Origin of the sequence: Halomonas elongata (assembly GCF_029081005.1) — a bacterium.
Taxonomy (GTDB): domain Bacteria; phylum Pseudomonadota; class Gammaproteobacteria; order Pseudomonadales; family Halomonadaceae; genus Halomonas; species Halomonas elongata_B.
The window spans coordinates 172,589-229,569 of the sequence record NZ_JAJQTQ010000003.1 but is presented as its reverse complement, the minus strand read 5'-3'; the positions used below and the strand labels follow the sequence as shown (position 1 = coordinate 229,569).

52 protein-coding genes (2 of these 52 running past the window's edge) are annotated in these 56,981 nt (G+C 64.6%); 20 read left to right on the top strand and 32 right to left on the bottom strand.

What is annotated here, in order from left to right:
• The 9 genes in view from ccoN to LU493_RS03780 are tightly spaced (at most 37 nt apart) and all read left to right on the top strand, a layout consistent with a single transcriptional unit that may run on beyond the window.
• Window positions 1-90 carry the final stretch of a cytochrome-c oxidase, cbb3-type subunit I gene (ccoN, locus tag LU493_RS03820; protein WP_275286464.1) on the top strand. Its footprint begins 1,338 nt before the window's first position, so only the last 90 of its 1,428 coding nucleotides appear in the window; its start codon lies off the left edge, out of view; its stop codon occupies window positions 88-90.
• A 16-nt stretch (window positions 91-106) separates the two neighbouring features.
• On the top strand, window positions 107-715 hold the full coding sequence (gene ccoO / locus LU493_RS03815) for a cytochrome-c oxidase, cbb3-type subunit II (protein ID WP_275286463.1): 609 nt from the start codon (window positions 107-109) through the stop codon (window positions 713-715).
• Between the two features lie 2 nt (window positions 716-717).
• Entirely contained in the window at window positions 718-927 is a 210-nt protein-coding gene (locus LU493_RS03810) for a cbb3-type cytochrome oxidase subunit 3 (RefSeq protein WP_275286462.1), read from the top strand.
• The gene (gene ccoP, locus LU493_RS03805) at window positions 924-1,868 is read left to right on the top strand and encodes a cytochrome-c oxidase, cbb3-type subunit III (RefSeq protein WP_275286461.1); all 945 of its coding nucleotides are present in this window, start codon (window positions 924-926) and stop codon (window positions 1,866-1,868) included. Before LU493_RS03810 ends, ccoP begins: the two co-directional genes overlap by 4 nt.
• A 37-nt stretch (window positions 1,869-1,905) precedes the next feature.
• The gene (gene ccoG, locus LU493_RS03800) at window positions 1,906-3,303 is read left to right on the top strand and encodes a cytochrome c oxidase accessory protein CcoG (protein WP_275286460.1); all 1,398 of its coding nucleotides are present in this window, start codon (window positions 1,906-1,908) and stop codon (window positions 3,301-3,303) included.
• On the top strand, window positions 3,303-3,815 hold the full coding sequence (locus tag LU493_RS03795) for a FixH family protein (protein WP_275286459.1): 513 nt from the start codon (window positions 3,303-3,305) through the stop codon (window positions 3,813-3,815). The genes ccoG and LU493_RS03795 overlap by 1 nt, the downstream gene beginning before the upstream one ends.
• A 3-nt stretch (window positions 3,816-3,818) precedes the next feature.
• Window positions 3,819-6,272, top strand: coding sequence for a heavy metal translocating P-type ATPase (locus LU493_RS03790; RefSeq protein ID WP_275286458.1), 2,454 nt, complete (start codon window positions 3,819-3,821; stop codon window positions 6,270-6,272).
• Complete coding sequence (gene ccoS / locus LU493_RS03785) at window positions 6,269-6,484, top strand: cbb3-type cytochrome oxidase assembly protein CcoS (protein ID WP_275286457.1); 216 nt, start codon at window positions 6,269-6,271, stop codon at window positions 6,482-6,484. The genes LU493_RS03790 and ccoS overlap by 4 nt, the downstream gene beginning before the upstream one ends.
• Window positions 6,481-7,209 (top strand): sulfite exporter TauE/SafE family protein, encoded by a 729-nt coding sequence (locus LU493_RS03780; RefSeq protein WP_275286456.1) that lies wholly within the window; start codon window positions 6,481-6,483, stop codon window positions 7,207-7,209. Before ccoS ends, LU493_RS03780 begins: the two co-directional genes overlap by 4 nt.
• 226 nt (window positions 7,210-7,435) lie before the next feature.
• On the opposite strand, the gene ttcA is transcribed toward LU493_RS03780, so the two are convergent.
• The 3 genes from ttcA to LU493_RS03765 all read right to left on the bottom strand — a co-directional run bounded on the left by ttcA (window position 7,436) and on the right by LU493_RS03765 (window position 10,904).
• Window positions 7,436-8,314 carry a tRNA 2-thiocytidine(32) synthetase TtcA gene (gene ttcA, locus LU493_RS03775; protein ID WP_275286455.1) on the bottom strand — a complete coding sequence of 293 codons (879 nt, stop codon included), beginning with the start codon at window positions 8,312-8,314 and terminating at the stop codon, window positions 7,436-7,438.
• A 98-nt stretch (window positions 8,315-8,412) separates the two neighbouring features.
• Entirely contained in the window at window positions 8,413-9,039 is a 627-nt protein-coding gene (locus LU493_RS03770; RefSeq protein ID WP_275286454.1) for a 3'-5' exonuclease, read from the bottom strand.
• A 50-nt stretch (window positions 9,040-9,089) separates the two neighbouring features.
• Complete coding sequence (locus LU493_RS03765) at window positions 9,090-10,904, bottom strand: putative nucleotidyltransferase substrate binding domain-containing protein (RefSeq protein ID WP_275286453.1); 1,815 nt, start codon at window positions 10,902-10,904, stop codon at window positions 9,090-9,092.
• A gap of 514 nt (window positions 10,905-11,418) precedes the next feature.
• Between LU493_RS03765 and LU493_RS03760 the strand changes: the two genes are divergently transcribed.
• From LU493_RS03760 to LU493_RS03740, 5 genes are all read left to right on the top strand, one after another.
• Window positions 11,419-11,679 carry a DUF4212 domain-containing protein gene (locus tag LU493_RS03760; RefSeq protein ID WP_275286452.1) on the top strand — a complete coding sequence of 87 codons (261 nt, stop codon included), beginning with the start codon at window positions 11,419-11,421 and terminating at the stop codon, window positions 11,677-11,679.
• 5 nt (window positions 11,680-11,684) lie between these two features.
• A complete protein-coding gene (locus tag LU493_RS03755; RefSeq protein WP_275286451.1) occupies window positions 11,685-13,478 on the top strand; it encodes a sodium:solute symporter family protein in 1,794 nt (597 codons plus the stop codon).
• A gap of 96 nt (window positions 13,479-13,574) precedes the next feature.
• Window positions 13,575-14,090, top strand: a complete 516-nt coding sequence (locus LU493_RS03750; protein ID WP_275286450.1) for a hypothetical protein — start codon at window positions 13,575-13,577, stop codon at window positions 14,088-14,090.
• A gap of 201 nt (window positions 14,091-14,291) precedes the next feature.
• On the top strand, window positions 14,292-18,233 hold the full coding sequence (locus LU493_RS03745; RefSeq protein ID WP_275286449.1) for a hybrid sensor histidine kinase/response regulator: 3,942 nt from the start codon (window positions 14,292-14,294) through the stop codon (window positions 18,231-18,233).
• Between the two features lie 55 nt (window positions 18,234-18,288).
• Window positions 18,289-19,425 carry a low temperature requirement protein A gene (locus tag LU493_RS03740; protein ID WP_275286448.1) on the top strand — a complete coding sequence of 379 codons (1,137 nt, stop codon included), beginning with the start codon at window positions 18,289-18,291 and terminating at the stop codon, window positions 19,423-19,425.
• Window positions 19,426-19,587: 162 nt separating this feature from the next.
• Here the strand turns inward: LU493_RS03740 and LU493_RS03735 are convergent, their stop codons facing one another.
• From LU493_RS03735 to LU493_RS03725, 3 genes are all read right to left on the bottom strand, one after another.
• Window positions 19,588-20,253 carry a response regulator gene (locus tag LU493_RS03735; protein WP_013333318.1) on the bottom strand — a complete coding sequence of 222 codons (666 nt, stop codon included), beginning with the start codon at window positions 20,251-20,253 and terminating at the stop codon, window positions 19,588-19,590.
• A 225-nt stretch (window positions 20,254-20,478) separates the two neighbouring features.
• Window positions 20,479-22,428, bottom strand: coding sequence for an acetate--CoA ligase (gene acs, locus LU493_RS03730; RefSeq protein WP_275286447.1), 1,950 nt, complete (start codon window positions 22,426-22,428; stop codon window positions 20,479-20,481).
• A gap of 164 nt (window positions 22,429-22,592) precedes the next feature.
• Entirely contained in the window at window positions 22,593-23,153 is a 561-nt protein-coding gene (locus tag LU493_RS03725) for a SprT-like domain-containing protein (protein ID WP_275286446.1), read from the bottom strand.
• A gap of 63 nt (window positions 23,154-23,216) precedes the next feature.
• Here LU493_RS03725 and LU493_RS03720 point away from each other — a divergent pair, with 63 nt between their 5' ends.
• Window positions 23,217-23,873, top strand: a complete 657-nt coding sequence (locus LU493_RS03720; RefSeq protein ID WP_275286445.1) for a YecA family protein — start codon at window positions 23,217-23,219, stop codon at window positions 23,871-23,873.
• 187 nt (window positions 23,874-24,060) lie between these two features.
• Here the strand turns inward: LU493_RS03720 and LU493_RS03715 are convergent, their stop codons facing one another.
• Window positions 24,061-25,179, bottom strand: a complete 1,119-nt coding sequence (locus LU493_RS03715) for a phospholipase D-like domain-containing protein (protein ID WP_275286444.1) — start codon at window positions 25,177-25,179, stop codon at window positions 24,061-24,063.
• Window positions 25,180-25,309: 130 nt separating this feature from the next.
• Here LU493_RS03715 and plsB point away from each other — a divergent pair, with 130 nt between their 5' ends.
• The gene (gene plsB, locus LU493_RS03710; protein WP_275286443.1) at window positions 25,310-27,745 is read left to right on the top strand and encodes a glycerol-3-phosphate 1-O-acyltransferase PlsB; all 2,436 of its coding nucleotides are present in this window, start codon (window positions 25,310-25,312) and stop codon (window positions 27,743-27,745) included.
• A gap of 10 nt (window positions 27,746-27,755) precedes the next feature.
• Here the strand turns inward: plsB and LU493_RS03705 are convergent, their stop codons facing one another.
• From LU493_RS03705 to ampD, 6 genes are all read right to left on the bottom strand, one after another.
• Entirely contained in the window at window positions 27,756-28,523 is a 768-nt protein-coding gene (locus tag LU493_RS03705) for a class I SAM-dependent methyltransferase (RefSeq protein WP_275286442.1), read from the bottom strand.
• Window positions 28,520-29,224 carry a tRNA (adenosine(37)-N6)-threonylcarbamoyltransferase complex dimerization subunit type 1 TsaB gene (gene tsaB / locus LU493_RS03700; protein ID WP_275286441.1) on the bottom strand — a complete coding sequence of 235 codons (705 nt, stop codon included), beginning with the start codon at window positions 29,222-29,224 and terminating at the stop codon, window positions 28,520-28,522. The genes LU493_RS03705 and tsaB overlap by 4 nt, the downstream gene beginning before the upstream one ends.
• A 127-nt stretch (window positions 29,225-29,351) precedes the next feature.
• Window positions 29,352-30,008: an adenylate kinase gene (gene adk / locus LU493_RS03695; RefSeq protein WP_275286440.1), complete on the bottom strand. Its 657-nt coding sequence runs from the start codon at window positions 30,006-30,008 to the stop codon at window positions 29,352-29,354.
• A gap of 258 nt (window positions 30,009-30,266) precedes the next feature.
• A complete protein-coding gene (aceF, locus tag LU493_RS03690) occupies window positions 30,267-32,264 on the bottom strand; it encodes a pyruvate dehydrogenase complex dihydrolipoyllysine-residue acetyltransferase (RefSeq protein WP_275286439.1) in 1,998 nt (665 codons plus the stop codon).
• 72 nt (window positions 32,265-32,336) lie between these two features.
• The gene (gene aceE / locus LU493_RS03685) at window positions 32,337-35,015 is read right to left on the bottom strand and encodes a pyruvate dehydrogenase (acetyl-transferring), homodimeric type (RefSeq protein ID WP_275286438.1); all 2,679 of its coding nucleotides are present in this window, start codon (window positions 35,013-35,015) and stop codon (window positions 32,337-32,339) included.
• A gap of 347 nt (window positions 35,016-35,362) precedes the next feature.
• A complete protein-coding gene (gene ampD / locus LU493_RS03680) occupies window positions 35,363-35,926 on the bottom strand; it encodes a 1,6-anhydro-N-acetylmuramyl-L-alanine amidase AmpD (protein WP_275286437.1) in 564 nt (187 codons plus the stop codon).
• An 80-nt stretch (window positions 35,927-36,006) separates the two neighbouring features.
• Here ampD and nadC point away from each other — a divergent pair, with 80 nt between their 5' ends.
• Window positions 36,007-36,858 (top strand): carboxylating nicotinate-nucleotide diphosphorylase, encoded by an 852-nt coding sequence (gene nadC, locus LU493_RS03675; protein ID WP_275286436.1) that lies wholly within the window; start codon window positions 36,007-36,009, stop codon window positions 36,856-36,858.
• Between the two features lie 7 nt (window positions 36,859-36,865).
• Here nadC and LU493_RS03670 read toward each other — a convergent pair whose 3' ends face one another.
• The gene (locus tag LU493_RS03670) at window positions 36,866-37,423 is read right to left on the bottom strand and encodes a GNAT family N-acetyltransferase (RefSeq protein ID WP_275286435.1); all 558 of its coding nucleotides are present in this window, start codon (window positions 37,421-37,423) and stop codon (window positions 36,866-36,868) included.
• A gap of 92 nt (window positions 37,424-37,515) precedes the next feature.
• Here LU493_RS03670 and tsaA point away from each other — a divergent pair, with 92 nt between their 5' ends.
• Entirely contained in the window at window positions 37,516-38,253 is a 738-nt protein-coding gene (tsaA, locus tag LU493_RS03665) for a tRNA (N6-threonylcarbamoyladenosine(37)-N6)-methyltransferase TrmO (RefSeq protein ID WP_275286434.1), read from the top strand.
• A 277-nt stretch (window positions 38,254-38,530) separates the two neighbouring features.
• On the opposite strand, the gene purC is transcribed toward tsaA, so the two are convergent.
• The 4 genes from purC to dapA all read right to left on the bottom strand — a co-directional run bounded on the left by purC (window position 38,531) and on the right by dapA (window position 42,021).
• Entirely contained in the window at window positions 38,531-39,244 is a 714-nt protein-coding gene (gene purC, locus LU493_RS03660) for a phosphoribosylaminoimidazolesuccinocarboxamide synthase (RefSeq protein ID WP_275286433.1), read from the bottom strand.
• An 80-nt stretch (window positions 39,245-39,324) separates the two neighbouring features.
• A complete protein-coding gene (locus tag LU493_RS03655) occupies window positions 39,325-40,116 on the bottom strand; it encodes an MBL fold metallo-hydrolase (RefSeq protein WP_275286432.1) in 792 nt (263 codons plus the stop codon).
• Window positions 40,116-41,090, bottom strand: coding sequence for an outer membrane protein assembly factor BamC (locus LU493_RS03650; protein ID WP_275286431.1), 975 nt, complete (start codon window positions 41,088-41,090; stop codon window positions 40,116-40,118). The genes LU493_RS03655 and LU493_RS03650 overlap by 1 nt, the downstream gene beginning before the upstream one ends.
• Window positions 41,091-41,136: 46 nt before the next feature.
• Window positions 41,137-42,021 carry a 4-hydroxy-tetrahydrodipicolinate synthase gene (dapA, locus tag LU493_RS03645; protein ID WP_275286430.1) on the bottom strand — a complete coding sequence of 295 codons (885 nt, stop codon included), beginning with the start codon at window positions 42,019-42,021 and terminating at the stop codon, window positions 41,137-41,139.
• Window positions 42,022-42,205: 184 nt separating this feature from the next.
• Between dapA and LU493_RS03640 the strand changes: the two genes are divergently transcribed.
• Window positions 42,206-42,682 (top strand): peroxiredoxin, encoded by a 477-nt coding sequence (locus LU493_RS03640; protein WP_275286429.1) that lies wholly within the window; start codon window positions 42,206-42,208, stop codon window positions 42,680-42,682.
• A gap of 19 nt (window positions 42,683-42,701) precedes the next feature.
• Here LU493_RS03640 and LU493_RS03635 read toward each other — a convergent pair whose 3' ends face one another.
• Together LU493_RS03635 and LU493_RS03630 are read right to left on the bottom strand one after the other, a co-directional pair.
• On the bottom strand, window positions 42,702-43,820 hold the full coding sequence (locus LU493_RS03635; protein WP_275286428.1) for an AI-2E family transporter: 1,119 nt from the start codon (window positions 43,818-43,820) through the stop codon (window positions 42,702-42,704).
• Entirely contained in the window at window positions 43,817-44,065 is a 249-nt protein-coding gene (locus LU493_RS03630; RefSeq protein ID WP_275286427.1) for a sulfurtransferase TusA family protein, read from the bottom strand. The genes LU493_RS03635 and LU493_RS03630 overlap by 4 nt, the downstream gene beginning before the upstream one ends.
• A 142-nt stretch (window positions 44,066-44,207) precedes the next feature.
• On the opposite strand from LU493_RS03630, the gene LU493_RS03625 reads away from it, so the two are divergent.
• Window positions 44,208-45,662 carry a M48 family metalloprotease gene (locus LU493_RS03625; RefSeq protein WP_275286426.1) on the top strand — a complete coding sequence of 485 codons (1,455 nt, stop codon included), beginning with the start codon at window positions 44,208-44,210 and terminating at the stop codon, window positions 45,660-45,662.
• A gap of 66 nt (window positions 45,663-45,728) precedes the next feature.
• Here LU493_RS03625 and lon read toward each other — a convergent pair whose 3' ends face one another.
• The 12 genes from lon to LU493_RS03565 all read right to left on the bottom strand — a co-directional run.
• A complete protein-coding gene (gene lon, locus LU493_RS03620; protein ID WP_275286425.1) occupies window positions 45,729-48,161 on the bottom strand; it encodes an endopeptidase La in 2,433 nt (810 codons plus the stop codon).
• Between the two features lie 78 nt (window positions 48,162-48,239).
• The gene (locus LU493_RS03615) at window positions 48,240-49,481 is read right to left on the bottom strand and encodes a DUF945 family protein (protein WP_275286424.1); all 1,242 of its coding nucleotides are present in this window, start codon (window positions 49,479-49,481) and stop codon (window positions 48,240-48,242) included.
• Between the two features lie 84 nt (window positions 49,482-49,565).
• The gene (locus tag LU493_RS03610; RefSeq protein ID WP_275286423.1) at window positions 49,566-50,039 is read right to left on the bottom strand and encodes a phosphatidylglycerophosphatase A family protein; all 474 of its coding nucleotides are present in this window, start codon (window positions 50,037-50,039) and stop codon (window positions 49,566-49,568) included.
• Window positions 50,036-50,989 (bottom strand): thiamine-phosphate kinase, encoded by a 954-nt coding sequence (gene thiL, locus LU493_RS03605; RefSeq protein WP_275286422.1) that lies wholly within the window; start codon window positions 50,987-50,989, stop codon window positions 50,036-50,038. Before thiL ends, LU493_RS03610 begins: the two co-directional genes overlap by 4 nt.
• Window positions 50,990-51,003: 14 nt before the next feature.
• Window positions 51,004-51,504, bottom strand: coding sequence for a transcription antitermination factor NusB (gene nusB, locus LU493_RS03600; protein WP_275286421.1), 501 nt, complete (start codon window positions 51,502-51,504; stop codon window positions 51,004-51,006).
• Window positions 51,501-51,998 (bottom strand): 6,7-dimethyl-8-ribityllumazine synthase, encoded by a 498-nt coding sequence (gene ribH / locus LU493_RS03595; RefSeq protein ID WP_275286420.1) that lies wholly within the window; start codon window positions 51,996-51,998, stop codon window positions 51,501-51,503. Before ribH ends, nusB begins: the two co-directional genes overlap by 4 nt.
• Before the next feature lie 71 nt (window positions 51,999-52,069).
• Window positions 52,070-53,236 (bottom strand): bifunctional 3,4-dihydroxy-2-butanone-4-phosphate synthase/GTP cyclohydrolase II, encoded by a 1,167-nt coding sequence (gene ribBA / locus LU493_RS03590; RefSeq protein WP_275286419.1) that lies wholly within the window; start codon window positions 53,234-53,236, stop codon window positions 52,070-52,072.
• A gap of 172 nt (window positions 53,237-53,408) precedes the next feature.
• Window positions 53,409-54,536, bottom strand: coding sequence for a bifunctional diaminohydroxyphosphoribosylaminopyrimidine deaminase/5-amino-6-(5-phosphoribosylamino)uracil reductase RibD (ribD, locus tag LU493_RS03585; RefSeq protein WP_275286418.1), 1,128 nt, complete (start codon window positions 54,534-54,536; stop codon window positions 53,409-53,411).
• On the bottom strand, window positions 54,533-55,018 hold the full coding sequence (nrdR, locus tag LU493_RS03580; protein ID WP_275286417.1) for a transcriptional regulator NrdR: 486 nt from the start codon (window positions 55,016-55,018) through the stop codon (window positions 54,533-54,535). The genes ribD and nrdR overlap by 4 nt, the downstream gene beginning before the upstream one ends.
• Before the next feature lie 198 nt (window positions 55,019-55,216).
• The gene (locus LU493_RS03575; RefSeq protein WP_275286416.1) at window positions 55,217-55,480 is read right to left on the bottom strand and encodes a DUF6447 family protein; all 264 of its coding nucleotides are present in this window, start codon (window positions 55,478-55,480) and stop codon (window positions 55,217-55,219) included.
• A 171-nt stretch (window positions 55,481-55,651) separates the two neighbouring features.
• The gene (gene galE, locus LU493_RS03570) at window positions 55,652-56,662 is read right to left on the bottom strand and encodes a UDP-glucose 4-epimerase GalE (protein WP_275286415.1); all 1,011 of its coding nucleotides are present in this window, start codon (window positions 56,660-56,662) and stop codon (window positions 55,652-55,654) included.
• A gap of 35 nt (window positions 56,663-56,697) precedes the next feature.
• Window positions 56,698-56,981, bottom strand: partial view of an undecaprenyl-phosphate glucose phosphotransferase gene (locus LU493_RS03565; RefSeq protein WP_275286414.1) — the final stretch only. 1,105 nt of this gene lie beyond the right edge of the window; only the last 284 of its 1,389 coding nucleotides appear in the window; its start codon lies beyond the right edge, outside the window; it ends in the stop codon at window positions 56,698-56,700.

Here is a 56,981-nt window from a genome sequence, read left to right as displayed (position 1 = left end):
ATCGGCATGCTGATCATGGCCTACAACGTCGCCATGACCCTGCGCCGCCAGCCGGTCAGCGCCGAACGCCCCCTGCCGCAGACCGCCTGAGCCGACGGAGAATCCCATGAGACACGAGATCGTCGAGAAGAACGTTGGCCTGCTCGCCGTGCTGATTCTGGTGGTCATCAGCTTCGGCGGCCTGGCAGAAGTCGTGCCCCTGTTCTTTCAGAAGCAGACCACCGAACCCGTGGAAGGCCTGGAGCCGCTTGCCCCCCTGGAGCTGGCCGGTCGCGATATCTATCGACGCGAAGGCTGCGTCGGCTGCCACTCGCAGATGGTACGCCCCTTCCGGGCCGAGACCGAACGCTACGGCCACTACAGCGTGGCCGGGGAATCCGTCTACGAATACAACTTCCTGTGGGGCTCCAAGCGTACCGGTCCCGATCTGGCCCGGGTCGGTGGCCGCTACAGCGACGACTGGCATCGCGCGCACCTCTACAACCCGCGTGACGTGGTGCCAGGATCGGTGATGCCCGCCTACCCCTGGCTGTTCGACAACACCCTCGACGGCGCCCATATCGGCGACAAGATGCGCGCCCTGCGCACGCTCGGCGTCCCCTACAGCGACGAGCAGATCACCGGCGCCCGGGAAGCCGTCGAGGGCAAGAGCGAGATCACCGCCCTGGTGGCCTATCTGCAACAACTTGGCACCGTGCTCGAGGACAAGCGCTGACCATGGATATCGGAACGCTGAACGGCATCATCATCATTCTGCTGATCGCCGCCTTCGTCGGGCTCACCTGCTGGGCCTATTCGAAAGGACGCCGGGCGGACTTCGATGAGGCGGCCCAGTTGCCCTTCGCCGACGACCCGACGCCGGCGCATGACTCACCGACCGAGCCTGCGGCCGAGACCCGACATGACAAGGGAGGCAGGAAGGCATGAATTCGCTTTGGGGGAATGATCTTTCCGGCTTCTGGAGCGCCTGGATCATCGTCATCACGCTGGCCACCATTGCGCTCAGCGCCTGGCTGCTGTTCGCCAACCGCAGGACTGACAAGCAGCCTGACGCCGAGGGTCGGGTGACCACCACCGGCCATGCCGCCGATGGCATCGAGGAATACGACAATCCCTTGCCTCGCTGGTGGTTCAAGCTCTATGTCGGCACGGTGCTCTTCGCCCTCGGCTACCTGGCCCTCTACCCGGGCCTCGGCAACTTCGCCGGCCTGCTGGGCTGGAGCCAGGAAGCGCAATGGGAACGCGAGGTGCACCAGGCCGAAGAACGCTACGCACCGATCTTCGCGCGCTACGCCGAGCGTCCCATTCCCGAACTGGCGGGCGACACCGAGGCCATGCAGGTAGGCGAGCGGCTCTTTCTCAACAACTGCGCCATCTGCCACGGCAGCAATGCGCGCGGCGGCGACGGCTTTCCCGACCTCGGCGACGACGCCTGGCTCTACGGCGGCAAGCCGCAAGACATCGTCACGTCCATCACCCAGGGGCGCAGCGGCGCCATGCCGGCCTGGGAACACCTGGGCGAGGAGACGCTGGTCGACGTCACCCAGCACGTGCTGTCGCTGTCGGGCAAGGCCACCGACCCGGCTCGAGCAGAAAAGGGCGCCGAGACCTTCACCGCCATGTGTGCCAGTTGCCACCAGCCGGATGGTACCGGTAACCCGGCGATGGGAGCCCCAGACCTGACCGACGATGCCTGGCTCTATCGAGGTCCCGACCAGTCGCTGGAAGCCGCGGTGTTCGAGACCCTGCGCAACGGGCGCAACGGGCAGATGCCGGCCCAGGTCGACTATCTCGGCGAAGACAAGGTTCACCTGGTGGCCGCCTACGTCTACCAGTTGAGCCGTCAGGCCCCGGAAAGCGCCGACTGAAACGTCGCCAGGGCGCCACCCGGGACGGGAGGACCGCATGAGCCAGGACATTGCGTACCGCGAAGCCGACGGCCGAATCCCGGTCACGGAGCTCGGCCATTCGCTCTACGAACCGCGCCGGCATATCCAGGTGCGCGAAGTCCGAGGTCGCTTCCAGCGCTGGCGGCGCGGCCTCGACGTGACGCTGGTATCGGCGTTCTTCGCGCTCCCCTGGGTCACGCTCGACGGGCGTCCGGCGATCTGGTTCGATCTGCCTGGCCGCGCCTTTCACTTCTTCTCCATGACCCTCTATCCGCAGGAGTTCATGCTGCTGTCGTGGCTGCTGATCATCGCGGCCTTCGCCCTGTTCTTCGTCACCGTGCTCGCCGGCCGACTATGGTGCGGCTATGCCTGTCCGCAGAGCGTCTGGACCTGGTGGTTCATCTGGGTCGAGCACCGGATCGAAGGCCCCCGCCATCGACGCCTCAGGCGCGAGCAACGCGCCCTGGATGTCGACACGGGATGCCGCAAGGGCCTCAAGCATGTCATCTGGCTCGCCATCGCGCTGGCCACCGGTCTCACCTTCATCGGCTACTTCTCGCCGATCCGGGAACTCGTCGCGACCCTGCCACACCTGAAGGCCAGCGGCTGGGCGTATTTCTGGCTGGCCCTGATCGCCGCCTTCACCTATCTCAATGCCGGCTGGTTGCGTGAGCAGGTCTGCCTGCACATGTGTCCCTACGCGCGTTTCCAGGCCGTGATGTTCGACCGCGATACCCTGACCGTCTCCTATGATGCCGGACGCGGCGAGCCTCGCGCCCACCGACGCCGAGAGGCCGACGCCGGGGGCGACTGCATCGACTGCGGACTCTGCGTCCAGGTATGCCCCACCGGCATCGATATTCGCGAGGGTCTGCAACATGCCTGCATCGACTGCGCGGCCTGCATCGACGCCTGCGACGGCGTGATGGATCGGCTCGGCCGGCCTCGCGGCCTGATCCGTTACACCACCGAGAATGCCCTGTCCGGCCAGCCGACGCGGATACGCCGACCGCGCCTGCTCGGCTACCTGGCAGCACTGCTCGCAATGCTCGCCCTGCTCGCCGGAAATCTTGCCGACCGCACGCCGCTCGACCTCGACGTGGAGCGGGACCGTCAACGCCTGTTCCGGGTCACGCCCCAGGGCGATATCACCAACGTCTACACCCTGACCGTGCGCAATCTGGACAACGCCGACCATCGCTATCGCCTCGCCGCCACGGGGCTATCTGGCCTGAGCCTCGACAGACGACGCGTCTCGGTCCCTGCCGGCCAGTCTCGCCAACTGGTCGTCGAGGCAAGCGTCGACCGCAACGCCGTCCAGCGGCCCAGTCATGACATCGAGTGGCACCTCGAGGCGCTCGACGCCGACATCTCGCTGATCCGCGACAGCCGATTCCTGGGAGGAACCCCTTGATGCCACCCGTTTCGTCCCCCACGCATCCCTGGTACAAGCAGTTCTGGCCCTGGTTCATCATCGCTCTGCTGGCCTCGTCGGTGACCTTCAGCCTGGTCTATCTGGTTGCCTCGATCCGCCATTTCGACGGCACCGTGGCACAGGACTATTACCGACGCGGCCTGGCGATCAACGAACAACTGGCCAAGCAGGAAAGGGCCGGCCAGTTGGGGCTCGCCGCCCAGTTGCGTGTCGATGCCCTCACCGGCGACGTGATCGTCGACCTGAAGGGCGAGCGGCGCCCCGAACAACTGCACCTGGCGTGGATCTTTCCCACCGAGCATGGCCGTGACCGCCATCTGACGCTGCAACGCATCCGACAGGGCCGCTACGCCGGCACCCTTGATGCCCCCCTGCGCCATCGCTGGTACCTGCACCTGCAGCCTACGCCGGGCGACGATGCCGCCTGGCGCCTCACCGGTGAGGCGCGCTTCCCCGACGAGGGCACGATCGCCCTGACACCGGGGCTCTGATTCATGGCAGCCGGCGTCGACACTCGACCGGACGACACCCACGTCTGCTATCACTGTGGCGAGCCGGTGCCCGGACACACCCCCTGGACGCTCGAGATCGACGAGTGCCGACACCCGCTGTGCTGCCCCGGCTGTGAAGCCGTGGCCCGGACCATCGTCGAGGGAGGCCTGGCGAGCTACTACCGTTTCCGCACCGCGCTGCCCGGACGTCCCCAGGACCGTCGCGACGCCGGCGCCGAGCAATGGTCCTTGTTCGATGATCCCGGCCTTCAGGCCCGCTTCGTGCACGGCGATGCTACCGCCGTCCACGCCACCCTGGCGGTGGATGGCATCACCTGTGCGGCCTGCGCCTGGCTGATCGAGCATCGACTCAACGCCCTCGAGGGCGTCATCGGCAGCGCCGTCGACCTCACCCACCATCGCCTGCGCCTGGAGTGGGAGCCTGATCGCATCGCCTTCTCGCGCCTGCTCGCCGAACTGGCGGCGATCGGCTACCCATCCCGCCCCTACGAGCCCGACGAGGCGCAGCGGCACCTGAAACGCGAGTCGCACCGACAGATGCGACGGTTGATCGTCGCCGCGCTGGGCATGATGCAGGCGCTGATGTTCTCCCTGCCCTTCTACCTGGCGGGTGATGCGGGCCTCGACGCCGACTTCGACCGCCTCTTCCACTGGCTGGCCCTGGCGTTGACCACCCCGGTGGTGTTGTACGCGGCCCAGCCCTTCTTCCACCAGGCCTGGCGCGACCTGCGCACCCGCACCCTGGGCATGGATGTTCCCGTCTCCCTGGCCATCGGCTCGGCCTACCTGGCCAGTGCCTGGGCGGTCCTCAACGGCCAGGGAGAGGTCTACTTCGACTCGGTGAGCATGTTCACCTTCTTCCTGCTGTTCAGTCGCCATGTCGAGGCCCGCGCACGGCGTCGGAGTGGTGCCACCGGCAATGCGCTGGCCGACCTGCTGCCGATGTCGGCGACTCGACTCGACGATGACGGTGAGCCGCGCATCCTGCCCGCCAGCGAACTCCGCGTCGGCGACCGGGTGCTGGTCAAGCCGGGTCACCGCGTACCCGCCGATGGCGTGATCGAGAGCGGCGCCTCCAGTCTCGACGAGTCGACGCTTACCGGCGAGACGCAACCCGTGACACGACGCATCGGCGACACCGTCACCGGCGGCAGCCAGAACCTCGAGAGCCCGCTGACCCTGCGGATCACCCACGCCGGCCGTGACACCCGAGTGGCCGGCATCCTCGACCTCACCGACCGAGCCTTCGCCAGCCGTCCTCGCATCGCTCTCAGGAGCGCTCAGCTGGCCCACCATTTCGTTCTCCAGGTACTCTTGATCGCCATCGCCGTCAGCGTCGCCTGGTGGTTCATCGCGCCCGAGCGCGCCTTCTGGGTCACGCTGTCGGTCCTGGTGGTCACCTGCCCCTGTGCCCTGGCGCTGGCCACGCCCACTGCCCTCACCGCCGCCCACGGCCGACTACATCGACACGGCGCCCTGCTGACCCGCGCCGACACCCTGGAAACACTGACGGACATCGATCGAGTGATCTTCGACAAGACCGGTACCCTGACCACCGGCGAGATGCGTCTCATCGACACCCGCGTCCTCGATGGTGGTGATCCGCGACACCTCCGGGCCATCGCCGCCAGCCTCGAGGCACATTCGGAACATCCCATCGCCCGCGCCTTCCGCTTGTACCGCCTGTCCGAGGTGACTGCCGATGATGTCACCCGCCAGGTCGGCGCGGGGCTGGAAGGCCGCATCGAGGGCACGAGCTGGCGGCTGGGTCGCCCTGACTTCGCCGCCGACCCGGCTCCCGCACCGCCCGACGACGGGCCCTGGCTACTGCTCGCCGAAGAAGGCCGGCCCCGGGCCTGGTTCGCCCTGGACGACCGCCTGCGCGACGACGCCGACGCCACCCTGACGGCGCTGCACCTGGCCGGCATCGAGGTGGAGCTGCTCTCCGGTGACACCGCCCCCCGGGTGCGGGCCCTGGCCGAGCGCCTGGACATCGCCGACTGGCGGGCCGCGATGAGCCCGGAAGACAAGCTGGACAGGCTTCGCGTCCACCAGTCGCACGGCAGGCGCGTGGCCATGGTCGGCGATGGTGTCAACGACGTACCGGTACTGGCCGGCGCCGATGTGGCCTTCGCCATGAACGGCGCCACCGACCTGGCCCGTACCCGGGCCGACGTGATCCTGCTCACGCCCCGACTCCAGCGCGTCGCCGAGGCGATCGGCATCGCCCGAGCCACCCGGCGCGTCATTCGCCAGAACCTGGGCTGGGCCCTGCTCTACAATCTGCTGGCACTGCCGCTGGCGGCCTGCGGCCTGGTGCCACCCTGGCTCGCCGCCATCGGCATGTCCCTGAGTTCGCTGGTGGTGGTGGGCAATGCCCTGCGCCTGACCCGTCCCGAGAGCTTCCGACAATCGACTGCCCCGGTAACGTCATGAGCATTCTCTACCTCCTGATTCCCCTGTCGCTCATCCTGCTCGGCCTGGCCGTCTGGGCCTTCTTCTGGGCGGTGAACAACGACCAGTTCGACGACCTCGAGGGCCCCGCCTACCGCATCCTGTTCGACGAGGACGATGCCGGCCCGCCGACCCGCGGTCACCGGCGGGGCGACGAACGCGAGCCCCTTCGCGACCGGGAGGAAGACGCATGAATCCGACCGGGCTTGAACTCCCGCCCCTGGCAGCCGCCTTCGTCTTCGGGCTGCTGGGCGGCGCCCATTGCATCGGCATGTGCGGCGGCATCATGAGCGCCCTGACGTTTGCCGTGCCGCCCAGCATGCGCCAGCCAACGCGCCTGGCCGGCCTGCTGCTGGGCTATAACCTGGGCCGTATCACCAGCTACATGTGTGCCGGCGGCCTGGTCGCCACCCTCGGCACCCTGGTCGGCATCGCGCCCGGTGCCCGCCTGGTGCTCCAGGGGCTGGCCGCCGTGATGCTGATCCTGATGGCGCTATACATCGCCGACTGGTGGAAGGGACTGCTGCGCCTGGAAGCCCTCGGACGACACCTGTGGCGCCACCTGGAGCCCCTGGGCCGACGCCTGATGCCGGTGGTCAAGCTGCCACAGGCCGTGGCACTGGGAGCCGTCTGGGGATGGCTCCCCTGTGGCCTGGTCTACTCGATGCTGGCCTGGAGCCTCGCCACCGCCGACCCGGCCCGGGGCGTCCTGCTGATGGGCGCCTTCGGCCTGGGCACCCTGCCGGCCCTGCTGGCGACCGGCCTGGTCGCCCGCCGACTGGGTACACTGATTCGTCACCCCGCTACCCGGACCCTCGCAGCGCTGGCCATCATCGCCTTCGCCCTCTGGCAACTCTGGGGAGCACTACCCACCGGCACGATGGACCACGGCCAGATGGACGGGCATGCAAGGCATTGAGGCGAGAGGCGAGAGGCGAGAGGCGAGAGGCGAGAGGCGAGAGGCGAGAGGCGAGAGGCGAGCAGTATGTTGGCACCACGAAGCTCGAAGCTCGAAGCTCGAAGCTCGAAGCTCGAAACCCAAAGCATACGAGCGGCGAGATGCGAGATGCGAAACCCGAAAACCCAGCTCGCAGCCCGTAGCTCGTCGCTGACGCCTGCCCGCTCCCGGCAAACGCCGGGGGCCATCAGAGCTCGGTGAAGTCGATACGCGAGGCCTGCATCCGGGCCTGCTTCTCCTCGAGGCCGGCGAAATCGAAGAGCTCACGGTCGGCGAGCTGCGACGGCGCGACATTGGTCACCGCCTTGAACATGCTTTCCAGTCGCCCGGGATGCCGGGCTTCCCAGTCGGCCAGCATCTCCTTGACCACCTGACGCTGCAGGTTGGGCTGGGAGCCGCACAGGTTGCAGGGGATGATGGGGAATTCCATGCGCCGGGAGAACTCGGCGATATCCGCCTCGCGGCAGTAGGCCAGCGGACGAATGACGATGTTCTTGCCGTCATCGGACAACAGCTTGGGCGGCATGGACTTCAGGCTGCCCCCGAAGAACATGTTGAGAAACAGCGTCTCCAGGATGTCCTCGCGATGGTGCCCCAGGGCGATCTTGGTGGCACCGATCTCCTCGGCGTAGCCGTAAAGCGAGCCACGACGCAGCCGCGAGCACAACGAGCAGGTGGTCTTGCCCTCCGGCGTCTTCTCCTTGACCACCGAGTAGGTATCGCGCTCGAGGATATGATAATCGACGCCGATGCCGTCCAGGTACTCGGGCAGCACGTGCTCGGGAAAGCCGGGCTGCTTCTGATCCAGGTTGACCGCCACCAGCGAGAAGTTCACCGGGGCGTTGCGCTGCAGGTTGCGCAGGATCTCGAGCATGGTGTAGCTGTCCTTGCCACCGGACAGGCAGACCATCACCTTGTCGCCCTCACGGATCATGTCGTAATCGATGATGGCATTGCCGACCTGGCGTCGCAGGCGCTTCTGCAGCTTGTTGAACTCGCGCTTGGCCTTGGCAGCGTTCTGAACGCCACCGTCACTGGTGTTCCGGTCGGTATGAGAGTCGAACATCACGGCATCTTGCATGGTCACGGCGCTGCCAGGGCATCTACGGAATTCGGGGGCGCCATCCTACCACCCTCGACCGACACAGGCGAAGCGCCCCGGCTTCAACTGCTGTGTCGCCGCAAGGCATCATCACGTGCCAGACGCAGGTACATCAAGGCGGTGGTCACCGCATCGCCCAGTGCGCTGTGACGCCCCATCATCGGCACATCGAGCCGCTCGGCGGCCTCTTCGAAACACGGCCGTCCCTCGAGCTGAGGATGACGGTAGCGCTGTCGCCGCTGATAGAGATGGGCCACATCGATCGCGGCATTGGGCAGGTCGAAACCGAAGCGTGATCGCAACCCTCGATTCAGCATGGCCAGCTCGTCCTCCAGGTGCCACCCCACCAGGGGCCGATTCCCGACGAAGTCCAGGAGCCGCTCCAGGGCATCGTCCAGGGTCTCGCCGTCATCCAGATCGATGCCGCGCAGCCCGTGTCGACGAACCGCCTCTGCCGTGAGTCCAGGAGGCCGTCGAACATGCAGATCGAGCGACTCGCTGGTCAAGACCCGCTCACCGCTCAATCGCACGGCGGCGATGGCCACCGGCTCGCCACGACGGTCGACCGACTCGGTGGCCCGACAGGCCACGGCGACCATTTCATCACCGGTATAAGGCTGGAAGAGCCAGCCGTACCGGCTATCGGCATGACGCCAGCGATCGGCCGCACGTCGCAAGGCCTTGAACATGATAACTCCCTCCTGATCGATCCAGATGCCTGTCGGAGACGCCACGCTCCCTAGCCGTACTCCAGGTGATAACGGTGGGACAGTCGCTGCTTGAAGTCCTTGACGATGTGCAGCGCCTCGCGCAGCAGGTCACGTTCCAGCGACGACAGTTCCTGCACCACCACCCGGTCCGGTTCCCCTTCCTTGCCATCGAGACGCTCGAGCTGCTGTTTCAGGCGCAGCTCGGTGAACAATGACAGCGCCTCCCCCAGATCCTCGGCGAAACGGGCTTCCAGCCGACCATCGGCCACCAGGGCATCGAGCCGCTCCAGGGTCGAGGTCACCGTGATGTTGCGCTCCAGGGCCATGACCCTGACGCCATGCACGACCGGAAAGATCCCGCCCTTCTTGATGTCGATACCGTGTCGCGGTTTCTTCAGCGAGCCAAACAACGTCAACGGCGTCGAAAAGCGCAGCACCGGACGCGCGAAGTGCGAAAGCAGGATCTCGTCCCCGGCACAGCGCTCGAAGAGAGCCTCTCGCAGCCGTGCAAGCAGCGCCGGGTTGCCCGCCATGGCCTGGGCGTCGAGCAGGATGGCCAGGTTCATCAGCGAATCCACGTCGCAGCGCCGCGCCCAGGTGTCGATACGTTCCCGCCACTGGGTCTCGCCGCCGACCCACTGCGGATTGGACACCATGATGTCGCCGGGGCAAGGCGGATAGCCCTGCTCGAGCAGCGCGTCACTGAAGGCGCGCATGCAGCTCTCGCGTTCCGGCCAGACCAGATCGTCATCCAGGATCAGGCCGTTGTCCTGATCGGTCTTGAGGATCTGTTCTCCACGTCCTTCGCTGCCCATCACCATCAGGCAGCTCGCACCGTGATAGCGCTCATCGACGATAAAATCCCATGTCTTGCCGATGACGCGCCCATTCAACGCCGCCAGCAAGCCCATGACGAAGCGCGGCTTGACCCCCTGGGCCATCAGCCCTCGCACCAGATCGGGCATCAGCCGACTGGCAGCCGACAGCGATGCCAGATCATCGGCCTGTTCCACTTGCAGGCTGACCACATGACTGCGGCTGGAGAAGTGACTGAGTGCATCGATCAACTCCACGACGCCCACGGGCTCGGCATCGTCCATGACCACGACCCGTTCGATGCGATGATGGGTCATCGCCACCAGCGCCTCGAACAGATACTGATCCGGACGCACCGTGATCAATGCGACGTTGGCGATGGAGCGCACCGGCGCATCCGGCGGCCACTTCTCCAGTACCAGAGCGTTGAGCAGGTCGGTCTTGGTCACCATCCCCACGCCGCTCTCGCCATCGACCAGTAGACTGTCGACGCGACGCGCTTCCAGGGTGGTCACCGCCTCGGTGATGGTTGCCGTTCTCGCCAGTCGGTGCGGCCGACGCATGCACTCGCGCGCGCGCGCCAGCATGGCACCGGCCATCGTCGTCCCCCCCGAAGCGCGCTGAGCGGCCAGCAATCGCGTCTTGTGGGCCAGGTTACGGCGAAAGCACTCGGCGAAGGCCGGATAGTCATCGCACAACGCCAGGAACTCCGACCGGGGCAACAGATAACAGAGACTCTCCTGTTCGGCACAGAACCGATATCGGCTCTGTCCATGCAGAATGCTGATGGCGCCAAATAGATCACCGGCGGTGTAGTGGCCGATGCGCTCCGGTTCTCCGGGCTGGGTGACATCCAGCTCGGCGACCTCGCCCTTGTGAATCAGAAAGACGCTTTCGCCTGCCTGACCGGCATCGAGAATGATTTCATCCCGGTCGAAATAGACCAGGTCGAGGCTGCCGCTTACCCGTTTTCGCCCGACATCGTCGAGCAGGCTGAGCGGTGGCTGGGAAAAATCGACATCGATCATGACGAGAGCCTCGCGGCGTGGCCATCACCATCGCCTCTCCGGAGCGTTCATCGGGAAGACGGGATCCTGCATTCACCATTGAACGAAAGCATCCATCCGGGGACAGGCCCCGGTCACAGACTAACAAAGCCGGGCCCACGGCAAGAACACATACCATGGTTCTATATGCCGAAGTCGTAAGTATGCACTATCTCATCACTATGGATTAATACCATCGTTTTATACCGTGCGACCCATCATCTCCCCAGCGCCTTTTTCGTCGCTATACCATGGTCCCATACCGGCCTTTCATCTACATTCAATATTTCTTTAAAATTCACATAACATCATGATAATAAAGGATAATAGAAAGGACAAAAAAACATTGCACCTTCATTGATACCAAAGTATGGGCTTCATTTTTTCACATTATTGACCAGCATTACCCATGAAACCCTGGAGGGTGACTCCGTCTCGTCATCACTCCTGACCGAGTGCAACTTTCCGACCTCAACAACAAGCGGAGAGCAACACAATGGCAGACAAGAAATCCAATGCCGAAGCCTACTGGGCGGCCAACATACGACTGATAGCGGGGTGCCTGGTCGTCTGGGCCCTGGTGTCCTATGGCTGCGCCATCCTGCTGAGGCCCCTGCTGTCCGGCATCGCCATCGGCGGTACCGACCTCGGGTTCTGGTTCGCCCAGCAGGGTTCGATACTGACCTTCATCGGCATCATCTTCTTCTATGCCTGGAAGATGAACCGGCTGGATAAACAGTTCGGACTCGAGGAGTAACCTGCATGAGTCAATTTGCCATCAACGTCCTCTTCGTGGGTGCCTCCTTCGCCTTGTACATTGGCATCGCCATCTGGGCCAAGGTCGGCTCGACCAAGGACTTCTATGTTGCCGGCGGCGGCATTCACCCGATCACCAACGGCATGGCCATCGGTGCCGACTGGATGTCGGCGGCCTCCTTCATCTCCATGGCTGGCCTGATCGCCGCTGGCGGCTATGCCAATTCGACCTTCCTGATGGGCTGGACCGGCGGTTATGTCCTGCTGGCGACCCTGCTGGCGCCCTATCTGCGCAAGTTCGGCAAGTTCACTGTCCCGGAATTCATCGGTGACCGCTTCTACAGCAAACCGGCGCGCATGGTTGCGGTGGTCTGTCTGATCGTGGCCTCGGTGACCTACGTCATCGGCCAGATGGCCGGTGCCGGCGTGGCCTTCTCGCGTTTCCTCGAGGTGGATGCCACCACCGGCCTGTTGATCGCCGCCGTGGTGATCTTCTTCTATTCGGTGCTGGGGGGCATGAAGGGCATCACCTACACCCAGGTGGCTCAGTACATCGTGCTGATCATCGCCTATACCATTCCGGCGATCTTCATCTCGCTTGAACTGACCGACAACCCCATTCCACCGCTCGGGCTGTTCTCCGACCACAGTGAATCCGGCGTGCCGCTGCTGGCCAAGCTCAACGAGGTGGTGACCGCCCTGGGCTTCAACGAGTACACGGCAGACGTGGACAACAAGCTCAACATGGTGCTGTTCACTCTCTCGCTGATGATCGGTACCGCCGGTTTGCCCCACGTCATCATCCGTTTCTTCACGGTTCCCAAGGTGGCGGATGCTCGCTGGTCGGCCGGCTGGGCCCTGGTATTCATCGCCCTGCTCTACCTGACGGCGCCCGCCGTGGCTTCCATGGCCCGCCTCAATATCGCGACCACCGTCTATCCGGAAATGGCCGGCCAGGTCGAGAACGTCGAGGAGGCCACGTCCAACCCGATCCTCTACGAGGAGCGCCCCGGATGGATTCGTACCTGGGAGGAAACCGGCCTGATCCAGTACGAAGACAAGAACGACGACGGCCGTATCCAGCTCTACAACGACACCGAAGCCTTCGCGTCGACCGCCGAGCAGCGCGGCTGGGAAGGCAACGAGCTCTCGGTCAACAATGACATCCTGGTGCTGGCCAACCCCGAGATCGCCAATCTGCCCGGCTGGGTCATCGGTCTGATCGCCGCCGGCGGGCTGGCCGCGGCACTGTCGACGGCTGCCGGTCTGTTGCTGGCCATCTCCTCGGCGATCAGCCACGACCTGATCAAGGGGGCCATCAATCCACGCATCACCGAGAAGGGCGAGTTGATGGCAGCCCGGATATCGATGTCCGTCGCCATCGTCGTGGCCACCTATCTGGGGGCCAACCCACCGGGCTTCGCGGCCCAGGTGGTGGCACTAGCCTTCGGTATCGCCGCCGCTTCGCTGTTCCCGGCGCTGATGATGGGGATCTTCTCCAAGCGGGTGAACAACACCGGTGCCATCGCCGGCATGGTGACCGGCCTGGTCTTCACCCTGGTGTACATCTTCATCTACAAGGGCTGGTTCTTCATTCCCGGCACCAACAACCTGCCGGATACGCCGGAGAATTGGGTGCTGGGCATTTCGCCGCTGTCCATCGGGGCCGTGGGCGCCATCGTCAACTTCGCGGTGGCCTTCACCATCTCCCGGATGACCGCGGAACCGCCCCAGGAAATCCAGGACCTCGTCGAGAGCGTGCGCTATCCCAAGGGCGCTGGCGCCGCCACCGACCACTAGGTCATAATCCCTCCACCCGGCGCCGTCCGCGGCGCCGACCACAACCCTTGCATCGGGCTTCCTTCGGGAAGCCCGATGATCGTCAGGAAGCCCTACATGATTTGGCATTTGATCGCGGCGATCTTCGCCGGCCTTGGCGCGGCGGGCCTCGGACTGCTGTTGCGTACCCTGAGCGGCAAGCGGCTGCCGCGCTGGGTCGTCCCGGTATGTGCCGGCCTCGGCATGCTCGGCTACCAGGTCCAGCACGAATACGGCTGGTTCGACCACAAGCAGCAACAGTTGCCCGATTCGGCGCGGGTCGTCTCTACCACCCAGGAGCCGGCCCTCTGGCGCCCCTGGACCTACCTGCTGCCCATGACCACGGCCTTCACGGTGGTGGATCGCGATGACGTGGCAATGGAGACGGTGGACGGACAACGACTGGCGGAGTTCATCCTCTATCGCTTCACCTCCGGCGCCGCCCAGCGCGTGATCCACCAGGCCCAGTTGCTCAACTGCGACAGCCGCGAACTGGTCCCGCTCAGCGAGGAACAACGCCGGCCACAGGCCGATGAGCTGCGTCGCCTGGAGGGCTCGGACCCACTCTATCGGGAAGTCTGCCAGGCGAGCTGAGCAGCCCCCACCAATGACCCCGCTCGCCTGAAGACAGCCCCTGCGCGGCGAGTCCGCAGCCAGCCCATGCAGCGTCGTTGCCCCCTCAGAGCAGCGCGACACCACATCATCACGTCGAGCCGCCTTCAGCCCCGCCGCCATGGGGGAGTTTGATCACCCACCAGCCTGCTAGAATAGCCGCACCAAGCAAGGGAGATACGCATGTTCGCTGGCTGGCTACTGATCGTCGTTTCGCTGCTGTATGTCGCCGTCCTGTTCGCCATCGCCTGGCGCGGCGACCGCCTGGCGAGGACGCGGGGAGCCACCCGCCGCCGTCCGATCGTCTACAGCCTGGCGCTGGCCATCTACTGTACCTCCTGGACCTTCCATGGCGCCGTGGGGCAGGCCGCCACGTCGGGGTGGTCCTTCGCCAGCATCTTCGTCGGGCCGATCCTCACCCTGCTGTTGTTCTGGCCAGTGCTGGCCAAGATGATCCGAGTCGCCAAGCACCAGAACGTGACCTCGATCGCCGACTTCATCGCCTCGCGCTACGGCAAGACCCAGTCTCTGGCCGCCTTCGCCAGCCTGGTAGCACTGATCGGCACCCTGCCCTACATCGTGCTGCAGTTGAAGGCCGTCTCCACCTCCTTCAGCGTGCTCACCTCGGAGGCGGACATCACCCGTGCACCGCTATTCGGCGACACCGCCTTCTACGTGGCGCTGGTGATGGCGGCCTTCGCCATCCTCTTCGGCACCCGCCACACCGATGCCACCGAACACCATGAAGGCCTGATCCATGCCGTGGCCTTCGAGTCGCTGATCAAGCTGGTGGCCTTCCTGACACTGGGCGCCTACGTGACCTGGGGCATGTTCGATGGCCTCGGCGACCTGCTGGCCTTCGCCGATATCCAGCTCGAACTTCAGCGCCAGCTCGCCCAGCAGGACTTCGGCCAGGGGTTCTGGGCCCAGACCCTGCTGGCCATGCTGGCCATCCTCTGTCTGCCGCGCCAGTTCCATGTGGCAGTGGTGGAGAACACCCATCGCGACGACGCCGCCAAGGCCCGCTGGCTATTCCCGCTCTACCTGGTCGCCTTCGGTTTCTTCGTGCTGCCACTGGCCGCCGCCGGCCTGACCATCTTCGCCGATACCGATGTGTCGCCCGACACCTACGTGCTGGCACTGCCCATGGCGGCCGGCAGCGAATGGCTCACCCTGCTGACGTTCATCGGCGGTTTCTCGGCATCCACCGGCATGGTGATCGTCGCCGCAGTGGCGGTGTCGATCATGATATCCAACGAGATCGTCATCCCCGCCCTGTTCCGTCTGCGCTGGTTCGACACCAAGGCCCGCGACTATGGCCGCCTGGTGCTGCGCGCCCGCCGCATCACCATCGGCGTGATCCTGGCCATGGCCTATGGCGTCTACCAGTTGCTAGGCGACTTCAGTTCCCTGGCCGCCATCGGCATGCTGTCCTTCGCTGCCGCCGCCCAGTTCGCCCCGGCCTTGATCGGCGGCCTCTACTGGAAGCGCGGCAATCGCCTGGGCGTGATCGTGGGCATGAATGCCGGTTTCGCTATCTGGGCCTACAGCCTGCTGATGCCGGACCTGATCGCTGCCGGCGTGCTTCCTGAGGCCTGGTTGTACGGCGGTCCGCTGAACATCGGCTGGCTCTCGCCCACCGCCCTGTTCGGACTCAACGTCGGCGACAGCTTCACCCATGGCGTGATGCTGTCGCTGGGCGTCAACCTGGTCGCCTACATCTTCGTTTCCCAGATGACCCCGCAGCGAGTGGTCGAGCGCATCCAGGCCTCGCTGTTCGTCGACAGCGTCGAGACCCGTCAGACCTCGGTGAACCGCCCCTGGACAGGTGCCACCACGGTAGGCGACCTCAAGGTCCTGTGTGAACGTTTCCTCGGCGCCGGCCAGGTCAGTCGCGCCTTCGACGACTATGCCCGCCGCATCGGCAAGCCGCTGGAAGACAATACCCGCGCCTCCATCGACGTGATCCAGTTCACCGAGCGCTTCCTGGCCTCGGTGCTGGGCGCTTCCTCAGCCCGCATCGTGGTCAATTCGGCGCTGCAGGGCCGAGGCATCGGCATCTCGGACGTGATCTCCATCGTCGACGAAGCCTCCCAGGTGCTGGAATTCAACCGCGCCCTGCTCCAGGCGACCATCGAAAATATCAACCAGGGCATCAGCGTGGTCGACCAGAACCTGCGCCTGGTGGTGTGGAACCAGCGTTACCTGGAACTGTTCCGCTTTCCCGACCACCTGATCCGGGTCGGCGCACCGATCGATCGCATCTTCCTCTACAACGCCCATAATGGCGAATACGGTCCCGGCGATCCCGAGGAGCACGTCAAGCTGCTGCTCGACAACATCCGCGAGGGCCAGCCGCACCGCTATGTCCGCTATCGTCAGGATGGCAGCGTCCTGGAAGTACAGGGCAATCCCATGCCGGGCGGCGGCTTCGTCTACACCTACCAGGACATCACCCAGCAGAAACGCACCGAGGAAGCGCTGATCCGCTCGGAAAACAACATCCGCATCTATACCGACAACGTTCCCGCGCTGATCGCCTATTTCGACAAGGACTGCCGCTACCTCTTCACCAACCGTGCCTACGAACAAGCCTTCGAGATCGATCGCAACGAGGTCATCGGAAAGCCATTGCAGACGGTGATCCCCGAGGACATGGCCCGGGAACGCGCGCCCTGGATCGACCGGGCCCTCGACGGCGAACGGGTCAGCTTCGAGGTCTCGCTGCAGCTTCTCGAAGGCATCCGCTACATGCTGGTCACCTATACGCCGCACTTCGGCGACAGCGGCGCCATCCTCGGCTTCTTCGCCCTCTATCAGGACATCACCGAGCGCCGCCGCGCCGAGATCGCCCTCAAGGAAACCAACGAAACCCTGGAGGAGCGGGTCCGCGAGCGCACCCAGGCACTCTCGGAGGCCAATGCCGCCCTGCGCCAGGAGAACCGGGTGCGCGCCGAAGCCGAGCAGGCGTTGCGTCAGGCCAAGCAGGTGGCCGAGGACGCCAATGCCTCCAAGACCCGATTCCTGGCCGCGGCCAGTCATGACCTGCTGCAGCCGCTCAATGCCGCCCGCCTGTTCACCTCGGCACTCTCTCAGGAGATGGATGCCGACGACATGAAGCGCACCATCGGCCACATCGACAATTCGCTGCAGGCCGCCGAAGAGTTGCTCGGCACCCTGCTCGATATTTCCAAGCTCGATGCCGGCGCCCTGACCCCCCGGCGCAGCCATTTCGCCCTGGCGGACATCTTCCGACCACTGCGAGCCGAATTCGAGGTCATGGCCGAGGATCGAGGCCTCGACCTGGTCGTCGTGTCGAGTCGCGCCTGGGTCGACAGCGACGCCCAGATGCTCCGACGCATCGTGCAGAATTTCCTCTCCAACGCCATTCGCTACACTCAGGAAGGCCGCGTGCTGCTGGGCTGTCGCCGGCAGGGCGAGCGACTCTCCATCGAAGTCTGGGACAGCGGCCCGGGCATTCCAGAAGCCAAGCAGGCCGAGATCTTTCAGGAGTTTCGCCGTCTCGACCAGGCCTCGCGCCACAAGGAAGGCGAGAAAGGCCTCGGCCTGGGGCTTTCCATCGCCGAACGCATGAGCCGAGTGCTCGATCACCCCATTCGCGTGCGTTCCGAGGAAGGGGCCGGTACCGTCTTCGCGGTCAGCGTGCCGGTGGTGGAAGCCCGCAGCCAGGAGACAACCGAGGAGAGCAAGCCTCGCCGAGCCGGCAACAAGCTGGCCGGCACGCGTATCCTGTGCATCGACAACGAATCGCTGATCCTGGAAGGCATGAAGGCGATGCTCACCGGCTGGGGCTGCGAAGTCTTCACCGCCACCTCCATCGGTGGCGCCAAGTCGGTGCTGCGCCACCTGGACGACGATCCCGACGCCATCCTGGCCGACTATCACCTTGACAACGAAGTCACCGGCCTGATGGCCATGGAAGCGCTCGGCGAGCGCCTGCAGGGCAACGTGCCCGGCATCGTGATCACCGCCGATCGCACCGAGGAGGTCGCCGAAACGGTCAAGCGCGCCGGCTATCACCTGTTGCTCAAGCCGGTGCGCCCCGCCGCCCTGCGGGCCTTGTTGACCCGGACCCTGCAGGCCAGCCGAGCCGCCGCCCGCTGATGGGCCTGCATGGCCCCATCAAGGCTTTCATCGTCCTTCGGGAGATCCCGGCCCCATGATGCTCGACCTGCGTTTCACCCCGCGTGATCCGGATGAACCCAACCGAAGTGCCACGCCCCTGGAGCTCTTGTTCGACCTGGCCAGCGTGGTCGCGATCGGGGTGGCCGCACAGGGACTTGTCGAAAGCATCGAAGCCGGACGCACGGTGGCAGGGCTGATCGATTACCTGTGCAGCTTCTTCATGATCTGGTGGGCCTGGATGAACTACACCTGGTTCGCCTCGGCCTATGATGACCATTCCCCGGCCTTCCGGCTGTTGACCATGGTGATCATGTTCGGCGCCCTGATGCTGGCAGCCGGCATCGATGCGGTCTTCGACCGCACGCCGATCCTGCTGGTCCTGGCGGGCTTCTCCGTCATGCGCCTGGCAATGGTCCTGTTCTGGATCGGGGCCAGTCGAGGCGATCCGGGACGACGAACCACGGCCCGGCGTTATGCCATGGGCATCACCCTGATGCAGGGTTACTGGCTCGTGGCCATGACGGCGGTCATGCCCTCGGCCCTCCTGTTCCTGCCACTCTTCCTGGTGGGGGTCGCCGGTGAACTGTCCGTGCCGGCACTGGCGGAGCGCCACGCCGCTACAACGTGGCATCGCGGACATATCGTCTCGCGCTACGGACGCTTGACCCTGATCGTGCTGGGGCAGTGCTTCGCATCGATCGTGCTGACGATCCAACTGGCGCCTGAGCCGTCCCTGCTCGACGCCGGCAGACTCTGGCAAGCCTTTCTCCTCGCCGTTATCGCCTTCTCGATATGGGGCCTCTATTTCACCGACGATCCCCAGCTCGACAACAGTGGCTACGGCCGAGCACTGCTCTGGGGGTACGGGCACTTCTTCATCTTCAGCACCATCGCCGCGGCCGGTGCCAGCATGCGCCTGCTGATCGAGGGCCACGGGGAAACGCCGCTCGGCAACGGGATCCTGGGCCTTGCACTGGCGTGCCTTGCAGCAACCCTCTGGATCGTGCGAGACAGGTACCGCCTGAAGGGAATGGCGCGCTGGTGGCTTCCTTGCCTGGCGATCATGCTGCTGCTGCTCACGCTTGCCTCACCGGCCCCGGTGGAAGCCATCGCGCTGGTACTCGTCATCGGGACGCTGTTGAGACGCCGGGCCCCGCCGCACGGCACGTGACTAGCTGGAAGCTGGAAGGCAGCATGAACCCCGACAGCTCGAGGTCAAGGTTTTCTTCCAGCTTCAGGCTTATGACTTCAAGCTCCCGGCGAAGCCGGGCGGTTTTTTCTTCCAGCTTCAAGCTTACGGCTTACCGCTCCTGAGCGTCGGCCAGACCGACGCTCAGGATTCTTCCACCTTCGGCGGCTCGACCTCGAGCTTCTGGGCGGCGATCACCGCCTGGGTGCGTGAGTGTACGCCGAGCTTGCGCAGGATGGCCGTGACATGGGCCTTGATGGTGGCCTCGGAGACATTGAGCTCGAAGGCGATCTGCTTGTTGAGCAGGCCTTCGGTGAGCATGTTCAGCACGCGAAACTGCTGCGGCGTCAGCGAGGCGATGGCCTCGGCAAAGCGCGTATCCTCCTCGTCGGCCTCGCCGAGGGCTTCGGCCATTTCCTCCGGCAGCCACACCTCGCCATCGAGGATCTCCCCCACCGCTTCGGCGATCAGCGCCAGCGACGCGGACTTGGGAATGAAGCCGGAGGCCCCGTAATCGATGGCGCGACGCACCACATGAAGCTCGTCGCTCCCGGATACCACCGCTACCGGGATATCCGGCGTCTGGCCGCGCAGCTGGATCAGCCCGGAGAAACCATGGGCGCCCGGCATGTGCAGATCCAGCAGGATCAGATCGGCATCAGGGTGACGGGTCACTACCTCGGTCGTGGCTTCCATGGTATCGGCCTCGACGATCTCGGCCTGGGGCGCCAACTGGCGCAACGCCTGTGTGAGGGCCGCGCGGAACAACGGATGGTCATCGGCGACGATGAATTTCTGGGCAAAGGCCATGGTTCTCCTCCGGTTCCGGGATGCAACGGGCGGGCCCGCCGCCTGCTGGACGCTTGTATTTTACCGCATGTTACCCCATGGCCGAGGCAATGCCCAAGCGATCCACCTGAATTGTCGACACTTTCCGTCAACGTCATGAAAAAGCCGGCCCATGGCCGGCTGCAGTACAGGACGATGGACGGCTGAGCCGCCCACCATGCCACGGGGCACGCACTGACGCGACGATCAGCGATTGGCCCGATGCTCGATCAACTCCTCGACCACCGACGGGTCCGCCAGGGTGCTGGTATCACCCAGGCCATCGCACTCGTTGGCGGCGATCTTGCGCAGGATGCGGCGCATGATCTTGCCGGAGCGGGTCTTGGGCAGGCTCGGTGCCCACTGGATGATATCCGGCGAAGCGATCGGACCGATATCCTTGCGCACCCACTGGGTCAGTTCCTTCTTGAGCTCATCGCTGGGCTCGTGCTGGTCATCCAGGGTCACATAGATGTAGATGCCCTGTCCCTTGATGTCATGGGGGAAGCCGACCACGGCGGCCTCGGCCACGGCCTCGTGGGCCACCAGCGAGGACTCGATCTCGGCGGTACCCATGCGGTGGCCGGACACGTTGAGCACATCGTCGACCCGACCGGTGATCCAGTAGTAGCCATCCTCGTCGCGACGGCAACCGTCTCCGGTGAAGTACATGCCTTCGTAGGTGGAGAAGTAGGTCTGGACGAAGCGTTCGTGATTGTTCCAGATCGAACGCGCCTGCCCCGGCCAGGAATCGAGCACCACCAGGTTGCCGTCGGTGGCGCCCTCGAGGCGATGGCCCTCGTTGTCGACCAGCGCCGGCTGCACGCCGAAGAACGGCAGAGTCGCCGAGCCGGGCTTGAGGTCGATGGCACCGGGCAGTGGCGAGATCATGATGCCACCGGTCTCCGTCTGCCACCAGGTGTCGACGATCGGGCAGCGTTCCTTGCCGATCACCCGGTAGAACCATTCCCAGGCTTCCGGATTGATCGGCTCGCCCACCGACCCCAGCAGACGCAGGCTGTCGCGCTTGCTGGAGTCCATGACATGATCGCCATGGGCCATCAGGGCACGCACCGCCGTGGGCGCGGTGTACAGAATGCTGACCCGGTGCTTGTCGACGATCTCGCCCATGCGGCCGTTGGTCGGATAGCTCGGCACCCCCTCGAACATCAGGGTCGTCGCCCCATTGGCCAGCGGGCCATAGACGATGTAGCTGTGGCCGGTCACCCAGCCCACATCGGCGGTGCACCAGTAGACCTCGCCATCCTGGTAGTCGAAGACGTACTGATGGGTCAGGGCGGCCTGCAGCAGGTAGCCACCGGTGGTGTGCTTGAGCCCCTTGGGCGCGCCGGTCGAGCCTGACGTGTAGAGGATGAACAGCGGATCCTCGGCGCCGACCTCCTCGGCCGGGCAATCGGTGGACTGCTTGTCGACCAGCTCGTGGAACCAGACGTCGCGCCCCTCCTTCCAGTCAATCTGCCCACCAGTGCGCTGGAACACCAGGACCTTCTCGGCCACCTCGGTACCTTCGCGTGTCAGGGCCGCATCGACATTGTCCTTGAGCGGTACCTGCTTGCCGCCACGCACCGACTCATCGGCGGTGATCACCACCTTGGAGGCGGCGTCCTTGACGCGCTGGGCCAGGGCGTCCGGCGAGAAGCCACCGAACACCACCGAATGCACGGCACCGATGCGCGCGCAGGCGAGCATGGCCATGGCCGCCTCGGGCACCATCGGCATGTAGAGCGTGACGGTGTCGCCCTTGCCGACCCCTAGTTCCTTGAGGGCATTGGCCAGCTGGCAAGTACGCGCGTGAACCTCGCGATAGGTCAGGGTCTTGGAGTTGGCGGGGTCATCGCCCTCCCAGATGATCGCGGGCTGGTCACCACGGCTGGCCAGGTGGCGATCCAGGCAGTTGACACTGGCATTCAGCTTGCCGTCCTCGAACCAGCGGATATCGACATTGTTCGAGGCAAAGGAGGTGTTCTTGATGATATTCGGCGCCTTGAACCACTCCAGCCGCCGGGCCTGCTCGTCCCAGAAGCCTTCCGGGTCATCCAGGGAGCGCTGGTACATGGCCTGGTAAGTGTCCTTGTCGGCCCAGGCCTTGGCGGCGATGTCATCGCGTACCGGATAGATATGCTGCTGATCGCTCATCGAAATGCCTCTGTCCTCGGGATGATCCCTTCAGGTGAATGAAGCCGATCCGGCGCGACGCAGCGTCGATCGGCGCCATGTAAGACGAACCCAGCATAACCCCCTGTCGGCCCGGCTTCCCCTTAGACATTGGTATGAACGATTTTCTTTTTTATAACAGTGAGTTAAATCGAATCATCAGCCTTCGAAAACCTCATGTAGACCAACGGCTGACCACAGCTCCGACAATGATACTGACGCCCTCGCCGGGCCAGACCATGACGACGCGCCGAGAAACCATGCTCTCGACAGCCACAGCGATAGCGATAGGGCTCGGGACTCGAGCGACCGGTATCGAAACGATGCGTGGCATGCGGCGGCAGCCCGAACAGCTCGCGCATCACCGTCCGCCATTCGTGGCCATGGGGGCGTGCCCGATGGCCATCCGCCAGGTGATGCACCAGCCAGTGGGCCACCTCGTGGGGAACCACCTCGACGAGAAAGGCACGACGGTTCTCGTCGAAGAGCGTCGGATTGAACCTCAGGCCGCCGCGACCGAAATGAGCCTGCCCGGCACCCTTGCCTCGCAGGTCCAGCCAGACGGCCGGGCGCGGCAGGGTGTCATGCACCTCACGACACAATCGCCAGGCGGCCTCGACCCGCTCGCGCAATGCGCGCTGGCTGGCGGCGCGATCGAGAGCATCAAGCCATTCGGTATCGGGGTCGGGCAACACGGGATGGATCATGGGGTGCTAGAATGGCGCCACGCCACGGCGGCGTAAAGTCCCATCAGCCAGAGCCATGCCACCATGTCCGATACCGACACCCCTCAGCCTCAGCCGCTTCTCGATGATGAAGCCCTCGACCGGCTCGATGATTTCCTCGAATCGGAAAGGGTCGACGCCGACGCCCTGGACCTGATCGGTACCCACGGCTTCCTCGTTGCCCTGGCCGTGGCCCCCAGCGACGTGCCCGCCGCCACCTGGGTGCCGGAACTCTTTCATGGCGAGCCGGTCTTCGCGGACGATGCCGAGCAGGCGTCGACCCTTGCGTTGCTCGAGCAACTACGCCACAACGCCATTCAAGTACTGGAGGGCGGTGGCCTGCCCGAACTGCCGTTCGACCTGGAACTGGGAGGATTGGCGCCAGAGGAGACACCGATCGGCGACTGGTGCGCGGGCTTCATGGAAGGCGTCTTCCTCGACGAACCGGCCTGGTTCGCCGATGACGAGGAAGCCGCAGCCACCCTGCTGCTACCCTTCATGCTGCTCTCGGGACTGTTCGCCGACGAGCCCGACATGGCCGAACTGGCCACCGACGGCCAGCGACTGGAACGGCTGGTGGCGCAGCTTCCGGAACTGGTGCTCGACCTCTACCTGCACTATCGCGTCCCACCGGAAGCCCCCAAGCCCAAACCACGCCGCAAGGGACCGCCCGGGCGAGGCAAGAACACGCGCAAGACGTAAGCTGGAAGCTGGAAGCTGGAAGCTGGAAGCTGGAAGCTGGAAGCTGGAAGCTGGAAGCTGGAAGCTGGAAGCTGGAAAACAGCATGAATCCCGACAGCATGGGGTCAAGTTTTTTCTTCCAGCTTCAAGCTTAAGCCCGCGAAGCGGGCGTTCTTCCAGCTCCGGGCCGGGCGCAGCCCGGACCGGGTCAGCGCAGCCTCGTCAACATCCCGTCCAGCAGCCCGAACAGCCATTCCTTGAAGCGCTGCCCGCGCGGCCGACGCGCCCAGTCGTCACGCTGGACTTCCCGGCTGGCAGCGAAGTTGCGCTCGAACAGGGCGGCCACGTCGGCGGCGAAACCCGCGTCGTCCACTTCCTGGTTGGCCTCGAGATTCCACTGCAGGCTCCAGTGGTCGAAATTGCAGGAGCCGAGACTTGCCCAGTCGTCGACCAGCGCGAACTTGGCGTGAATGAAGGACGGCTGAAATTCGAAGATACGCACACCGGCTCGTAGCAGACGCCCATAGAAACGCTGGCCGGCGTAACGTACGCCGGGATGGTCATGGGCTCCGCCGGGCAGCAGCAGACGCACTTCCACCCCGCGCCGCGCGGCACGCGCGAGCCGTCTTCGCAGTCCCAGGGTCGGCACGAAGTAGGGCGTGCACATCCAGATACGCTGCCGTGCATCCTCCACACGATGCTGCAAGGACAGCCGGATGGCCTGATAGCGATAGCCTCGCCCCCAGACGACACGGCCTCGCATGCGTCCCTCCGATGATGCCGACGGCCCGGGCAGCAGGCTTGGCAGGCGCGAGGCGCCCCCACTGTCCCGCGTCAATGGCGAGTCCCAGAGTGACACGAACAAGCGCTCCCAGTCGGCCACCACCGGCCCCTCGATGCGTACCGCCACCTCATACCAGGCCTCGAGAAAGTCATCGACCGCACCGAAACCGCCGGTGAAGGCCACCCGCCCGTCCACGACCACCAGCTTGCGATGGTCGCGGGTCAGGTTACGCGCCAGAGAGTGCCATCCCAGCGGATTGAACCAGCGCAGGGCCACACCGCCCGCTTCCAGGCGACGACGGTCTGCCATCGACAAGCCCATGGCCCCGTAACCGTCGAGCATAAGCCGCACCGATACCCCGCGCGACACCGCATCCAGCAGCGCCTCGATCACCATCGTGGCCAGGCGCCCCGATTCCATCAGGTACAGTTCGATCAGCAACGATCCCCGAGCCGCGCCGACGGCCTCGAACATGGCCGGCAGGAAGCGCGACGCCTCGGGCAGCAACTGGAAGTGATTGGCATCCCGCCAGGGTCCCGACATCTCCCTCTTCCTCCTCCATACGCCCGAGACTATTGAGGCATCTTCGCGGCCCCGGGAAAAGCACGGAATGCCCTGACCCCACCGCAGGGCGCCGTTATACTGCCCGTTCATCCTCCTCAAGGGCGACCGCATGGCCAACGCCGCTCCCGTCAATCCACTCCGCGCGCCCTTGCGCCGACTGATCGACGCCTGGACCCAGGTACGCCTGCTCGAACCCGCCCCGGCGTCCCTCGGGCTCGATCCCGACCTGACAACCCTGTATGTCCTGCCGCGTTCGTCTCTCTCCGACGGGTTGCTGCTCGAGGTCCTGACCCGCCAACAGGACCTGCCCGACGCCATCACGCCGAGGCAACTCGGTGCACACACCCTGCCCGCCCAGCTCTCGCTGCCCAGCACGCGGCGACGCCTGTGGCAACGCCGACAAGGCTCACGCTCGCCCTTCCAGGCAGCCATCGAGGCGTACCGTGACACCGGCCGCGACATTCAACTGGTCCCCGTCAGCATCTTCTGGGGGCGCGCCCCGGGCAAGCGCTTCGGTCTCTGGCAACTACTGGCGGCCGACAGCTGGCGCCTCACCGGTCGGCTGAGACGCCTGCTGGCGGTCATGGTCAACGGCCGCGATCTGGAGGTCCATTTCGGCGCTCCCCTGCGCCTCGCCGAACTCGACGACGGACGCGAGCCGTCTCTCACCGACCGCAAGGCCGCCCGCCTGCTGCGCGTGCATTTCCGGCGCATGCGCTCTCGGGTACTGGGGCCGGACCTGTCCCACCGCCGGACCATGATCGAAGGCGTGGCACGCAGCGAGCCGGTGCGTCGCGCCATCGACGACCAGGCCGGTCAGTCGCCCCGCCAGCGCTCGCGTCTGACGAGACGCGCACGACGCTATGGCCGGGAGATCGCCTCCAGCATGAGCTACCCGGTGCTGCGCTTCCTCGATGGTGTGCTGCGCCGATTGTGGAACCGTCTCTACGATGGCGTCGATGCGCGAGGACTGGAAAGCGTCAAGGCCCTGGCCGGTGAGCACACCCTCGTCTACGTGCCCTGTCATCGCAGCCACATCGACTATCTGCTGCTGTCCTATGTGCTCTATACCCAGGGGCTGATGCCTCCGCACATCGCCGCCGGACGCAATCTCGACATGCCCCTGATCGGCCCCTTGCTGCGTCGCGGTGGCGCCTTCTTCATGCGCCGCAGCTTCCGGGGCCAGCCCCTGTATTCGGCGGTCTTCAAGGAATACCTGCATCGCCTGCTCAACCGCGGGCATCCACTGGAATACTTCATCGAGGGCGGCCGGTCGCGCAGCGGCAGGATGCTGCCGCCCCGCCCCGGCATGCTGTCCATGACCCTGGACTCCTTCCTGCGCAGCCAGCGGGAAGGCACGCCATCGCTGGTCTTCGTGCCGGTCTACATCGGCTATGAACGCATCCTCGAGGAAGCCAGTTATCAGCGCGAACTCGCCGGTGGCCGCAAGCGCAAGGAGTCACCGCTGGCCCTGCTGCGAATCGTGCGGCGACTGCGTGAGCCCCATGGCCGCGTCGCGGTGAACATCGGCGATCCGCTGTCGCTGGCCGACTTCCTCGACCACCTCAGGCCAGACTGGCGCGACGCTTCCACCGAGGATGCGCGCCCCGACTGGCGACGCGCCGCGGTCACCGAGCTCGGTGAAACGCTGACGCGGCGCATCAATGCCGCCGCCTCGCTCAACCCGGTCAACCTGGTCGCCCTCGGCATCCTGGCCACGCCGCACCATGCCATCGAAGCGGCATTGCTGGAGCGCCACCTGACGCTGCTGGCCGCGCTGGGCCGTGAAAGCGCCATCGCCCTGCCGCCCGGCGAGCCCGGCGACTGGATCGATCAGGTACGCTCGCTGGGCATGCTCGAGTATCACCCTCATGCATTGGGTGACCTGGTCACCGCCGCCCCGGCCCGGGCCACGCTGCTGGGCTGGTATCGCAACAACGTCCTGCACCTCTATGCGCTCACCGGCCTTGCCGCCTTCGCCTTCCGCCACCAGGCCAGCCACACCCTGGACGGCCTGGAGCGCCTGCTGGCACCGAGCTGGCCGGTACTGGTTCGGGAATTCGCCATCGCGCCCGCGGCCTCGTTGCGCGAGGCACTGGCCGACACACTTGAATCCCTCGCCACGCAGGGGCTACTGGAACGTGACGCCGAGACATGGCGGCGCACCACTTCGCTGACCGGCGGGGAACAGTTGCGCATGCTGGGCCGGCTCATGCAGCCCCCGCTGGAACGCGGTTACCTGCTGCTCTCGGTACTGCTCGGTGAGGCCCCGGGGCACTTCACCCGTGACGCCTTGACCGAACGTACCCGACAGCTGGCCGAACGCCTGGCGCGCCTGACCGGACGCGATTCGCCGGAATTCTTCGACGCACGACTGTTCGCGGGCCTGGTGCATAGCCTCGAGGCCGAAGGCTGGCTGCGCACCCGGGAAGGACGACTGTATTACGGTTCGCGGCTGCGCGAAGGCGCGCTACGCGGACAGACACTGTTCGACCCGGCGCTGCGTCATCGCCTGCAGCGAATCGCGCGACATGCCGAGGTGTGAGACACGACCGCTATGATGCGTTGAGCGAGCGATGAACATACAGGTCATAGCGGCTGGTCTTGCCTTCGAGGGTATGCCGTGGCGCCGGCCCCTCGATGGGGGGCGCCTTGCGCGGTCGCTTGACGACCACGCGATGCGTCGCCACGTCCAGCGCCGCTTCCAGCAGCCGCGGGGCATCGGCGTCGTCGCCGGCCAGTTCGCGGAACAGCCGCATTTCCTTCTTGACCAGTGCCGACTTGGCGCGATGGGGAAACATGGGGTCCAGGTGGATGACCTGGGGCTCGATGCCCCCTTCCTCTACCCGGTGCGCCAGGTCACGACCGGCATCGCCATGCGCGAGCCTCATGCGTGATGCGATCTCGGCGGTATCGGGATCGGCGGCGGCACGGGCCAGGCCGTCCTCCAGCAAGGCGGCGATGGCCGGTACGCGCTCGACCAGCAGCACCTCGGCCCCGAGTGACGCCAGCACGAAGGCGTCGCGGCCCAGTCCTGCGGTGGCATCCACCACCGAGGGCGTCACGCCCTTGCCGAGGCCACAGGCCCGAGCGATCAACTGACCTCGTCCTCCGCCGAAGCGGCGGCGATGGGCGACCCGCCCGGCCACGAAATCCACCGCCAGGGGATTGCCGTAATTGCCCGGATCACCGGCCAGCACCAGTCGTTCGCCCTCACGGCGCAACACCAACGGGGCCTCCGGTGCGTCGACGCGCAGGGGCAGCCCCCAGCGCGCGGCAAGGTCTGCAGCGCCCTCGACCGCGACGCGGCTACCAGTGCTCATTGCGACTTGCGCCAGGCGACCTGGTCACGCAGATAGACCGGCTGTACCTCATGAGCCGGCCGGCCCTCGCCGGCGGCAAAGGCCTCGGCGGCCAACAGCACCAGATCCTCGGCAGCGACATCCAGGTCCGGCAGGCACAGGCTCATGGCCGCCTGTGTCCCGGCAGGCATGGACTGCCGCAACGTCCAGCCGGATCCGACGCCGACCCAGTCGTGATCGTCATGCCCTTCGGGCAACCGTAGCCGTTCCGGCGGCAGCACCGCCTCCTGGTCCAGCGCTTCCACCCGACCCTGGTGGCAGCGCCAGCAAGCGGCATAGACCTCGCCCATGCGCGCATCCAGGGCCGTGATCAGGTAACGATAGTGATGGCGTCGATGAGCCCCCAGGGCCAGGGCCTGAAGCGTCGAGACGCCGAGCAGGGGACGATCCAGGCCGAAGGCCAGCCCCTGGGCGGCACCCGCCGCAATGCGCAGCCCAGTGAAGGAGCCAGGGCCTCGACCATAGGCGACGGCATCGAGGTCGGTGGGCGTCACGCCGGCCTCGTCGAGCACCTCGTCGACCATCGGCAGGAGGCGTCGTGTATGCGCCCGTGGGGCAAGCTCGAAACGGGAGATCAACTCGTCCGGACGGTCGTCTTGGCGGCGCAACAAGGCGGCGGAACAGGCGCTCGAGGAGGCATCCAGGGCCAGCAGGATCGGCATGGGAGATACGCGATGATGGAAAATGTCGGGGCATTATACGACAACGGCCCGCACAATGCGGGCCGTTATCAGAACGAAGAAAAGCGTGGGATTCCGTCGCGAGCGAAGACAGGTTGCCCGCCTTTCCTCAGCTCTCGAGGGCGGCGATCACCTGCCCGGTGATGCCGTCGACGCTACCCACGCCCTCGACGCGATGATAGCGAGGCGCCACTTCGGGTTCCTGGCTGGCCCAATCCTGATAATACTCGACCAGGGGCGCCGTCTGGTCGTGATAGACGGACAGACGGTTACGCACCGTGGCTTCGCTGTCGTCATCACGCTGGATCAGTGCCTCGCCGGTGACGTCGTCCTTGCCCGCCTCGCGAGGCGGATTCAGGTCGACATGATAGACCCGGCCGGAAGCGGGGTGGACACGACGCCCCGCCAGACGATTGACGATTTCCTCGTCGGGCACGGCGATCTCGAGGACATGATCGATCTTCACACCGGCATCCTTCATGGCATCCGCCTGCGGAATGGTGCGCGGAAAGCCGTCGAACAGGAACCCATTGGCGCAATCGGGCTGCGCGATGCGTTCCTTGACCAGTGAGATGATCAGGTCATCGGACACCAGGCCGCCGGTCTCCATGATTTCCTTGACCTGGAGGCCCAGCTCGCTGCCTTCCTTGACGGCGGCACGCAGCATATCGCCGGTGGAGATCTGCGGAATGCCGAAGCGTTCGCAGATGAACTGGGCCTGGGTGCCCTTGCCGGCGCCGGGAGCGCCCAACAGGATCAAACGCATGTGACTTGCTCCTTGAAAACGGGAAGTGTCGTAGATTGAAAAAGGGAGAAGCGAACCATACCCGTGCCATTCTCGCCAGACAAGCGGCGCAATACGCCCAGCCCCCAAGGAGCTGAAAAAAAACCTCGATACCAATGAGTTAGGCTCACTAGCACTTTCGTCTTCCCGCCGAAAGCAGAAGCCCGTGGCGGCCATGACGCCCACAGACAACGACGGCGCCTCTCGGCGCCGTCGTCATGGTCATGGCATCGACGCTTCTCAGAGCAGCAAGCGACGGATATCCGTCAGCACCTGTCCCAGGAAGGCGGTGAAGCGCGCCGCGTCGGCACCATTGACCGCACGGTGGTCATAGGAAAGTGACAGCGGCATCATCAGCCGTGGCTGGAAGGCCTGACCATCCCATACCGGTTTGGTCTGGGACTTGGAGACGCCGAGGATGGCGACCTCCGGGGCGTTGACGATGGGCGTGAAGGCCGTGCCACCGATGGAGCCCAGGCTGGAGATGGTGAAGCAGCCTCCGGTCATCTCTTCGCGCTTGAGCTTCTTCGACTGCGCCTTGCCGGCCAGCTCGACGGATTCCTTGGCCAGATCGATCAGCGACTTCTGGTCGGCGTCACGGATCACCGGCACCATCAACCCGTCCGGTGTATCCACGGCGATGCCGATGTGCACGTATTTCTTGTGCACCACGGTCTCGCCGTCGCTCTTCAGGCTGACGTTGAACTGCGGGAACTTCCTGAGCGCGAAGGCACAGGCCTTGATCAGGAACGGCAGCGGCGTGAGCTGGGCCTCCGCCTCGGCCTTCATGGACTTGCGGAAGGCCTCCAGTTCGGTGATATCGGCCTCGTCGAACTGGGTCACGTGGGGCAGGTTGACCCAGCTGCGATGCAGGTTGGTCGCGCCCATCTTCATCAGGCGACCCATCGGCTGCTCCTCGACCTCGCCGAACTGGCTGAAGTCGACGTCGGGGATCGGCGGGATGCCCGAACCACCCTCGGCGGCAGCCCCCGCGGGCGCCTTGGCCTGACCAGCCATCACCTGCTTGACGTAGGCATGCACGTCTTCCTTGAGCACCCGATCCTTGGGACCACTGGGCTTGACAAGCCCCAGATCGACCCCCAGTTCGCGAGCCAGCATGCGGACCGCCGGACCGGCATGCACCAGCTTGCCGTCGCGGGGCTTGTGAGCCGCCATCTCCGCCTCGGGGCTCGGCCGGCCGACCGGCGCGGCAGGCTTGTCGTCGCTCGATTCGCGCTTGGCACTCGGCGCCTCGGTCGGCTTCCGCTCGGCCTTCTTCGGTGCGGGCTTGGCGCCGGCGGTCTCGATGATGGCGATCACGTCGCCTTCGGAGACGCTATCGCCTTCCTTGACCTTCAGCTCGACCAGCTTGCCCTTGTGGGGGCTCGGCACGTCCATGGAGGCCTTGTCGGATTCCAGCGTGATCAGCGGATCCTCTGCCTCGACCTCATCGCCCTCGGCGACCGCCAGCTCGATGATCGGCACGTCGCTGGCACCACCGAGATCCGGCACACGGACTTCCTTGCGCTCAGGCTCGCCGCCGGCGGACTCGTCGGAGGTCTCGGGCGCGGCATCGGCTTCCGGCTCGCTCGGTGACTCGGCGGCCGGGGCAGGCTCGCTCACCTCGCCCCCGCCCGACTCGCCGGCGATTTCCATGCTGCCGATCACGTCGCCCTCGGACACGGTGTCGCCTTCCTTGACCGTCAGGCTGACCAGCTTGCCGGCATGGGGACTCGGCACATCCATGGAGGCCTTGTCGGACTCCAGGGTGATCAGGGTGTCCTCGGCATCGAGTGTGTCGCCCTCGCTGGCCGCCACCTCGATGATCTCGACATCGGACGCGCCGCCGAGGTCGGGCACCTTGATATCCACGGTGCGAGTACCGCCACCGGACGCGGCGGCTGGCTCGGCCGGTGCCTCGTCGGCCGACGCTTCGTCCGGCGCCGGGCTCGACGCCTCCTCGGAGGTTTCATCTTCGCCATCGCCGGCGTCACCGCCGCCTTCGGCCTCGATTTCGACGATGCCGTCACCCTCGGAGACGGTATCGCCCTCCTTGACCAGCACTTTCAGCACCTTGCCGCCCTGGGGCGACGGCACGTCCATGCTGGCCTTGTCGGATTCCAGTGTGATCAGGGTGTCCTCGGGCTCGATGACATCGCCTTCCGACACCGCGATCTCGATGATTTCGACATCGGTATCGCCACCGATATCGGGCACTTTGATGATTTCGCTACTCAAGGTCGCGCTCCTTCAAACTCTTGACGGGGGCGGGCCCTGACGGCCCGCCATGCCACCGGATCGGTCGACGACTCACACCTCAAGCGGGTTGGGCTTGTTGGGGTCGATGCCGTACTTCTCGATGGCCTCGGCCACGACCTTGCGATCGATTTCGCCACGATCGGCCAGCGCCTTGAGGGCGGCCACGGTGACGAAGTAGCGATTGACCTCGAAGAAGTGACGCAGCTTCTCGCGGGTATCGGAACGGCCATAACCATCGGTGCCCAGTACATGATAGTCGGTCGGCACCCAGGCGCGGACCTGGTCGGCGAACAACTTCATGTAGTCGGTAGAGGCGATGGCCGGCCCCTGCCGACCCTCCAGGCAAGCGGTGACGTGCGGCTTGCCCGGCTCTTCGGTCGGCTTGAGGAAGGCCTGACGATCGATTTCCAGAGCCTCGCGACGCAGCTCGTTGAAGCTGGTGACACTCCAGATATCGGCGCCCACGCCCCACTCCTCGGCGAGCAGCTCGGCGGCAGCCTCGACCTCGAGCAGGATGGTGCCGGAGCCCATCAGCTGGACGCGGGCCTTGTCGCCCTGCGTCTCGCGCAGCAGGTACATGCCCTTGATGATGCTCTCGGTGGGCACCTCCTCCAGGGCCGGCTGCTCGTAGTTCTCGTTCATCACCGTCAGGTAGTAGAAGCAGTTTTCCTTGTCGGCGTACATCCGCTTCAGGCCATCCTGGACGATGACCGCCACCTCATGGGCATAGGTGGGATCGTAGCTGCGGCAGTTCGGGATCATCGAGGCCTGCAGGTGGCTGTGGCCATCCTGGTGCTGCAGCCCCTCGCCATTCAGGGTCGTGCGCCCGGCGGTGCCGCCGATCAGGAAGCCGCGTGCCTGCATGTCGCCGGCAGCCCAGGCCAGGTCGCCGATGCGCTGGAAGCCGAACATCGAGTAGTAGATGTAGAACGGCAGCAGCGGCAGGCCATGGTTGCTGTAGGAGGTCGCGGCGGCGATCCAGGACGACATGGCGCCGGCCTCGGTGATGCCTTCCTCGAGGACCTGACCCGCCTGGTCCTCGCGATAGAACATCAACTGGCCCTTGTCCATGGGCTCGTACTTCTGCCCCTCGGAGGTGTAGATGCCGAGCTGGCGGAACATGCCCTCCATGCCGAAGGTACGTGCCTCATCGGGCACGATCGGCACGACTCGCTTGCCGATCTTCTTGTCCTTGACCAGGCCATTGAGAATACGCACGAAGGCCATGGTCGTGGAGACTTCACGGCCCTTCGAGCCGCTCAGCTGCGAGGCGAAGGTCTTGTCCTCGAGAGACGGGATCTCGAGGGCCTCGAAGTCCGGATTGCGCGCCGGCAGGTAACCGCCCAGACGCTCGCGCTGGAGATGCATGTACTTCATCTCCGGGCTGTCGTCGTCCGGCTTGTAGTAAGGCATCTCGTTCTCGATCTGCTCGTCGGAGACCGGAATGCCGAAACGATCGCGGAAGTCCTTCAGGACATCCGGGTCGTCGATAGACTTGACCTGGTGGGCCTCGTTGTCGGCCTCGCCGCCGGCGGCGCCCAGACCATAACCCTTGACGGTATGCGCCAGGATGACGGTGGGACGACCGTTGGCGTTATGGAAGGCTTCATGATAGGCCGCATAGATCTTGAACGGGTCATGGCCGCCGCGGTTGAGCTTCCAGATGTCATCGTCGGACATGTCCTTGACCAGCTCGGCGGTCTCGGGGTATTTGCCGAAAAAGTGCTCCCGGGTATAGGCACCGCCGTTGGCCTTGTAGTTCTGGTACTCGCCGTCGACCGCCTCGTCCATGCGCTTCTGCAGGATGCCCTTCTTGTCCTTCTCGAAGAGCGGATCCCACAGCCGACCCCAGACCACCTTGATGACGTTCCAGCCGGCACCGCGGAACACGCCCTCGAGCTCGTCCATGATGCGCGAATTGCCACGCACCGGGCCGTCCAGGCGCTGCAGGTTGCAGTTGATGACGAAGTTCAGGTTGTCGAGCTTCTCGCGGCTGGCGAGGTGGATCGCCCCCAGCGTCTCCGGCTCGTCGCATTCGCCATCGCCGAGGAAGGCCCAGACCTTGCGATCCTGCATCGGCTGCAGACCACGCTGATCCAGGTACTTCATGACGTGGGCCTGGTAGATGGCCATGATCGGCCCCAGCCCCATGGAAACCGTGGGCAACTGCCAGAAATCCGGCATCAGCCAGGGGTGTGGATAGGACGACAGGCCATCGCCATCCACCTCCTGGCGGAACTTGTCCATCTGATCCTGAGTCAGGCGCCCCTCGAGGAAGGCACGGGCATAGACGCCCGGGGAGCTGTGACCCTGAATGAAGACCAGATCACCCTTGAAATCGCCGTTGGCGGCGCGGAAGAAATGGTTGAAGCCCACGTCATAGAGGGTCGCGCTGGACATGAAGCTGGCCAGGTGACCGCCGATACCCTTGTTGGCCTTGTTGGCCCGGGTCACCATGGCGGCCATGTTCCAGCGGACCAGCGAACGGATGCGACGCTCCATGAACAGGTCGCCCGGCATAGGCGCCTCACGATGCACCGGAATGGTGTTACGATGCGGTGTCGTCACCGAGAAGGGCACTTGCATGCCATCGCGGCGATAACGATCAGCCAGCCGGGTCATGAGGTACCGGGCCCGGTCCTCACCCTCGCGATCCAGAACCGACTCCAGGGAATCCAACCACTCCTGGGTTTCGACCGGATCGAGATCTTCTCGTGTCTCAAGACTCATAGACGTCTCTCCGAATGACGGTGGGGCGACAGCCCCGCAGCGAGGGGCGTGTGGCGCTCTTCTGTGGGAAGGCATGGAAGCGACTCCACGCCATCTGCCAGATTTGTAGTCGTTTTACAAGACAACGCGACCAATGTCGGTGGGTGCGCTGACGATACCGTAAACACTCACTGCTGCCAATTGAAACAGACATGGAAATTTTTTTCAAAACCATGCTGACACCCATAACCCGTGGGGTAACACGCGCCTTCATAGTGGATCGCACCAGAAAAGCCGAGTTAGTAGAACAACTAGCTGCCTCGAGGGTCCGGGGGCATGAGCGGGCAAAATGAATGTTTTTTTACGCACTATCGAGTCACTTCGCTCAACAATTGGCGAAAATAGGCCCAATCGAAGGCCGGACCGGGGTCACTCTTGCGTAGTGGTGCAACACGGGCGTGACTGGTGATGCGCTCAGGCGTGATGGCCGGATAGTACGCCCGCAGGGACTGGGTGGCGTGCACCAGGGAACGGTATTGCGCCTCGGTATAGGGCGTCACCTCATCCCCTTCCAGCTCGATACCCACCGAAAAATCGTTCAGCGCCCGACGCCAGCGCTTGCCATCGCGCCACCATGAACGTCCGGCGTGCCAGGCCCGAGCCGTGAACGGCACGAACTGCACACAATCGCCATCGCGCCGGATCAACAGGTGAGCCGATACCCGCAATCCCTGGATTCCGGCGAAATAGGGATGCGCCTCGGCATCCAGACGATTGGTGAACAAGCGCTCGATGGCATCGCCGGAAAACACGCCCGGCGGCAGGCTGATGGAATGCAGGACCAGCAAGGACACCTCATCCTTCGGTCGTGCGTCCTGATTGGGCGACGTCACACGACGCGCCTCCTCCAGCCAGCCCTGATCAATCGGCATGCCTTTCCCCCTGACGTCGATGCTTCGCTTTCCTCTATAATGAACGTCTCCCGCTTTCCAGCACAGAGACGATCCCCGCCATGCACTATCAGGATGCCCTCGCCGAAGAAATCCGCGACAGCGCCGCCCGGCTGCTGGCCGAGGATGTCGGCCCCGGCGACATCACCGCCGAACTGATTGCCGAGAAACACTGGGCCCGTGCCCGGGTGATCACCCGGGAGGACACCGTGTTGTGCGGCGTGGCCTGGGTCGACGAACTCTTCCGTCGCCTCGACCCCCGCGTCATCCTGCACTGGCAGGCCGCCGACGGCGACCGGCTGAGCGCCGACCAGGTCTTTCTCGAGCTCGAAGGACCGGCACGCAGCCTGCTGACCGGCGAGCGGGCGGCGCTGAACCTGCTGCAGACGCTTTCGGGCACCGCCACGCGTACCCGCCACTACGTCGACCTGCTCGATGGAACCGGCGTTCGCATGCTGGACACCCGCAAGACACTACCCGGCCTGCGCCTGGCGCAGAAATACGCGGTGTCCTGCGGTGGCGGCCACAATCACCGCATCGGTCTCTATGACGCCTTCCTGATCAAGGAGAATCATATCGCGTCCTGCGGCGGCATCGCCGCGGCGGTCAGGGAAGCACGGGATATCGCCCGGGACCTGCCGGTGGAGGTCGAGGTGGAAAACTTCGAGGAACTCGACCAGGCCCTCGAGGCCGGCGCGGACGTGATCATGCTCGACAACTTCTCGCTGGAAGACCTGCGCGAAGCCGTGCGACGCACCGCCGGACGCGCCACCCTGGAGGCCTCCGGCAATGTCGACGACTCCACGCTCAAGGCCATCGCCGGCACTGGCGTGGACTGTATCTCCAGCGGCGCCCTGACCAAGGACGTCAAGGCGATCGATCTGTCGATGCGCTTTCTCGAGCTGGACGGCTGACACCCTCTCAGGTTTCGACAGCTACCAGCGATTTTTCCAGGATCCGTCGACGCAGCTGTTGGCCGCCGCGCTCGACCCACTCCTCGCGAACGCGTCGCCAGCCGCGGTTTTCCAGGCCGTCGGCCAGCACCAGGCTGGCGGCGATATCGACCCGGCCGGCGCCACGCTCGACCAGCAGGCGCTCAGCATGCACCAGCAGGGTCGAACCGATGCCACGGCGGGCCAGCGAAGGCCATACGTAGAGCGACTCCACGCGATCATGTCGCAGGTCGAGCTCCAGAAACCCCACGCAGCGACCATCGCAACTCGCCACCAGGGTGGTGTAGAGCGCCTGTCGCGCTACCCAGGCACTACCATCCCTGGGCAGCACGGCGGCCCAGGCCTCCCGGGCCTCTTGATCGTAATAGCCCATGGCCCCCTGCATCACGGCATGATGGAAGACCTCGGCCTGATCGGCACCGTCCTTCACCTGAGCGAGGCGGTAGAAAATGCGTGGCGCTTTCCGTTCCTGGGAGGCATCGTGGCACGGTGTCTCCGATGCCCCCTCGATGTCGGCATGACGCATGCGTGACTTCCTGAGATGATGAAACCGCCAAGAGACTACAGAAGCCAGGCGCCCGGGCCAATGCCCGAACGCGACAAGCCGTGGAATCGAGAATGCCCGCATCCCCCTGCTCCCATGTCACCCTGACGCCCATCGGCCACATCGAAAGCGACTACCCCGACAAGTTCGGCGTGCCTCGCCAGCCCGGGCTCGCCGATGCCGCCCGAGCCCGCCTGGTGCTGACCGCTCCCTTCGACGACCCCTTGACGGTACGCGGCCTGGAGGCTTTCAGCCATCTCTGGGTGACCTTTCTCTTCCACCTCAGCCCCGAACGCTGGACGCCGCTGGTGCGCCCGCCCCGCCTGGGTGGCAACGCCAGAATCGGCGTCTTCGCCAGCCGCAGCACCCACCGTCCCAACCGTCTCGGGCAATCGCTGGTGGAACTCGAAGGCATCGACACCGATGACGCCGGTGTATGCCTGCGACTGCGTAGCGTCGACCTCGTCGACGGCACCCCGGTGCTGGATATCAAGCCCTACCTGCCCTGGGCGGAATCCCGACCCGAAGCTCGCGCCGGTTTCGCCCCCGAACCACCGCCCCGCCTACCGGTACGCATCAACCGCGCTGCGCAGGCCACCCTCGACGCTCGCCCCGACGCCGATTCATTGCGCGCCCTGATTCAGCAGGTACTGGCCCAGGACCCCCGCCCCGCCTATCGCAAGGGCGCGGAAGAACGGGTCTACGGCGTGCGGTTGCGCGACGTGGACGTGCGCTTCCGTGCGCTGGCCAATACCGACGACCAGGGCGAAGGCGAGACACTGCTGGAAGTCGTCGAGATCGTGGTGGTGTAGGCAGAGAAACAAACGACGACGCCCTCTGAGGAGGGCGTCGTCGTATGCCGGGGCCGTCAGCTCGCCTGAACGCCCCACATAACCAGAAGATGTACTGATTCATGTCGCGAGCGACGAGAGGCTGGCCGCCGCCGGAGCACAGCCACCGGAGTGTAGCCTGCTACATGAGGATGGCGAGCACCGCCGGCGGTCAGGATCGCTAGGCCCGTTCCCGACGGGCCAACGCACTTCCCGCGTCCCTGTGGGTCGTCGAGCGCAGCAATGAATCAGTGCGTCTTCAAGAGAAGTCGACGCCAATCCGCTTGCCGACTTCTTCGTAGGCTTCAATGACACCGCCAAGCCCCTGCCGGAAACGGTCCTTGTCGAGCTTCTCCCGCGTCCTGGCATCCCACAGGCGGCAGCCGTCCGGCGAGAACTCGTCACCCAGCACGATCCCCCCCTGGAAGAGGCCGAACTCGAGCTTGTAGTCCACCAGCAGCAGGCCGCCATCGGCAAACAGCTGCTTGAGGACATCATTGACCCGGTACGTCAGGGACTTCATTTCGGCGAGCTGCTCGGGCGTCGCCCAGCCAAAGGTCTCCGCCAGCGACTCGTTGATCATCGGGTCGTGCAGGGCATCATCCTTGAGGAACAGCTCGAAGGTGGGTGGCGCCAGCTCGCTGCCCTCTTCCACGCCCAGGCGCTTGACCAGGCCTCCCGCGGCGATGTTCCTCACCACGCACTCCACCGGCAGCATGTCGAGCTTCTTGACCACGCTCTCGGTGTCGGAAAGCAGCCGCTCATAGTGGGTGGGAATTCCCGCCTCCTGCAGCTTCTCCATGATGAAGGCATTGAAGCGATTGTTGACCTTGCCCTTGCGCGCCAGCGACTCCATGCGCTCACCATCGAAAGCGCTGGTGTCATCGCGGAAGTGCAGGATCAGGCGATCGGGATCATCGGTGGCATAAACCGACTTGGCCTTGCCGGCATAGAGTTCTTGACGCTTGTCCATGGGAGCCTCCAGGGCAATATGATGTATAGCCTAGGCATTGCCCGAGAGCACGGCGGGCGGTCTCGGGCGCCTCTGTATGTTCAGCGGATCATCCGCCAGTCCACCCCCTGATCCTGAGCGGCCACCGTCAGACGCGACGTCTCTCCGTCGAGCAGCGGGTCCAGCGCTTCCACGGCCAGTTCGGGGCGGTTGTTGTGTTCGGACAGGTGCGAGCAGACGATGTGTTGCAGCCGATCCAGGCCCAGCCGCTGCAGCAGCCAGGCGGCTTGTTCATTGGCGAGGTGTCCCCAGCGGCCACCGACCCGGCGCTTGAGGCTCGGTGGATAAGGCCCCGTCTCCAGTAACCGCACATCGTGGTTGCATTCCAGCACCAGGGCATCGCAGCCGTGGAAGGCCTCGACCACATGGGAGCTGGGATGACCGAGATCGGTCAGCAGGCCAAGCCACCGCCCGGCGGCGGAAAGACGAAACTGCACCGGCTCCCGGGCATCATGGGGCACGGTGACCGGGTCGATCTCGATCCCCCTGACCCGGAAGGGCGACTGGGGCGTTATCCAGTGGCGATGAGGCAGTCGACCGGTGCGGCCCGCCATCCAGGTCCCCGGCGTCAAGTAGACGGGCATGCCGTATTTCCTGGCCAGGGGGCCGACGCCACGCAGGTGATCGCCATGTTCATGGGTCACCAGCAGGGCGTCGAGCTGGCGTGGGTGCAGGCCGAGCCGTCCCAGCCGGCGTTCGGTCTCCTTGAGCCCGAAACCACAGTCGACCAGCAGGTGCGTCTCGCCGTCGCTCACCAGGGTCGCATTGCCCTTGCTGCCGCTGCCCAGGGACGCGAAGCGCAATCGACCCGGGTCATCGAGCGGCGCCGTCATCAGCGCAGCAAGCCTCCGACGCGTTCCAGCAGTTCGCGCCGGTCGTCCGCCGCGAGCGTTTCATCGCCGACGGCGCTGGCGCGCACCAGCGTCTGACGCGCCCCCTGGCGGCTCAGCACCAGACGCAGTCGACTCGATTCCTCATCGAAATCCATCGAGGTCAAGGAGTCCCAGAGCCCGCGACTACGCTCGCTGAGCGGCAGGTAGTCGACCAGGAAGGAATGCGAACCGATGTCACGTTCCACCAGCTGACGACGTCCTTCCAGGGAGAAATCGGCGTCGAGTTGAGCGCTGAGTTCGGCCCAGGCACGCTCGATGTCGTAGGGCAGCACCAGTTGCCATTCGTCGTCACGCTGGGCCAGGCGAGGCGAGCGATCCTGCTGGCCCATCTGGCCCTGGGCCGAGAGCCCGGAGGCCGTGGCGCTGGCCAGGTTGCTGCGTTGCTCGAAGCGACGCTCCAGGGCCCGCAGGCACCCGTCGACGGAAGCGCCTCCCTGCTCACAGCGGACCTCGCTCTCCCCCTGCTGCAGCCCCGGGACGACACTGATGCGGCCCTGGTCGGTCTCCAGCACACCACGGCTGTCGTCCCGAGATATCACGTTCAACCCACGGGTGGTGACGAAGTCGTCGACCTCGGACCAGACGACGCCGGGCGTAGCACCCACCACCAACCAGCGTTGATCGCCGGCCTCACGGCGGGCCACTTCACCGGCCGAGACACCGCTGCCGGCATTCAGGGCACGGGGAGGAGGCGCCCGAAAGTCGTCGCCCTGTGAGGCGAAGGCGCCGGGGGCATCCGGCACCGGCATGGCATCGCGGTAACGACGCGTATTGCGCGTATCGGGCAGCGCCAGGGGCGCACCTTCTTCGGCCTTGGCGTAATCGACGCTGCGGTTGTCGTAGTAGCCTTCCCGAGCGCAACCCGCCAGGGCCAGAGCGGCCAGCAGCGGCATCCATTTCAGCGCAGAGTTCATGCGTCCACCTTGCGTCATATCATTGGGGGATGGCCTCGGCCACCGCTCAGTCTTCGATCAGACCTGCCAGCTGCAGGGCTTCGCTGACGGTAGAGTGATACTTCTCGGATAACCAGGTCAGCGGTAGACGGATGCCCGACTCCAGCATGCCCATCCGGTTCAGGGCCCACTTGACCGGAATCGGATTGGCCTCGATGCCCAGATTGGTGTGCAGCGGCATCAATCGAGTATTGATCTGATGCGCCTTGTCGGTCTCGCCGGCGACGGCGGCGACACACAGGTCATGCATGGCCCGAGGCGCGACATTGGCCGTCACCGAGATGTCGCCGTGTCCCCCCATCAGCATGAAGTCGCAGGCCGTGCCATCATCACCGGAATAGAGCATGAAATCGCTGCCTTCGAGACGGGCGATCAGGTCCTCGGCGCGCTCCAGATTGCCGGTGGCATCCTTGAGGCCGACGATATTGTCCACCTCGGCCAGGCGCAGCACCGTCTCGTTATAGATATCGGAGCAAGTGCGACCCGGCACATTGTAGAGAATCACCGGCAAGTCGCTGGTCTCGGCAATGGCCTTGAAGTGCTGATAGAGGCCTTCCTGGGTCGGCTTGTTATAGTAGGGCGCCACGGTGAGGCAATAGTCGGCTCCGACCTCCTTGGCATAGCGGGTCAGTTCCACCGCCTCGGTGGTGTTGTTGGAACCGGTACCGGCAATCACCGGAATACGGCCACCGACCTCCTCCACCACGGCGCGAATCACGTCGAAGTGCTCGGCGAACGACATGGTCGTCGGTTCACCGGTGGTGCCCGCCGCGACGATGGCGTCGGTCCCGTTGTCGAGATGGAAATGAACCAGGCGGCGCAGCGCCTCCCAGTCGATATCGCCATTGACTTTCATCGGTGTCGCCAGCGCGACGATGCTACCCGTGATCATCCTCTACTCATCCTCCCGGCCTGCCTGATATACGCGGCCTCTGCGGGCTCGCGCCCGGTCGATGTCTCGCCGCCAAGGGTCAAATGGTACTCAGGGCGTCAGGGCCTGTACAGCGACGACTTTACAGTTCGTGCGAGGTTGCGTGTAATCAGGGCCCCATTTCCTCACCAGCCCAGGAGACGCCATGAGCCTCACCCTCGGTCAGCCAGTTCCCGACTTCACCGCGACCGCCACCGGCGACACCCGACTGACGCTGTCGGAACTGCGCGGCAAGCAGGTCGTGATCTACTTTTACCCCAAGGCCAGCACCCCCGGCTGCACCACCGAGGGTGGCGACTTCCGCGACAACAAGACGTCGTTCGATGCCGCCAACACGGTGGTCATCGGTATCTCCCGGGATGGCATCCGCGCCCAGGAAAACTTCAAGGCCAAGCAGGACTTCAACTTCCCGCTGATCTCCGACAAGGATGAAGCCGTCTGCCGGCTGTTCGATGTCATCAAGCTCAAGAAGCTGTACGGCAAGGAACACCTGGGGATCGAGCGGAGCACCTTCCTGATCGACGTCGAGGGCAATCTCGCCCGGGAATGGCGAGGCGTCAAGGTCAAGGGCCATGTGGCCGAGGTCCTGGAAGCCGCCCGGGCACTGCACGCCGGCGAGTGACGTCCGGACCCGGCGGCTCTTACCCGTCGATACCTTCACCGGTCTCGACGGGCTCCTCCGCCGACACTTCTTCGCGGCGCTGCTGGATCCCCCTCGGCCAGGCATAGACCAGCGCCTTGAGCAGCGTCGCCAGCGGAATGGCGAAGAAGATTCCCCAGAACCCCCAGATACCGCCGAAGAACAGCACCGCCAGGATGATCGAGACCGGGTGCAAGTTGACCGCCTCGGAGAACAGCACCGGCACCAGGACATTGCCATCCAGCGCCTGGATGACGCCATAGGCAATCAGCACATAGGCAAACTGCTCGCTGATACCGAAATGAAAGCCCGCGACGGCCGCCACTGGCAGCGTGGCCACGGCCGCCCCGATATAGGGGACCAGCACCGAGAGCCCTACCAGCACGGCCAGCAATGCCGAATACGGCAGGCCGAAGCAGATGAAGGTGAAGAAGGCCACACTGCCGACGATGATGATCTCGATGAACTTGCCGCGTACATAGTTGGCGATCTGGTCGTCCATTTCGTGCCAGATGCGTGTCATCAACTCACGGCGTTGCGGCAACAGCGACACCGTGAAGCCCACCAGACGGTCACGATCCTTGAGCATGAAAAACACCAGGATCGGCACCAGCACCAGATAGATGATCAGCGACAGCACGTTACCGAGCGACGACAGCGACAGCGACAGCGCACGCTGGCCAAGCTGGGTCATCTCGCGGCCGGCCATGCCGATCCAGGACTGAATCTGGTCCGGCGTCACCAGCTGCGGATAGCGGGCCTGGAGATCATCGAGCAGAGACTGCCCACTGGCGAACATCCGAGGGGTTTCCTGCAGCAGGTTGACCAACTGGTTCCAGATCAACGGCATCAGGATCAGCGCCATCGCCAGCAGCACGCCGAGAAAGCCGAGAAACACCAGCAACACCGCCAGCAAGTGAGGCACCCGCCGACGCGTCAGGCCATTGACCGCTCCCTGGAGCAGGAAGGCGATGACCAGCGAGGTCAGGAAAGGGGCCAGCATCTGCCCCAGCCAGATCACCACGGCGAAGCCCAGGACCAGCACCAGCAGCAGGATGACGGCTTCCTCGTCGGAGAAATAACGCTCCATCCAGCCTCGAAGCAGCGACCTCAGGGTCATCGAGCGCGCTCCCCCGCCTTGCGGATCCAGTAGTGATAGACGTCGCCGCGTTCCTCGCGAGCCGGCATCTCATGGCCACTCTGCGCGATGAAGGTTTCGAAGTCTCGCCAGGACCCCCCATCGGTCGCCATCACTTCCAGCAGCTCTCCCGGCGCCAGTCGGGCCAGAGCCTGCTTGGCCTTGAGCAAGGGTAACGGACAGGGAAGACCACGTGCGTCGAGCACATCGTCGGGTTGCACAGTCATGTTGTCTCCCGGGAGAATGCTTGGGCATGCCGGATCGGCAGAGGCGCGCCTCCGACATGAACTCTTGGGATTTAAAGGCACTTTGTCGACTGAATCAATGTCGGATGATGAGCGCCTCCCCCTGTTCCGTGACGAGGAAGCCATGCAACGTCGACCCCTAACCTGCCTCGGCATCGCGGCCCTGTGCCTGGCACTGGCGACCCCGGGCGCTGCCCTCGACCTCGAGCCGCCCGAGCTGCCCAGCCTGGTCAGTGGCGATACTCAGGCCGTCAGTGGTGAGGAAGTTCGACTCGGCCGCGCCTGGCTGCGCCAGTTTCGCGCTCGTGCGCCCATCTGGCAGGATCCCATCACCCAGGCATACGTGGACTCCCTGGTAGCACGTCTGCTGCCCTACAGCTCGCTCGACGGCATCCACCCGATCAGCACGCTGGTCGCCAGCGACCAGCTCAATGCCTTCGCCGTGCCCGGCGGCGTCATCGGCATCAACGCCGGCCTGTTCGCCTTCTCCGACCAGGAAGCCCCAATGGTCTCGGTGATCGCCCACGAGCTCGGCCACTTGTCGCAACGCCATTATGCCCGTGGCAAGGCGCGTGCCGAGCAGACCCAGATTCCCGCCATGGCCGCCATGCTGGCCGGCATGCTGATCGCCGCCAGTGGTGGCGGAGACGCCGGCATCGCCGCCGCCATGGGCTCCCAGGCCGCCTTCATTCAGGATCAACTGGCCTATTCGCGGCGCTTCGAGCACGAAGCCGATCGTGCCGGTCTGCAGACCATGGCAGGCGCCGGTTACGATCCTCAAGCCATGGTCGACATGTTTCGCACCATGCAGCGCATGATCGCCCTGCAGGGCGGCAACCCGCCGGAATTCCTGCTGACCCACCCGGTAACGGAATCACGCATCAGCGACGCCCAGGGGCGAGTCGATCAGATGGCTGTCGATGCCACTCGCGGGGAAAGCCTCGAATATCAACTGGTGAGAGCCAGGGCCCTGGTGGCCATTCATGACCGGGATCCCGATCAGGCCGCCACTCTCCAGGCCCGCGATTCGGCCCCCGAGGACGCCCGACGCTACCTTCGGGCGCTGATCGATGCCGAACAGGGACGCACCGGCGAGGCGCTGGACACCCTGGACGCCCTGGCACGCCAGCATCCCGACCTGGCGATGCTGCCCGCCACGGCGGCACAGGTCGCACTGGAGGCCGGCCGCATCGACGACGCCATTTCACGCAGCCGACGGCAATTGCGCCTGATGCCGGGCTATGCGCCCACCACGCTGGTGCTGGGGGAAGCCTTGCTCCAACGCGACCCCGATGCGGCCTACCGCGTGTTGCACGATCTGGCCGGGCAGCATTCGGAAGATCCCCAGGTCTTCGCCCTGCTCGCCGAGGCCGCCGGCCACAGCGACCGCAAGGCCTGGGGGCACCTCGCCCGAGCCGAACAGCTCCAGCTCACCGGCCGCATCGACCGGGGCATCGAACAGCTGGAGATCGCCAAGGACGTCGCCGAACAAGCCGGCGACGCCAATGCCATCGCCCGAATCGAGCAGCGCCGTGACGCCTTCATCGATTACCGGGATACGATGGAAGACTTTCGTTAGAGCGACGAGTATCAGGCTACCCCACTACTCGCATCTCGCATCTCGCATCTCGAAGCTCGTTACCGACTAATCGAACACCACCTTGGCCACGTCACGGTAATGACTGGCGAAGTGCACCGTCACCCCATCGCGCAGGTAATCCGGCAGTTCCTCGTAGTCGCGACGATTGGCATCGGGCAGGATCACCTCGAAGATCTCGCTGCGCCGGGCGGCGATGATCTTCTCGCGGATCCCGCCGACCGGCAGTACCTGGCCCGTAAGGGTCAGTTCGCCGGTCATGGCCAACGGCCTGTCGATGGGCTCGTGCCGCGCCAGGGACAGCAACGCCGTGGTCATGGTCACGCCGGCCGACGGCCCGTCCTTGGGGGTGGCGCCTTCGGGCACATGCAGGTGCACGAAGGCCGAGTCGAAGAAGTCCGGCTCGGCGCCGTAGTCGCCGAGATGGCCCAGCACATAGCTGTAGGCGATATTGGCCGACTCCTTCATCACCTCGCCGAGCTGGCCGGTCAGCTTGAAGCCGCGATCCAGGGCATGCACCTTGCCGGCTTCCACGGAGAGGGTCGCGCCCCCCATGGCCGTCCAGGCCAGGCCGGTGACCACCCCCTCGCCTTTCATGACCTTTTCCTTGCGGAAGGTCGGCGCCCCGAGGAATTCCTCGAGATTTTTCACCGAGACCTTGATCGTCTGCTGGCCATTCTCGAGCAGCTTGACCGCCGCCTTGCGCACGATGCGGTGCAGCTGCTTCTCGAGCTGGCGCACCCCCGCCTCGCGCGCATACCCCTCGATGACCTGACGCAGGGCCGCATCGGTGAGGTTGATGCGCTTCTTGGGGATATGATCGCGTTTCAGCAGCTTGGGCCAGAGGTGGTGCTTGGCGATCGCCATCTTCTCCTCGGCGATATAACCGGAGAGGCGGATCTGCTCCATGCGGTCGAGCAAGGCGGGAGGCAGTGAATCCAGGGTATTGGCGGTGCAGACGAACAACACCTTGGAGAGATCGAGTCGAACATCCAGATAGTGGTCGAGGAAATCGACATTCTGTTCCGGATCGAGCACCTCGAGCAGCGCCGAGGCGGGGTCGCCCTGGAAGGACTGCCCCATCTTGTCGACCTCATCGAGCATGATCACCGGATTCTCGACCTCGACCTCCTTGATCGCCTGGACCAGCTTCCCGGGCATGGCGCCCACATAGGTCCGCCGGTGGCCCTTGATCTCGGCCTCGTCGCGCATGCCGCCCACCGAGAAGCGATAGAACTGGCGACCCAGAGCCTCGGCGATGGAGCGCCCCACCGAGGTCTTGCCGACCCCCGGAGGACCGACCAGCAGCAGGATGGAACCACCGACATCTCCCTTGAAGGTGCCCTCGGCGAGGAATTCGACGATGCGTTCCTTGACGTCCTTGAGGCCATCGTGGTCGCGATCCAGCACCTTCCTGGCATGCGCCAGATCGAGCTGGTCATCGCTGGTGACGCCCCACGGCAGCGAGGTCAGCCAGTCGAGATAGTGACGCGTGGTGCCATACTCCGGCGAGCCGGTCTCCAGCACGGAGAGCTTGTCCAGCTCGTCATTGATGCGCTCCATGGCCCGCTCGGGCACCACCTTGTCGGTCAGCCGCGCCCGGAAGGTATCGACATCATTCTCGCGGTCATCCTTGGAAATGCCCAGTTCCCGCTGGATCACCTTGAGCTGCTCGCGCAGGAAGAACTCCCGCTGGCGCTCCTGCATCTGGGCGTTGACCTGCTCGCTGATCTCGCTCTGCAACTGAGCGACATCGATCTCCTTGCGCAGCAACGGCAATACCTTCTGCATGCGCTCGATCACCGGCAACGTGGCCAGCACATCCTGCAACTCCGGCCCCTTGGCCGAGGTGATGGCCGCGGCGAAGTCGGTCAACGGCCCCGGCTCGTGAGGGCTGAAGCGATTGAGATAATGCTTGAGCTCCTCACCATAGAGCGGATTGATCGGCAACAGCTCCTTGATGCCGTTGATCAGCGACATGGCGTAGGCGCGGGTCTCGTCGTCCTCGGCGTCGACCGGCTCGCGGGGGTAGCTCACCTCGACCAGATACGGCGGCTCCTTGGACAGCCAGCGCTGAATGCGGAAACGACGCATCCCTTGTGCGATGAACTGCAGCTGCGATTCCTCGCCCTGCAGCTTGTGTACCTTGACCGCGGTGCCGACCACGGGAAAGTCCTCATGGCCGAGCTCTTCGACCCCGGTTTCGCCGACGAAGGCCAACCCCACCATCTGGTGTGGCGTATTGCCGACGCGGCTAATGGTTTCCTCCCAACGCTCGCGATTGATCACCAGCGGCTGGACCTGGGCGGGGAAGAAGGGACGATTGTGGATCGGCAGCAGATAGACCCGTTCGGGCAGGCTGTCACTGGCCGGAACCACGGCATGGCCTGACCCGCCGGGCTGGAATGCCTCATCGTTCTCGTCGGCCTGGACCCACTCCAGGCCATCCTGTTCGAAACCTTGATCGTTGTCGTCGCTCATGCGTACCTCATCCTGACGGGACGGGATATTCGATCCCGTGATGATCACGGAATGCGGGCGACGAACGAGAACTTCAAGTCATGGCAAGCGGCTGGACAGTGGCGGCAAGGGTCGACCATTGAGGCGGACCTCGCCGCTCACCACATCGACCTGCAGGTCTTCAGTGCCCAGTGGCAGTCCCAACCACAGCGCCACCACCGCCGGCAGATCGCGCCACAGGAAGTCGCCATCGAGTCGCTCGCGCCAGGCTTGTTGCCCCTTTCGGCTCGTCAGTCCCTCCGGGTCGAGTGCATCCAGGTCGCCGGCATTGAAGATCAGTGCGCCATCCCCCTCCAGGGACAAGCCGAGCATCGGACTATCCAGGTCGACCTCGAGCAGGTCCAGGCGGGGCGAGTCGCGCATCAGGGTGCGGATATCGCCGGACAGATGGGTCAGCAGGTCACGCTTCGTCACTCCGCCTCCACCCCGGGCGGCCTCCGCCTTGAGATGCTCGAGCAGCGACCGCAAGGCATCGGCATTGAGCCGCGACAGCTCGCCCACGACCTTGCCGGTCATCAGCACCTGATCGGCGGACATCACCTCGCCCAGCGTCAATTCACCACGGATTCGCAGCTCTTGCTCGTCGAGCTCTGCCTTGCTGTGCAGCACCAGTTCGTCGGCATCCAGCTCGAGCGTCGGTGATCGCCAGTGAAGCCCGGAAACCTTGAGCAGATCCCGCTGCGTGAAATGGTAGGCGCCATCGATGTAGGCATAGCGGCTCTCGAGCGTCACCGGTCCAGCCTCGAGGGTAGTCTCGCCATCATCGAGACGAGCCGACTTCAGGTAGGCACGCAGCTTCCAGTCACCGAATTTCCCTTGTACCGAAAGCCGGGAGCCGTGCAGGGACAGGGTACGGTTCTCCTGCCTCAGGACCAGGGGGGACAGCTCCAGGGCTCCATCGAAGGTACCGGACAGAGGATGGTAGCGGGCTTCCCAGGTCGGCGGTTTCCTGGCGACCTCGACCCGCGCATGGCCGGTGCGCTCCCGGTGCTGCTGAAGATGGCCATCCATGCGCGTGCTCAGCAGGCCGTGGCGAGCTCGGTAAGTGATATCCAGATGCCAGCCATCGCCGAACAACGGCGCCAGATGGATGACGCCCGTGGACGTGAGCCAACCCTGGTCGGCCTCGCTGCGCCAGATCGACAGTTCTCCTCGTGCCTGCAGATCCTGAATGGCACGCGCCAGCTCGCGTTCGAACATCAGGCTGGCAATCGTCTGAGCCACGGCCCAGGCCACGGCCACGGCCACGATCACCGGCACGATCAACCGTTCCTTGCGCATTCCCCGCTCCTTGTCCCCCTCTCGCGACGTCCTGTCACGACGACACCGTCCGAGCCCTCCCGCAAGGCTCGGGCACTATGCGACTCAATGCAACCAGAACCACAAGTGCATGGTACTCCAACCGTAAATGCTGGCCAGCACATCATCGATCATGATGCCGAAACCGCCGGCGACACGTCGGTCGGCCCAGCGAATCGGCCAGGGCTTGAAGACATCGAAGACCCGGAAGACGACGAAGCCCCAAAGGGCGGCCTCCCAGGAGAAAGGGACAGCGGTCATGGTCAGCCAGTATCCGACGAACTCGTCCCAGACGATGCCGGAGTGATCGTGAACGCCCAGGTCCCGGGAGGTCTTGTCGCATAGCCAGATGCCCCAGAAGAAGGTCACCGCCACCACGACCAGATACCAGCCCAGCGGCAGCTCGGACATCAACCAGTAACAGGGGATCGCCGCCAGGGTCCCGAAGGTCCCCGGGGCAAAAGGCACGGCTCCGCTGCCGAAGCCAAAGGCAAGGAAATGAGCCGGACGACGCCAGACGCTCTGCGGGGCTCGATTCATGGCGTCTCTCCCGGAAAGTGCTGCCAGCCCGCTGACGACGCCGCATCGACACCGCTCAAGCCGGGCTCGGAGGTAAAGCGACCGATCACCGTCAACGGCAGGTCCAGTGCCGCCAGTCGATGCCGCGCTTCCTCGAGGCATTCCGGCGGCAGGCTCACCAACAGCTCGTAGTCGTCGCCACCGCGCAACGCCGCCTGCCGAGCGTCCCGCTCACCCAGCGCCTCGACGAGCCCCTCGGCCAAGGGCAGCGCGTCGGGCGACAGCGCCACGCCGACCCCCGAAGCCTGGCGCAGGTGGCCAAGATCCGCCAGCAGACCATCGGAGATGTCGATGGCCGCACTGGCCAAGCCACGTAGCGCCACGCCCGCCGTCAGCCTCGGCTGAGGCAGCAGATAACGACGCAGCAGCGGAGAAGCGAGATCGCGTTCACCTGCCCACCAACGGGCAAGGCCGCCGGCCCCGCCGCCCAGGCAACCGGTGACCGCCAGGCAATCCCCCGGCCGTGCCCCGGCACGCGTCAGCGCCGCAGCCGGCGGGACCTCGCCCATCACGGTGACACCGATGGCCAGCTCACCGCGACTCACGTCGCCGCCCGTCAGGACGACCCCGGTGGTACTGCAGAGAGCATGAAAACCGTTCGCGAAGGCCGATACCCAGTCGCCATCGGCCTCCGGCAACGTCAGGGACATGACACACCAACGCGCCCGAGCCCCCATCGCTGCCAGATCACTGAGGCTCACCGCCAACGCCCGGTGGCCGATGGCACCGGGAGGCGCCGAGGCAGGGAAATGCACGTCGGCCACCGAGGTATCGACACTGACCACCAGCCGCTCGCCCGGCGTCGGCTCGAGCAAGGCACAGTCATCGCCGACCCCCAGCGCTACGCCTGACTCGGCGCCGCTCGACGCGGGCGCAAGAAAACGGGAGATCAGATCGAATTCGCTATGCATCCGGTCAACAGCCTTCAGCGACGACGCGCCTTGACCTCGGAGGCACGCAGCCGGGCGGCCAGCTTGTCGAGGATGCCATTGACATACTTGTGTCCCTCGGTGGCACCGAACGACTTGGCCAGCTCGACACCCTCGTTGATGACCGCCCGGTAAGGCACCTCGAGACGGTAGGCCAGCTCGTAGGCACCGAGGCGAAGAATGGCCAGCTCGATGGCGTCCAGGTCCTCGAGGCGACGATCGAGAACGGGCGCGAGCTGCCCATCGATCTCCTCGTGATGGCCTGCCACACCGGTCAAGAGTTCATGGAACAGCGCCAGGTCGGCGATTTCCATGACCTTGTGCCAGTTCTCGTGGTCCTCCAGGTCCTCATCGGCGACCTGGCCACGGAACTCTGCCTCCACGGCGGCCATCGACTTGCCGGTCATCCGCCACTGGTACAATCCCTGTATGGCAAGCTCCCGAGCGGCACGGCGTGACTGCTGGGCCCTGGAAGGCTCGCGCTCTCGTCCGCTCATTGCTCACCTCCATCGGACGACGTATCGAAGCAACGCATCAACGAGACCATTTCCATCGCCGCCATGGCGGCTTCGGTGCCCTTGTTGCCCGCCTTGGTACCGGCACGCTCGATGGCCTGCTCGATGGAGTTGACGGTCAGCACGCCATTCGCCACCGGCGTCTCGAACTCGAGCTGCAGACGGCTCAAGGCCGAATTGCACTCACCGGCCACATGCTCGAAGTGCGGCGTACCACCGCGGATCACCGCGCCCAGGGCGATGACCGCATCGGGACGTGCCACCCGCAGCGCCCGCTGGATCGCCAACGGCAACTCCCAGGCACCCGGCGTGTGCACGATATCGATATGCTCTTCATCCACGCCATGACGCACCAGGCTATCCACCGCGCCTTCCACCAGGCTGTCGACCACATGATGGTTGAAACGACCGACCACGATCACATAGCGGCCATCGACATCGACGAAGCTTCCTTCGACTTGAGAAATCGGTTGCATGATTCTTTCCTGATGAATCCGATCATGCGCGCCCTGAAGGGGCACGCTTGCGTGTATCCGACGCGGGGCGCTCAGCTGTCGCCCTCGTCATTGTGGGTCGACGTCTCGCCGGGCTCCACCCGCTCGACCACTTCCAGGTCGAAGCCGGACAGCGCCGAGAAGCGCCAGGGCGAACTCAGCAGGCGCATCCGCCCGACGCCAAGATCGCGCAGGATCTGCGAGCCGGTCCCGATGGTCAGGTAATTGCCGGCGCCATCGGAGTCGGTGGAGCGTGGCGCTCGACGACGTTCGAGGAAGAGATCGAGCAACTCATGGAGGTCCTGACGGGGACGCCCATCATCGAGCAGCACGAAGACACCGTGCTCGGCGTGGGCGACCTCGGCCACCGCCTCGTGCGCGGTCCAGCTATCGTGCTCACCTTTCTGCAAGGACAGCAGATCCCGCATGACGTTGGTCAGGTGAACGCGCACCGTGACGATCGCCTCGGGGCTCGGCTGGCCCTTGACCAGTGCCAGGTGATGCGCGCCCTGAATGCGATCCCGGAAGACGTGCAGGGTCAGCTCGCCGTGCGGCGTCTGGACGGGCATGGACTCCACGGGCTCGACGGTCTGCTCGTTGTGGATACGGTAGTGAATCAACTCGGCGATGGTGCCCATCTTCAGGCCATGCTCGCGAGCGAAGTCCTCCAGCTCGGGCCGTCTGGCCATGCTGCCGTCCTCGTTCATCACCTCGCAGATGACACCGCTGGGGTCCAGCCCCGCCAGGGCGGACAGGTCGCAGGCTGCCTCGGTGTGGCCGGCACGCCGCAGCACGCCGCCCGGCTCCGCCATCAAGGGGAAGATGTGGCCGGGCTGGACGAGATCCTCGGGCTTGGCGTCACGCGCCGCCGCCGCTTGTACCGTGCGCGCCCGATCGGCGGCCGAGATGCCGGTGGTCACGCCCTCGGCAGCCTCGATGGAAAGGGTGAACTTGGTGCCGAAACCGGAGCCATTACCGCTGACCATCAGGGGCAGCTGCAGGCGCTCGCAACGCTCACGCGTCATCGGCAGGCAGATCAACCCCCGCGCATGGCGCGCCATGAAGTTGATGTGCTCGGCCTCGACCTTCTCCGCGGCCATGATGATGTCGCCTTCATTCTCGCGATCCTCATCATCCATCAGGATCACCATCCGCCCCTGGCGGATATCCTCGATCAGCTCTGGAATGGGGGAAAGGCCCCCGGAAGAGGAGTGCACCATGGAGTCTCCGTAATTGAGCGTGGCGACTGTCGCATCGGGAAGACGCGGGGGTCGCCGTCGGGCGTCGCCCGATTCGAAACCGCGTCAGGGTACCGTGGCAGGAACGCCGGCGCCAGTAAATCGGCTCGTGGATGCGGACGTGGCGTCAGGACGACGCCACGTCCGGGACACCTCATCGGGGAACAGCGATGATCCGCCAGTCGTTACCGACGGCACGGATATCACGGATATCCAGTGGTCGCTGCTCGTCCATGCGCGTCAGGCCCGGCAACTCGAACAACGGACGGGCCTCGCCGCCCAGCAGGGTCGGCGCCACGAACAACTGCATCTCATCGATCAGACCAGCATCCAGCATTGCGCCAGCCAGGGTGGCACCGGTTTCCAGCAGCACCTCATTGGCCGCCTCATGGTCGGCGAGGTATGTCAGCAAGGACATCAGGTCGACGTGCCCTTCCGCCCCGGCCGGCAACACCACGATCTCGGCGCCGGCCTCCTCGAGCCGCTCGCGATGCTCATCATCATGCTCATCCACTGTCGCCACGAGGGTACGTCCCGGCTCTCGCAAGCAGGCCGCCGCCACCGGCAAGCGCAGGCGGGAATCCACCACCACGCGCAGCGGCTGACGCTCGGCGATCGCCTCGGCATTATCCAGTTCGAGCTGCTCGGCCCGCACGGTGAGTCGCGAGTTGTCGAAGATGACCGACTCGACACCGGTCAACACCGCACTGGAGCGCGCCCTGAGACGCTGCACTTCACGTCGGGCACACGGGCCGGTGATCCACTGGGACTCGCCGGAACGCATCGCCGTGCGTCCATCGAGACTCATGGCCATCTTCAACCGAACGAAGGGACGGCCCCGCGCCATGCGCGCAATGAACCCCGCGTTGAGTTCACGCGCCTCCGCTTCGAGCAGCCCCACGTCGACCTCGATACCCGCCCGTCGCAGGCACTCGATGCCGCGTCCAGCCACCTGGGGATTGGGATCACGCATGGCCACGACGACTCTGGCCACGCCGGCCTCGACCAGCGCCACCGCACAAGGACCGGTACGCCCCTGATGAGAACATGGCTCGAGGGAGACATAAGCCGTGGCACCGCGCGCCGCTTCGCCGGCTTGGCGCAAGGCATGGATCTCGGCGTGAGGCTCGCCGGCACGCTCATGCCACCCCTCCCCCACGAGCCGCCCCTCCTTGACCAGGACACAACCGACCCGGGGGTTGGGAAGCGTGGTATAGAGTCCATGACGCGCCAGATGGATCGCGCGTGCCATCCAGGCTTCGGGAGGTGCGGGTACCGTCATGACTCCCCCGACCCGTCAGGGCGAAAGCTGGGCTCCTGGGCCAGTCGATCGATTTCAGCACGAAACTCGTCGATATCCTGAAAGCTCCGATATACCGAAGCGAAGCGAATATAGGCCACCTGATCGAGGCGCTTCAGAGCATGCATGACTTCCTCGCCGACATCCCGACCATGCACCTCACGCTCACCGCGCGCCCTGAGGGTCTGGCGAATCCGTTCGACGGCGGCTTCGATGGATTCGGCACTGACCGGACGCTTTTCCAGAGCGCGGAGCATACCGGCACGTAGCTTGCTTTCGTCGAAGAGTTCCCGGGAACCATCCGACTTGATCACTCGCGGCATGACCAGTTCGGCAGTTTCATACGTGGTAAAACGCTCGCTGCAACCTGCGCACTGACGCCGGCGACGTACTTGATCACCATCCGCGACCAGACGTGAATCGGTCACGCGTGTGTCATTGGCGCCACAAAAGGGGCAGTGCATAGCGATCACCCGGCATCGATGGAGGAAGTGACGTGTCGCCATATTGTAACGGTTTGAAGCCGTAGCGCCCAGTTATGCCGCCACGCGACGCCCGACACCACTCGAGAGCTCAAGGCTTTCCGGTCGACGTATCCCGCCCCAGCGAAAACGGGGATGCCTGATGGCATCCCCGTTTTCGGCCGGTACTGTCGAGCCGACTCAGCTGGTTGCTGCTTCCAGCTTGTCGAGTTCGGCCTTCAATTCATTGGAATACGCCGTGCGTGCCGTCTGGGCAATCGCAAGGCGCTGCTGCAGCTGCTGAATTTCCTGATCGGTAACACGCAGATTGACGACCTGTTGACGTGCCGATTCACTGAGCTGATCCAGCGGGTACTCCTTGCCATCGATCGTGACCGTCTGTGTCTGAGCTTGTGCTTGTGCTTGCTCCTGAACGGCTTCCGTCTGTTTCTTTTGCGCCATCATTGGCCTCCTTGTTCAACAATGCATTGGGCACCTTGCCGTATGCCCGGAAGTGAGCATAACACGTCAAACACAGGATAAATCTCGACCTTCATCAAGAATCATGACCTGCCAACCGTCGGGTCCCTGGCTGGCCGCAAGGAGCTTCACTTGTCACCAACGCTGCGACACCGGTCAATCACGGTACCCATCGGCATTCATCGACTGCCAGCGCCAAGTATCCGCCATCATCTCATCCAGCCCCCTTTCAGCCGTCCACCCGAGTTCATCTCTTGCCTTGGAAGCATCGGCCCAGAAAGCAGCCAGATCGCCGGCCCGGCGCTCGCCAAAGCGATACGCGATATCCACTCCGGTAACCCGAGTAAAACTGTTGACCATTTCCATGACCGAAACCCCCTTGCCGGTTCCCAGGTTATAGGCCGAAACCCCCGAACGATTCACCTGGAGCGCCTTGAGGTGCCCCACGGCCAGATCCACCACATGGAGATAATCCCGCTCACAGGTACCATCAGCCGTCGGATAGTCATTACCGAAAATCGTCAGCTCCTTGCGCCGGCCAACGGCTACCTGAGCGATAAAGGGCATCAGGTTATTGGGTATACCCAGGGGGTCCTCACCGATCATCCCGGATGGATGGGCACCGATGGGGTTGAAATAGCGCAGCAAGATCACCGACCACCGAGAATCGGCACTGGCCAGATCTTCCAGCACACGCTCCACCATCCCCTTGGAGGTTCCATAAGGGTTGGATGTCGTACCACGAGGCATATATTCCAGATAGGGAACCGGAGCCTCGATACCGTAAACGGTCGCCGAGGAACTGAAGACGATGCGATAGACGCCTGCCGCTGCCATGGCCTGACAAAGCACCAGGGTACCGTTCACGTTGTTTTCATAGTATTCCAGTGGTTTCTCGACACTTTCACCGACAGCCTTGAGGCCAGCAAAGTGAATCACCGCGTCAATATCATGCTCGACGAATACGGCATCCAGGGCCTCACGGTCACGGATATCACACTCGGTGAAAGCGATAGGTCTGCCGGCGATGTGCTCGACCCTGGACAGAGCCTCCCTGGAGCCGTTGCAGAGGTTATCAACCACCACGACGTCGTGACCTGCCTCGAGCAACTCGACAACGGTATGTGAACCAATGTAGCCCGCGCCCCCCGTCACCAGAATCTTCATGAGTTGTTCACCTTTAATCGATCATTTTCACTGGTTTATCGAGCATTGTGGTGAAAGACGCCACGCCATACCGTGAGAAAGAGAATCTTGAGATCCAGCCATACTGACCAGTTATCGATGTACCAGAGATCATGCTCGATACGCACATGCAGATCGGTGTCGCCTCTCCAGCCATGCACCTGGGCCCAACCGGTAATGCCCGCCTGTACCATGTGCTTCTGCATGTAACCGGGAATTTCATGCTTGAACCGTTCGACGAAGACAGTACGTTCCGGTCGAGGGCCGACCAACGACATCTCCCCCTTGATCACATTGATCA

Bases quoted from the DNA above. Each gene is read 5' to 3' on its own strand.
- ccoO (WP_275286463.1), top strand. From the start codon at position 107: ATGAGACACGAGATCGTCGAGAAGAACGTTGGCCTGCTCGCCGTGCTG.
- LU493_RS03810 (WP_275286462.1), top strand. From the start codon at position 718: ATGGATATCGGAACGCTGAACGGCATCATCATCATTCTGCTGATCGCC.
- ccoP (WP_275286461.1), top strand. From the start codon at position 924: ATGAATTCGCTTTGGGGGAATGATCTTTCCGGCTTCTGGAGCGCCTGG.
- ccoG (WP_275286460.1), top strand. From the start codon at position 1,906: ATGAGCCAGGACATTGCGTACCGCGAAGCCGACGGCCGAATCCCGGTC.
- LU493_RS03795 (WP_275286459.1), top strand. From the start codon at position 3,303: ATGCCACCCGTTTCGTCCCCCACGCATCCCTGGTACAAGCAGTTCTGG.
- LU493_RS03790 (WP_275286458.1), top strand. From the start codon at position 3,819: ATGGCAGCCGGCGTCGACACTCGACCGGACGACACCCACGTCTGCTAT.
- ccoS (WP_275286457.1), top strand. From the start codon at position 6,269: ATGAGCATTCTCTACCTCCTGATTCCCCTGTCGCTCATCCTGCTCGGC.
- LU493_RS03780 (WP_275286456.1), top strand. From the start codon at position 6,481: ATGAATCCGACCGGGCTTGAACTCCCGCCCCTGGCAGCCGCCTTCGTC.
- ttcA (WP_275286455.1), bottom strand. From the start codon at position 8,314: ATGTTCGACTCTCATACCGACCGGAACACCAGTGACGGTGGCGTTCAG.
- LU493_RS03770 (WP_275286454.1), bottom strand. From the start codon at position 9,039: ATGTTCAAGGCCTTGCGACGTGCGGCCGATCGCTGGCGTCATGCCGAT.
- LU493_RS03765 (WP_275286453.1), bottom strand. From the start codon at position 10,904: ATGATCGATGTCGATTTTTCCCAGCCACCGCTCAGCCTGCTCGACGAT.
- LU493_RS03760 (WP_275286452.1), top strand. From the start codon at position 11,419: ATGGCAGACAAGAAATCCAATGCCGAAGCCTACTGGGCGGCCAACATA.
- LU493_RS03755 (WP_275286451.1), top strand. From the start codon at position 11,685: ATGAGTCAATTTGCCATCAACGTCCTCTTCGTGGGTGCCTCCTTCGCC.
- LU493_RS03750 (WP_275286450.1), top strand. From the start codon at position 13,575: ATGATTTGGCATTTGATCGCGGCGATCTTCGCCGGCCTTGGCGCGGCG.
- LU493_RS03745 (WP_275286449.1), top strand. From the start codon at position 14,292: ATGTTCGCTGGCTGGCTACTGATCGTCGTTTCGCTGCTGTATGTCGCC.
- LU493_RS03740 (WP_275286448.1), top strand. From the start codon at position 18,289: ATGATGCTCGACCTGCGTTTCACCCCGCGTGATCCGGATGAACCCAAC.
- LU493_RS03735 (WP_013333318.1), bottom strand. From the start codon at position 20,253: ATGGCCTTTGCCCAGAAATTCATCGTCGCCGATGACCATCCGTTGTTC.
- acs (WP_275286447.1), bottom strand. From the start codon at position 22,428: ATGAGCGATCAGCAGCATATCTATCCGGTACGCGATGACATCGCCGCC.
- LU493_RS03725 (WP_275286446.1), bottom strand. From the start codon at position 23,153: ATGATCCATCCCGTGTTGCCCGACCCCGATACCGAATGGCTTGATGCT.
- LU493_RS03720 (WP_275286445.1), top strand. From the start codon at position 23,217: ATGTCCGATACCGACACCCCTCAGCCTCAGCCGCTTCTCGATGATGAA.
- LU493_RS03715 (WP_275286444.1), bottom strand. From the start codon at position 25,179: ATGTCGGGACCCTGGCGGGATGCCAATCACTTCCAGTTGCTGCCCGAG.
- plsB (WP_275286443.1), top strand. From the start codon at position 25,310: ATGGCCAACGCCGCTCCCGTCAATCCACTCCGCGCGCCCTTGCGCCGA.
- LU493_RS03705 (WP_275286442.1), bottom strand. From the start codon at position 28,523: ATGAGCACTGGTAGCCGCGTCGCGGTCGAGGGCGCTGCAGACCTTGCC.
- tsaB (WP_275286441.1), bottom strand. From the start codon at position 29,224: ATGCCGATCCTGCTGGCCCTGGATGCCTCCTCGAGCGCCTGTTCCGCC.
- adk (WP_275286440.1), bottom strand. From the start codon at position 30,008: ATGCGTTTGATCCTGTTGGGCGCTCCCGGCGCCGGCAAGGGCACCCAG.
- aceE (WP_275286438.1), bottom strand. From the start codon at position 35,015: ATGAGTCTTGAGACACGAGAAGATCTCGATCCGGTCGAAACCCAGGAG.
- ampD (WP_275286437.1), bottom strand. From the start codon at position 35,926: ATGCCGATTGATCAGGGCTGGCTGGAGGAGGCGCGTCGTGTGACGTCG.
- nadC (WP_275286436.1), top strand. From the start codon at position 36,007: ATGCACTATCAGGATGCCCTCGCCGAAGAAATCCGCGACAGCGCCGCC.
- LU493_RS03670 (WP_275286435.1), bottom strand. From the start codon at position 37,423: ATGCGTCATGCCGACATCGAGGGGGCATCGGAGACACCGTGCCACGAT.
- tsaA (WP_275286434.1), top strand. From the start codon at position 37,516: ATGCCCGCATCCCCCTGCTCCCATGTCACCCTGACGCCCATCGGCCAC.
- purC (WP_275286433.1), bottom strand. From the start codon at position 39,244: ATGGACAAGCGTCAAGAACTCTATGCCGGCAAGGCCAAGTCGGTTTAT.
- LU493_RS03655 (WP_275286432.1), bottom strand. From the start codon at position 40,116: ATGACGGCGCCGCTCGATGACCCGGGTCGATTGCGCTTCGCGTCCCTG.
- LU493_RS03650 (WP_275286431.1), bottom strand. From the start codon at position 41,090: ATGAACTCTGCGCTGAAATGGATGCCGCTGCTGGCCGCTCTGGCCCTG.
- dapA (WP_275286430.1), bottom strand. From the start codon at position 42,021: ATGATCACGGGTAGCATCGTCGCGCTGGCGACACCGATGAAAGTCAAT.
- LU493_RS03640 (WP_275286429.1), top strand. From the start codon at position 42,206: ATGAGCCTCACCCTCGGTCAGCCAGTTCCCGACTTCACCGCGACCGCC.
- LU493_RS03635 (WP_275286428.1), bottom strand. From the start codon at position 43,820: ATGACCCTGAGGTCGCTGCTTCGAGGCTGGATGGAGCGTTATTTCTCC.
- LU493_RS03630 (WP_275286427.1), bottom strand. From the start codon at position 44,065: ATGACTGTGCAACCCGACGATGTGCTCGACGCACGTGGTCTTCCCTGT.
- LU493_RS03625 (WP_275286426.1), top strand. From the start codon at position 44,208: ATGCAACGTCGACCCCTAACCTGCCTCGGCATCGCGGCCCTGTGCCTG.
- lon (WP_275286425.1), bottom strand. From the start codon at position 48,161: ATGAGCGACGACAACGATCAAGGTTTCGAACAGGATGGCCTGGAGTGG.
- LU493_RS03615 (WP_275286424.1), bottom strand. From the start codon at position 49,481: ATGCGCAAGGAACGGTTGATCGTGCCGGTGATCGTGGCCGTGGCCGTG.
- LU493_RS03610 (WP_275286423.1), bottom strand. From the start codon at position 50,039: ATGAATCGAGCCCCGCAGAGCGTCTGGCGTCGTCCGGCTCATTTCCTT.
- thiL (WP_275286422.1), bottom strand. From the start codon at position 50,989: ATGCATAGCGAATTCGATCTGATCTCCCGTTTTCTTGCGCCCGCGTCG.
- nusB (WP_275286421.1), bottom strand. From the start codon at position 51,504: ATGAGCGGACGAGAGCGCGAGCCTTCCAGGGCCCAGCAGTCACGCCGT.
- ribH (WP_275286420.1), bottom strand. From the start codon at position 51,998: ATGCAACCGATTTCTCAAGTCGAAGGAAGCTTCGTCGATGTCGATGGC.
- ribBA (WP_275286419.1), bottom strand. From the start codon at position 53,236: ATGGTGCACTCCTCTTCCGGGGGCCTTTCCCCCATTCCAGAGCTGATC.
- ribD (WP_275286418.1), bottom strand. From the start codon at position 54,536: ATGACGGTACCCGCACCTCCCGAAGCCTGGATGGCACGCGCGATCCAT.
- nrdR (WP_275286417.1), bottom strand. From the start codon at position 55,018: ATGCACTGCCCCTTTTGTGGCGCCAATGACACACGCGTGACCGATTCA.
- LU493_RS03575 (WP_275286416.1), bottom strand. From the start codon at position 55,480: ATGATGGCGCAAAAGAAACAGACGGAAGCCGTTCAGGAGCAAGCACAA.
- galE (WP_275286415.1), bottom strand. From the start codon at position 56,662: ATGAAGATTCTGGTGACGGGGGGCGCGGGCTACATTGGTTCACATACC.